The sequence below is a fragment of the Paenibacillus sp. 102 genome (genome assembly GCF_039549175.1).
In the GTDB taxonomy this organism is placed as follows: domain Bacteria; phylum Bacillota; class Bacilli; order Bacillales; family Bacillaceae_G; genus Bacillus_A.
On record NZ_JBCGHT010000025.1, the window covers coordinates 1 to 50,517 of the forward strand.

The window sequence follows — 50,517 nt, forward strand, 5'->3', positions numbered from 1 at the left end:
ATACATCTATCATTACAACTACAAACGATTCCAAAAAAGGCTTAACCATCGAGCTCCGATTGAATATCGAATCTCGATGGCCGCATAGTCTTTTTTTACAGCTGTCTACTTGACGGGGGTAAGACCAGAATTACATCCCATAATTATTAGCATGAAATATATAATTAAACTACAAATGTGAATCGCCTTAGTCAAGGCGATTTTTTTATTTAAAAAAACAAGAATTTCATATTTAGTGATACGAGAAATCACTTGCAGGAGACTGTGTTACCCACTTCAATATCTTAATTTATTTCCGAGTCAGAAGGGGATTCATACTCTTCTAGTAAATACAAGTTTTTTATCTTTGTCGACTTAATAAACTTTGAAGCACCCATAATTTGTTAATATTTCGACAAATTATGGGTGCTTTATGCGCTCAGCATAATCAATGTATTAAAATTTTTCATTTTTTAATACATTGATCTAGCCATATGTACTATTAAATACATTGAAACTTACCTTTTGTCTTGTATAAATAAGTGAATTTATCTTAATTTGTAACAATATGTGTCAACAGATACTATGAAAATATAAGTAATAAGTATTACTTATATTTAATTAAGTTTCAAGTTTTTAGAAAAATAATGGGAGGAATATCATGAAAAGGGAACAGAAGCAAAAGACAAAAAAATCAATGATAGTAATTGCTACATTATCTATCTTTGCTACTGGAGTAACTCCGTCATTAGAGGTCTTTGCGGAGGAACAAACACAGAAACAGAAAGTATCTACAGTATTGCAAAATGAAAAATCAGTTAAAGTGGAAAATCGGTCATTTGCAGTAAAAGGGAAGGGGGATGTCATTCAACTTCGAGATCTTGAAAGAAGGGGATTTAATTTTAGCCCATATGAGCCAACAGGTTTATATGCTAAGCCAAATGAACAAATAACAGTTCAAGTAGAAGGAAATCAAAATATCGAAGCATATATTGGAACTTTTTCGTATGATGCTTCTTGGAGAGAGGACTCTAAAATTAAATCATTCACATTAAAACCAGGTACAAACACAATACAATCTCCCAATGGAGGAATGATTTATTTTTACAATAAACAACAAGGTGGTACCATTCAAACAAAAGTAACAACAGGTGGAACTGCTACTCCTTTCTTTGAACTAGGAAAGCATACGAAACAAGATTTAATAGATATGCTAAACCAATATCCAAATGCACATGCGGTGGAGTTAAAAGGGGAGCGTGTATTGATTACTGCCAGCCCTGCACGTGTTAAAAAGTATTTGCTGGGCTCTAATACAGACCCTGTACAACTCTTAAAAAAGATGGATGAGGCTACTAGAATTCAAGATGAAATATCTGGATTATCTGAAGAACAAGTAGATAAACATTATATTCATTATGTAGAAGAGAACCATTCTTTGGATTATTATATGTATGCATATCCTCATAGAACTGCATATGTAGGAGATGCAATCCAACACGTATTAGATATTAATAAATTCACAAAAGATGGCTGGGGCCCTTGGCATGAAGCGGGACATATGAGACAACAAAGTCCTTGGAATTTTAAGAATATGACGGAGGTACAAGTCAATCTTTACAGCCTTGCCGTAGAAAAAGCATTTACTTCTAATCAACCTATTAGATTGAAACAAGAGGGTGCTTATACTAAGGCATTTCAATACTTAGATCAACCGAATAAAAATTATGACGAGATTAGTGATCTTTTTGTTAAAGTCGTTATGCTTTGGCAATTACAGCTGGCGTATGGAGAAGACTTCTACCCTAAGTTACATCAATTATATAGAGACATGCCTTCAAATGAGATTCCGCAAACGGATGAAAATAAAAAACAATTATTTATGATTATAGCGTCAAAAGTAGCAAAACAAAATTTAATTCCATTTTTTGAGAAATGGGGATTACGTCCAAATACTGATACAATCCAAAAGGTGACGGTGCTAGGGTATCCAAATCTAACAACTGAAATTTGGAAAAGTACAGATTCTAATCCGATTAAACCAGATATACCGAACTCTGCCAATATTTTAGAAGGAAACCAGTTTGCATGGTCAATGAAAGGAATCAGTGATTTCGAATTTGCAAAATTAGATTTTAATAAATCAACAGAACAAATGAAAATTCAATTAAAATCAGGTGTACCACATCATTACTTTAATGAAACGTATGCAAGTATTAAAGTACAAAATCCATCAGGTAAAGTGGTATATAACAAAGAAATTTACGGAAATAAACAGCAAAATGTTGAAGCACAAGCAGTGCCAGTAAAAGTAGGCGATTTTATTGAATTAACACATCTAGAAGGTGTGCATAGAGCCACTCTTACAAATGTGAACAATAGCAAACAAGAGAGCTTTGGAAAAAAAGCAGTGTACGAGGTTACAAAAGAAGGCTTGAAGAAAGTAGAAAAAATGCCAGAAGCAACAATTTTAGATGGAAATCAATTTGAATGGTCGATGAAAGGAATTGGAGATTTTGAGTTTGCCAAAATCAACTTCAATAAGTCGACAGAAGAAATGCAAATTGAATTAAAATCAGGTGTACCACATCATTACTTTAATAGTACGTATGCGAGTATCAAAGTACAAAATCCATCTGGAAAAGTAGTATACAATAAAGAAATTTATGGAAATAAACAACAGAATGCTGAAACGAAAAAAGTACCAGTAAAAGTAGGAGACAAAATTGAAATGACACATCTAGAGGGTGTGCATAGAGCGATTTTCACAAATGTAGATAACGGTAAACAAGAGAGTTTTGGAAAAAGCGTAGTTTATGAAGTTACTTCTACGGGCTTATTAATAAAGTAGATGAAGAGGGTATCCGAAAAACAAGTTATTTTAATATTTTTGTTGTTCAATAAAGTGTTAAATGAATAGCTATGAATTGAATTTTGTTAGATTCCTCTACTAAGTTAATATTCAATATTGAACTATCCCCACTTAACGACCTTGGGGTCTGTTTGAAGTGGGAGATTCCTGCGAACACCGATGTATCCACCAGTTATCTTAGCAGGCTTTGCCCGTAGTTCCTACGGTGAGAACTTAAGTATTATGTACGTTGACGCCCCACGCTTCCTACTTTAGTTTGATTTTCGCAATTTCGGCAAGCGTGGGGCGATAGAACGTTGAAGAGTTTACGATTGCAACGATTTTTCTACAATCAACCTCATATCTTCAGTTTTCAAAGAGCAATCTGTACAAGTATATAGTAACAAACATGTTGGCTTAGCCCAACCGACAGAAGACTCCCACCTATTTGCTGGTGCTATCGCACCTTTACGCAAATTGAGGAGGGAGTCTTCTGTCGGAGAATGATAAAAACTAGAATAGGAAGTGAAATTAGTGAGTAGTCAGAAAAAAAAGAAAGTATTTAATAAAATTTTAGTAACTACAGCAGCCTGCACCATGTTTACACTGTTTGGAACATCTATGGTACATACGGAGGCGGCAACTCGCACAAATGCTCCATCGGTATATGTCACACCGCAAAATACAGCCGCTTCAGATATTATTAGTATAGATTGGTCACCAGTTCAAACAGCACCATATACTTATTGGGCTGTACATAATTGGAATCAAGGTGGAGAAGGCGGTGGCTATGCTGGATTCCAACAACAAAGTGGTTTTGATCAAATGGGTAAACGAACACTACATTTTGCACTTTGGGATCCAATAGCCTCAAACCAAGAAATAAAGGCTGAATACTTATCCCCAACGTCACAAGCGAGTAGATTTGGGGGAGAAGGAACGGGTCTTAAAGTTCAAACCACTTATAATTGGCAAAATAGTGAATGGTATCGAATGCTCCTTCGTTCTTGGCAAGAAGATGGCCACACAAAATTTGGTCAATGGATAAAAGATACGAAAACAAATGAATGGAAGTTAGTTGCGGTTATGGATCATCCAGTTGCTAATGTCGCATTTAATTATGGATTATCGATGTTTCAAGAAGACTGGGCTGGTAATGGACAAGATGTTAGAGAAGCTCGTCTTAAAAATGGTTATAGTAGAAAAGTATCGAATAAACAATGGAGTTCTTGGAATAATCAAAGTGTTTCTGGACAGCATGATACTTCCTATCAATATGATGGAGGAGCAACTTCAGAATATGTATGGGTTAAGGCAGGAGGAAATACTCAATCATCAATTGGAACAGGAAAGACGTTTAACCTAAACCAACCTAGTCAACCGGAGATGGGAAATTTAGATTTTGATGTTCAAAATATTCATTATGAAAATGAAAAAATGAGTGTATCTTGGGAATTTAAACCGCAAAGTACACCGCAGTTTAAAGGGAAAATAGAAATCTATAATAATGAAAATCTAACAGGACAGCCGCTTAAAGTAATTGATAATATTAAGTCCTATCAAACCGAGGTTAGTCAATCTATGCAATTACCTTCAACAGCTTACGCTAAAATTACACTAACAGATATATTTGATCGAACTGTGGAGAAAAAGGTGAAAATTCTAAATGGCATTTCTAATATGCTAGAAGGAAATCAATTCTCTTGGTCATTAAAAGGATATAGTGATTATGAGTTTGCAAAATTAGATTTCAACAAGTCGACAGAAGAAATGCTAGTGAATTTAAAATCTGGAGTACCCCATTATTACTTTGATAGTACGTATGCAAGTGTCAAAGTACAGAACCCATCAGGTAAAGTTGTGTACAGCAAAGAAATTCAGGGGAATAAACAACAAAATGCTGAAATACAAAAGGTACCAGTAAAAGTAGGAGATTATATTCAATTTACACATTTAGAAGGAGATAAAGAAAAGGAAAAGGTACGAGCTACTCTAACTGATATTGATAATGGGAAAAATGAGACTATTGGAACAAAAGCAATGTATGAGATTACAAAAGAAGGATTGAAAAAAGTAGAAAAAATGCCAGAAGCAACAATTTTAGATGGAAATCAATTTGCATGGTCGATGAAAGGAATTGGAGATTTTGAGTTTGCCAAAATTAATTTCAATAAGTCGACAGAAGAAATGCAAATTGATTTAAAAGCAGGCGTGCCGCATCATTACTTTAATAGTACGTATGCGAGTATTAAAGTACAAAATCCATCTGGAAAAGTAGTATGCAATAAAGAAATTTATGGAAATAAACAACAGAATGCTGAAACGCAAAAAGTACCAGTAAAAGTAGGAGACAAAATTGAATTTACCCATCTTGAGGGTGGGTATAGGGCGATTTTCACAAATGTAGACAATAGTAAACAAGAGAGTTTTGGAAAAAGAGTAGTTTATGAAGTTACTTCTACAGGCTTATTAATAAAGTAGATTAAAAGGGTGTCCAAAAATACAAGTTATTTGGACATCTTTTTTCTTAAGTGAACTTTGAAGTCGGAGTTTTTCAGTTCCACAACGACAGCAACCCTTCGTTTCCTTGAGCGTTACTTCGGGCTATTCCACCCCCTAGATGTCCAACAATTGGGCGTTCTTTTTTGCGGTTGATATTTTTAAGCTGGGACCGAATAGCTTATTTTTCGCACTTTATTTTCTTCCTGTAACCGTATATATCAAGTTGTTAAAGAAATATATCCGAGAGGATTGTTCATGAACAAATAATCGGGACTCTGGTCTTGGACTGAATATCATTAAATACATAGTGGAAAAACATGAAGGAGATATATGTATAGACTGCATAAAAGAAAAAATACATTTACGTATTTTTTGTCTAAATAGAATGTATGAGTACTTTCTGGATGCTGATATTAGGATGAATATATATTATTAATAGAAAATCCACTAAATATGTGAAATATCATTAGAGCTTGTTTGCATGTTCTATCTAATTTTATGTACAATGAAAAAAAGAGATATTATAAGACAGGGAGAGGGAATCCATGTCCACCAAATTAGTAAATTTACGAATCGATTTTGCTTTTAAACAGCTATTCGGAACAAAAGGCAATGAGGAAATCCTGACTGGATTCTTGAATGCTATTTTAGAGGAATCTTTAGATGCACCTATTACATCTTTGCAATTAGAAGATCCGCATCTTCATAAATCTTATGAAGATGATAAATTATCCATTTTAGATTTATTAGCAACATTGGATAATGGAACACAAGTAAATATAGAAATTCAGCTTCGGAATACACATGACATGGTGAAGCGATCCTTATATTATTGGAGTAAACTTTATACGTCCCAAATGCAAGAAGGGATGCCGTATCGTTCACTTCGGAAAACAATTACCATTAATTTATTGGATTTTATGTTGTTTTCACATGATGAAGCCTGCCATACAATTGGACAATTATGGAATAAAAAGACGCAGCAATTATTAAGTGACGATATTGAAATTCATTTTGTAGAGATACCCAAATTGGTGAAACAATGGCGTGAAGAAAAGGTCAATCCATGGGAAAATGCATTTGTTCGCTGGATGTTATTATTACCAGCACATGAAGACGAACATTTAACTCAAACATTGGAGGAGATTGCAATGAATCAAGATCCAATTTTAAAAAAGGCAATGAATAAATGGGAGAATATGAGTCATGACTCCTCTTTCCGAACAGCGTATGAAGCGCGTGAAAAAGTACTTCTAGATGAGCAAGCTAAAATAGCGCATGCTCGTGAAGAGGGTTTAGAGGAAGGGCTAGAAAAAGGCTTAGAAAAAGGGATTGAACAAGGAAAGATCCAATTAATTCGTGGTATGCATAAGAATGGCATGCCGTTAGAAGACATTGCAAAGTTCACTGGCCTAAGTACAGAAGAAATTCGTAAATTATTACTATAATACAACGAATTATAAAAATCTTAATGTTACTGTTTGAATGATATGTTTTCCTTTACGTTAACAGTATGAAAAAAAGAACTTGTAGAAATCTGCAAGTTCTTTTTTTTAGGTCAAATATAAATGTAGACTTTTAAATATTAGTTTACATTAAGAAATTCTCTTTGATTATTATAAACTTTTGAATCACATTTTGAAATGAATTAGGGTGTGTGTTTTTACGTTTTTTTAATCGTATAATACTAGTTTGTAGGGTGTTTTTGAATAAACTTTATTACAAAGCAATAAATATTTTTATTAATTTATTTATATATAATTATTTTAAAAATAATTATATAAGTTAAAGTAGGAAGTTGTAGCTATTTAATTTTGTATAAAGAAAAAAGAACCCTCCCTAGAGAAAAGGCTCTTTTTCGGCAAATGAGTGATTTGTCTACTTAAAACATATAAAAAGAAGACGCTTATTTATTATACATTCATATATTAAGAATTACAATATTTATTTAATAAAGGAATATAATTAACTCATTTCATATTATAGTTCATATATTCATCATATAATATCGCGAAATATTTACAGATTTCGCGATACGGAAAAGTCCATGTAGGACGTTAGTCCGCCTTTAGGCATGGGATGAAGGTATCGCTTTGTCGTAGAAAAACACTTGTATTTTGGTATACTGCAACTATAGACCAGAACAAGTCTTTAAAACGCCTATGTGTTCCTTGAAAACAAGATATCGTATGAGGTTCGATAGACTAACTCACGCTATCGGTAAAATGATATGTGTCGTCAAGAACAAGACGCTAAAACATTTGAACACGCAACTTACTGTACGGTATGGTCATAGTACCGTAGCTCACGAACCTATAGGGTTTGTCGTGAGAGTGGTGATGGCACACCGCAATCTTGCATGTCAGCGATACCAGAAATGGACTTCGCCCTTGGTAGCAAGAATCCCACTGGCTTTAGCCAGCTTGCCCCTTTAGGGGGGGGAGTGTCAATTGAATGACATGTGTATGCACCCTAACTCTTTCTTTGTGATATTTTCTTTCGGGAAAAAGCCTAAAATAATCTCTCTTACATTATGAAATAGAACTTTTTAGGTAGAGGGAGATTCTATAACCAAAAGTTGTTTGATTTATTATATTAAAAAATTAAAAATGTATATAAATATGAAATATTGCATATTGAAATGTATTGATATCAGAAAGAACTCTGGCTATTATAAGAGTATAAAAATTTACCACAATTTTATACTCAAAAAAGAGGAGGAAATCAAATGGAAATCGCAATCGCAGTTTTAAAATTCATTGGTGGAGTAATCCCATTAGTAACAGAATTATTAAAAGCAGTGATGTAGTTTAGTTTTTGCAATTATTTATATCATATGAAGTACAAAATAAAGAGGTCAGTTTCTTTACAATAAAGGATCGACCTCTTTATTTTGTTCTTATAGTCATTTACTTTAGGAGACCGATATAAATTATTCAATAGACTTATGCACTAAATTATATCATCATTAAGGGGAATACATAATGTTATCAACTACAACACATCGATCTACTAAAAAGAAAAAATGGATTATTATCGGAGTCATTGCATTAATTGTCGCTATTGTAGCCATCAATATTTTTATGACGCAAGGGAAGAAAAAGGGTGCAGGTGCAGCAAAGGGAGACGCTGTTAGCTTTGAGAAAGTAACCGAACGTACACTCAATAATACGAAGTTGATTTCAGGACAAGTAAAGCCTGGAAATATTGAGAGTTTCTATGCAGATCCGATAAAAGGAAAAGTGAAGGATATTGCGGTGAAAGAAGGGCAAGAAGTAGAAAAAGGAACGAAATTATTCTCTTATGATAATGAAGAAATCAATTTACAAATGAAGCAAGCTGAGCTTGATCAAAAAATGGCAAGTATGCGCTATGATCAAGGGAAAAAGAAAATAGATTCACTAAAGAAAGAGATTAAGAAAGCGAAAGATAGCGGTGCTGGGAAAGAAGTAACAGACCCAATGGAAGAGCAAGTAAGTGAAATAGAAATACAGCAAAAAACTACTGAACTTGAAAAGGAAAAGGGCCAATTACAAGCACAACAATTAAAGAAAAAACAAGATGAACTCACAATCTATAGTAATTTTTCTGGTGTTGTACAAAAGTTAGATAAAGATGCGGCACAAAGCTCAGCGCAAGCAATGGGGGGACAAGGAAAGTCATTTTTACAAGTCGCTTCTAAAGATCCGTTCCAAATCCAGGGGACATTAACAGAGCTTCAAAAGTCACAAATTCAAAAAGATCAACCATTTACTGCAACTGCAAAAGCAAATAGTAAGAAGAAGTGGACAGGAAAAATTACAGAAGTAAGTGAATTTCCGACAAATGCAGAGATGCAAGCAGCTGGTGACGGAACACAAAATATGTCTCAGTATACCTATAAAGCTAGTTTAGATGGACAAGAAGGTTTATCTCCGGGCTATCACGTCTCACTACAAGTAAACTTAGAAAATAAGAAGATAATTGCTGTCCCTAGTAAGAGCATTGTAGAAAAAGATGGTGAACCATTTGTTTATGTAGAAGAAAAAGGAAAACTTCGTAAACAAAATGTGAAAAAAGGTTCTACTGACGGAAACTGGACAGAAGTTCTTGAAGGCATAACAGTGGGGCAAAAGGTGGTTAAAAATCCTTCCGACAATGTATATGACGGAATGGAAGTGAAAGAAAAATGATTACGTTAAACAATATTCATAAAACATATTACCAAGGGGAATTTGCGGTGCCAATTTTACATGGCATTAGTTTAACGATTCAAAGCGGTGAGTTTGTTTCGATTATGGGACCATCTGGTTCAGGGAAATCAACACTCATGAACATTATCGGTTGCTTAGATCGTCCAACAGAAGGTGAATATGTGTTAAACGGCGTGAATATCTTAACGGCAGATGAAGCAAAACTTGCCCTCATTCGTAATGAATATATCGGGTTTGTATTCCAGCACTTTAACTTGCTGCCGCGTCTATCAGCAGTAGAAAATGTGGAACTTCCACTTATCTATGGTGGTGTGAAGAAAGCAGAGCGCCGTCAAAGAGCCCTTGAAGCACTTGGAAAGGTTGGATTGTCGGACAGGGTGCATCACTTGCCGAGTGAACTTTCAGGTGGACAAAAGCAGCGTGTGGCGATTGCGCGTTCCATTGCGAATAATCCAACGTTTATTATGGCTGATGAACCAACTGGTGCCCTTGATACAAAGTCTGGGGAGCAAGTTATGGATATTTTCACGAAGTTAAATGAAGAAGGTACAACGATTGTTATGGTTACGCATGAGGAGGAAGTTGCGGCATATTCTTCGCGCCGAATCGTGATAAGAGATGGGAAAATTACAGAAGATAGAAGGTGTGCGGTATGAGTTTACTAGATAGTATCAAAATTGCCCTGTCTTCTATTCTAGCTCATAAACTGCGCTCAGCACTTACGATGCTCGGAATTATTATTGGTGTAGCTTCTATCATTACTGTTGTTGCAATTGGACAAGGCGGGGAAGCGGCGCTGAAGTCGCAGTTCGTTGGGGCTGGTAATAACGTTATTCCCATTCACTATAGTGCGGATATAAATGATCCATTTGGTATGGAAATGATGGAGCAGCCAAAATTAACTGAGGAAGATATTTTTGAAATAAAAAAACTTCCAGAGATTGCGCATGTTCTTACAACGAATACAAGTATGGAGCCACTCGATATTGAGGATAAAAAAGAGATGGTGAGTATTACAGGGTTAGATAGTGAGTACTTCTCAGTAAATAAAGTGAAAGTCGTAAAAGGTCGCTCTTTACAAGAGTCAGATATTGCGCAAGGTAATAATGTTATGATGATCAGTAAGAGTATGGAAGAAAAGGTCTTTAAGAAGGAAAATCCAGTTGGAAAAATTATTGAGATGAAAGGACAACCGATGCAAATTATAGGTGTCTATAAATCAGATAATGAATTCATGGGAATGGGACCATCGAAAGCTTTAATTCCAATTACATTGTGGCCAACACTATATGGAAAAGACGAAATTCAAAGTATCTCTGTTCAAGCAAAAACTGCGGATGATTTAGAAAAATCAGGTAAAAAAGCCGCTGATGTGTTAAATAGTCGTAAACCAAGTGATGTATCTGGTAAATACGAAGTTATGAATTTAAAAGAAATTCAAGAAGGTATTTCAAAAATGACAGGCATCATGACAATGGTCATTGGTGGTATTGCAGGTATTTCACTAGTCGTTGGTGGTATCGGTGTTATGAATATTATGCTTGTATCTGTAACAGAGCGTACGCGTGAAATTGGGGTACGTAAAGCACTTGGAGCAACGCGCAGTAAAATCTTGCTGCAATTCTTAATTGAAGCGGTTATGTTAACGCTTCTTGGTGGATTAATTGGAATTGGCCTTGGCTATGGAGGAGCATATATTGTTTCTACATTTGCAAAATGGCCACCGCTCGTTTCATGGGAGGTTGTTGTTGGGGGTGTGTTATTCTCGATGACGCTTGGTATTATCTTCGGATTAATTCCAGCGAATAAAGCGGCAAAATTAGATCCAATTGAAGCACTTCGTTACGAATAGGATAAATCGGGGCAGCAATGATTCAAAAATAATCTGTCACATCGGATCCAAAATAGCTTGAATCTCATTTGTTTTAAGAATCAAGTTATATTAAACAGCTAATGATAATACAATCATGGTAAATTGAACTGATATTTATAGTAAAAAAGACAGTTATTAAACTGTCTTTTTTACTATTTTACTATTCAATAAAAGAAACAAAAGGTTCATCTTCATTTTTTTCTTTTACAATAACTGCTTCAGTTTTGTGCTCCGACTTTATAGTCATTTGAACCTTAGTATCTTTAGGAAAAACATCTAATATATTTTGCGTTATCATTTGTGTAAAAGCAACTAATTCAGCTTTACCAGTAAATTTAAATAAAACGTTCATATTTATAGTATCCATAGAATCATCTTTATAAAAAACTGTAGCATTAACAGGTATATAATCAGCTGAATTAAATTTTTTCACTTCCTTAGCAAAAGCATCTAATTTATCATTATCTGCTGCATGTGTTTGCTTAAAATCATCAGAAGGATAAGCAAAAGTTTTTTCGTTAATATTAACCCACTGCCCTACGCTGTTTTCATTTTTTTGTATAGTTGCACTAGAAATAAAAGTACCAGGTTTTAAAGAACTAGAACTTTCCTGTTTAAAAATACAAAAAGTAATAGGAACTTTTACAAATTGCTTATTTTCATAAAGAACTTTTAAAAGTTGATTAGCAATTTCACTCCCTTTGGCATTTGCTTCTTCATTAGAATAATTTGAAGTCACAGCTAAACCAATAACAACACCAGCTAAACTCAATCCTCCTGAATGTTTCTTAGTATAATAATCAAATTCCATAATATTAGACACATAAGGTACCTCTTGTTTTGTCACTAATTCTTCTATTGTTTTTTGAGGGAGATATTCACCTATTTGTAATAAGTGATTTTTTGTATCAAATTGCTTAGATGAAATATGCATTAAACCTAATTCAACTTTATCGATATCTAATTTAGAATTAGTTTGTATATTAACTGCATTTATTATTTTTTGTTCTTTTAAAGGAATAATAGTTTTATAAAAACCATCAGAAATAGGATATTGCGGAATAATACTACTTTTCTGCGTGTTTTTTTCTACAACTTTCTCTTCTTTTTTAATAATACTAGTACCATTACATGCACTTAATAATAGACTAATAACTATCAAAAATAATGATATCTTCTTCACCTATAATAACCACCTTTAACAATTGCTCTTGCTTTATACAACATATAGTGTATCACTAATTATCTAAAAAAAAAGAGATTGTTGAAAATATATATATATATTTAACAATATTATCTGATGCTAAGAATTAATATTAGAAGAGCAGCCTCTTAAATAGAATATTTTTAAGAACAGTTAGTTATTCTGTATAAATTAAGTTGTTACGATGAAAACACTCAAATAATAGTGTTAAATTTTAGAATATAAATTAAATTTAAAAAATAATTCAATTAATGGTAGAATATGGTTGTTTTGTCCGGATAAATATTTAGCATATTGAAAAAATAATCAACAAATCTAGTTTTAAAGGGGGAATTAATTTGGAAAGAAGAAGTCATAGAATTATTGGTTCTGGTGCAAAAGTTCTAAGACTCTTGCAAATAATCTTCTAAACTTGAACATACTGATAGTATGACTCTAAAAAGGGGCGTGATCAGTATGGAAAAGGAAAATTTGTTCAAATGGAAGCATTATCAGCCTGAACTAATCTTATTAACAGTAAGGTGGTACCTACGGTACAATTTGAGCTTCCGTAACTTGGTAGAAATGATGGAGGAAAGAGGATTATCAATTGCTCACACAACGATTATGCGCTGGGTTCATCAATATGGATCTCAATTAGAAGAGAAAGTACGACATCATATTAAATCAACAAATGACTCGTGGAGAGTCGATGAAACTTATATTAAAGTAAAAGGTCAATGGATGTACTTATATCGTGCAGTCGATTCAGAGGGGAATACAATTGATTTTTATCTAAGTAAATCAAGAGATAAACAAGCAGCCAAGCGCTTTTGCAAGAAAGCCTTGGCTTTTTCGTATGTTTCTAAACCTCGCGTGATAACAGTAGATAAGAACCCAGCCTATCCTGTAGCGATTCAAGAGTTGAAAGAAGAGAAACACATGCCTGAAGGCATACAACTAAGGCAAGTTAAATATCTCAATAATATAGTGGAACAAGACCACCGGTTTATTAAAAGGCGAGTTCGTTCTACGTTAGGATTAAAGTCATTTAAAACAGCAATCTCTATATTGAGTGGTATTGAAGCCATGCATATGATGAAAAAAGGGCAACTTGTTTTACCGGACAAGTCTGTTCAAAATCAGAAAGAATTTATTCATAAATTGTTTGGCTTAGTTTCATAAGATAGAAATATAGAGATAATTGCTACTCTATGTTTTTATCTAACATTCTTGTACCAGAACCAACACTCTTGATATATCAGGAACAGTATACTTTTTGCAGGCCGATTAAGCTTTCTCTGTGTGAGTAAATGTATGAATATAGAAAAAAGAAGAGGATTATAAAAATCCTCTTCTTTTTTAGCTACGAAAACTTTTATGTTCACGAGCTGTTTTATTCACTTAAGAGTGCTGTGAAATTTACCTCTTCTATTATAACAGTATAGAACACATCTTTAATATTAAATATTGCATATCTAAATGTATTGATATTTATGTAAGCGCTGACTATAATAAGGGTATAAAGATTTACCACATCTTAATACTCAAACAAGAGGGGGAAATAATATGGAAATCGCAGTGGCAGTTTTAAAATTTTTAGGTGGAGCAATTCCATTAGTTCAAGAACTTTTAAAAACATTTATGTAAGTTCATTATTTTGCAAGTATTTATAAAAATTTTCATACAAATGATCTGTATATCAAAGGTGAATTGATGTACAGATCATTTGTGTGAGTCAATTACACAAAGAAAAAGAATCCCAACAGAATCAGGGATTTTTTCTTTATATAGTTAGTATTATGTAAAACTTTGAGAAAAATATCTAATTTATTCTAAAGTAAGTTTTGAATGAACAAAAACGCAATAAATTCTTTGATTGTATTAATTCGCATAATTATAACAATTATTAATATTTAAATGTTAATAATTGTTATATAATAAACTTGTCAAGCAATTATCCGAGTAGTTCCTCTGTTGTGTCTGTTAAGATAATTTGTTTGTCCCTTGTTACCATTATCTCAAAAAGAACTTGTAGAAATCACTACAAGTTCTTTTTGTTTTTCTCATTGAACATGAATGGAAACTTAAAAAAAACCATTTGTGTGAGCATTTGTAGAAAAAAAGACACTCTTATGAGTGTCTTTCACCTTGAACCACGATACATTTGCGTACACAAATGTATTGCCAGCTCTATCTCAAGAATATCTTACTATTTTTAATTGTATTGGTTATTGAGAAAACAAAAAAGTATCCTTAATGAGTCCCTTTTTGTTTTTCGGATTTAAAATTTAAAGAGAGTTAGAATGTAATCTTTTCAATTGTAAGGATGTAATTAAAAAGAAAATGTCCTCATAGTCAGCTTAATATCATTGGAATATAAAGTGAATTGATATTATAGAGACGTAATCTCTCTAATCTTCAATTAAAAGTTTTCTCAATTTTTTTGTGGCATATATGGAGCGCATATGTTGGTAATATGATATGAATTTTCAACGTAATTTAAAATGGTATGCTTTGAAAAAACAGTACTCTCATGTCTTTAAAATTTTTCTTACTCAAATTTGATTTTTGAAACAGGTCTCCAATGTTATACGTTTTGATAATGCGCACAATAAAATTTATTGAGTTCTAAAACAGCATGTAATACTTCTTCTGGATCATCTTTTTCAAGCATTTGTGTTATTGATAAGTAATATAACTTGGTGTTTAATTGATTTAATTTTATGGTTATTCTTAAACCCTTTAGTTCGCTTAACATTAAATAATACCTTTTAGCATCTTCTGAATTACTAGGGATGTTTTGTTTTAAAATGTGCTCACAATTTAGTATCAAATTAATAAATTCATGATCATTCGTCATGTTATCCTCCAAGAAACTTTTTAACGTAACCAACTGTTATTTACTTTATTAATCCAGTATTGAATAGCCCCACCTTTTCTATATTCTTGAATTATACTTGTTCCTTTAAGATATTGAGTTTGAGGAGCAGTAACGCCTGTAAGCATTTTAGTACCCTTTGGTACCATAATTTTATATGTTGTATTAAGTGGATTTCCCCATGCTTCTAAAACAGCTAACTTATTTCGAGTCTCTTCAATAGTTCTTTCTTTATCTCCCCACCAATAGCCAAGACCATACTTAGATTCTGGTTCACCAGATTTACTTCTTCTATATAGGATAAGCGGTTCATCTGTCTTAATAATAGCTATTTTTAATTCTTTAAATGCTAAAACATCTGAATTTGTTCCTTTAAAATCAAAATTAGAAAAGCCGGACTGACGAATTATTTCTCTTTTTATTGTCGCTCGTTCCATTATGCTTAAGTTTAAATTATCTAGTTTATCTAAGGTTTGATTAATCTCTTTAACCGACCAATCATTAAAATTACCATTCCTAATATAACTGATTTTTTCTTCTAGATTATTATTATTATTTAAAACAGAAGAAATTACATCATGCTTACTTAATTCTTGTTTATTTGTCTCCGCATATATATTAGAGAAAGGGGAGAATAATCCGAATAAAAGTAAAAATAATGCAATAGAGATATGTTTTTTCATTTTTTGTAATTAACTCCTACGATATTATATTTGTGATATCGAAAATAGAGTTGGTTTAGGTTGTAAGAGTCCTGCAATTATTAGTTAGTATTCTTTTCTAGGAAAAGTGAGGATAATCAGAAGAAAGTGTAGTTTTTTAGTGAAGGATTGTGACTATGAAAAATGATTATCCAACGAAAAATTTTCTTCGTGATTCTAGACGATTAGATTATGAGTCTTTCACTTGAGCCAGCCGAGCTAATGGTCCATGTTAATATGATTTAATAAGGGAAATTTGTTATATATTGTTTCAGAAGAAAAGTTACAATGACAAATGTCATTCTTCAACTTAAATCATATTGACGGGTACAGATACAAGAAAATAGAGAACATATCAGATAGACGAGGCATATAGTTGAGAGATGTGTTACGTCTTTACATATGGTTTTATTTTACTGTATCAGCAACTAGTACTGTACCATATGTACTAGTTATTTTTGAGAGGATATGCATAATTTCATTTTTCGTAAGTTCAATGTAAGGTGAATCTGTATTCGTTATAGAAAAGGAAGGCAATTTAGGTGCTAATCATATAGTAGTACAATTGGAAATTTAATAAAGTGCTATTTTAATTGAAAAGAGGGAAAAGATGAAAGGTTTAAAAAGAAAATTTGTTATCAATATTAGAGTGATATTACTAAACAAAAATGCATTTTAAAACCCTAGTTACCTAGGGTAATGGGTATAACAGCTCATTTTAGTTGAGCTACTATCATAGTAACGTTATATTACATTGAAATCATCAAGTAAATGTTTCCAATAAAAGAACAGTTAGCTTTTACTAACTGCTCGACTCCAGGGGGATTGGAGAAATATTATGGTATCTATATTATTGACGGAATATTTTGATTGTATTCAAAAGAGAAATAGAAAATATATTATAGATTAGGAACAAAGTTGAATATGCTTAGTTGCAGTATCAGGTTTATGAATAGGTATTTAAATGGATGACCGAACTATGAGTAACAGTATGATGAGGAGTATAGTGTAGTTATTGTTTTTTAAGAAGATAATTAGTGAAATTTCACATACCGTATTTTAAATAAAAATACCAAATTTACAATAAGGGATTTCATGTTGTAAGTATTTTGAAAGAATATCCTGCATGAAAGGTATGTGTTAAAAATGAAGAGGAAGAAAAACAATCAGGGAATAGTTTGTTTTTTGAACTTTAAGATGTAAAACGAATCAATAATATGAAGTCTAGCTAGATTGAGTGGGCACTGAAATATAAATTTTGATGTAGATAAAATGAAAAAACATAATTCATAGTAATAAGAGGCTAAAAGACAATTATATCTATAATAAGCCGTTAATCAAAAATTCTTATTATGAGAAGCAAAAGAACGCTATTTGATTAATAGCTACTATAGCTTTTGGGATAATTTGATAGGGGGGGCAGACTATGAGTAACAAAATATTAATACAAGAAATAATCAAACGCATAAAAGAATTGGACAAACAACTAGATTTCATAGAACGTAAAAGAAATATTATAAAGTGTGAAATTTATAAACTCTTAAAAGAAGAGGCAAAACATCGAGAAAATATAGATAAAAAGGGTAGAAGTTTGGGGAATGCCAATCAACAGTAATCATAGTACTAAAATGGAAATACAATTCCTTCTGATGACTAAGTGTTTCGTTAGAATAGGATGCAGCTAGATTGCAGTATAGAGATATTTTTCCAGGTTACCATACACCATGTAAACATAAGTAGACCGAGGATAAGAAACTATGAGTTAAATTTCTGATTTACTCATTTCTAATGAAAAGAATTTTTATTTCTTAACACCAATGAGTGGAATTTATAAACCAGATTTGGTAATATTAAGGCAATCTCCTGTTAATCTTCTATGCATTCTAAAAAAGGGCCTGTTGCGGACAGCAGGTCCTTTTTAATGGTTTTTAACCTTTACTAAATTTATAATGATATCGTTTTCCTACAAAAGACTCCTTCCTCAAAAATATGAAGGTGTGAAATGCAAATTTTAGGTGTGAGATGAATGTCAGTAGGCTGACGCCTATGATTTTTTCGTATACTGAAGTCGTGAGAGGTTCAAGAAAGTATAATAATATGCAAAATTGCATATGAATTTATATACATAATTGATTATAATTCATATTGAAGTTTCTAACATACTTCAATATGCGAGCTTTGTATCAATTTGGTTATACCCTAAAACCAAAAAGCAAGCTTTCTACCAGTTTGGTTATACCCTAAAACCAAAAAAAAGAGATCCTATTATTTTTAGGATCTTTTTTTCTTTTTTAACTAACTTTATCATTTCCCGACAGAAAACTCACACCTCAAGGAATGGGTAGGACATGGTCCAATGAGTAGGTTGCAAAGGCAGAAATCAATAATATCACCAATGACAAAATTAAATCTCACTATAATAAAGGGAACAATGTTCTTTGGCAACAAGAGGTTATGTCAGCTGTTCAGAGAATTGTGAACTACCCGCCACTTAGTAACTCTTACGAGTTTACTTGAAGTGGGGGCTTCTCGGTTAGTCGTTCCTTTTGATAGCTAACGAATTCGTCCTAAGACAGCCGAGCTAACTCCCTTGTTCCAAAGGTTATTTTGTTGCTATTTATGCTAATGCTACTAGGCGTATTGCTTCATGTTTGATATTGATGGCTGAGTTATAATCCCTATCGAGATTTATACCACATGTACAAGAATATACTCGTTCAGACAATGGCATATCTCTCACACTTCCACAACTGCTACATGTTTTTGTGGAAGGAAACCATTTATCTATTTTCACAAGGTGTTTGCCTTGTTCGTGTAGTTTATAAGCTAAAAAAGAAATGAACATACCCCAACCATTGTCAGCTATACTTTTTCCAAAATGAAGTGCTTGCGACATTCCTTTCATGTTTAGGTCTTCAATCGCTACAACATCAAAATGAGTAGCTAATTTTTTAGACTTATGATGAAGGAAATTCTTACGTTGGTTAGCTACTTTTTCGTGTAACTTCGCTACACGAATACGTTGTTTATTCCAACGTTCAGAACCTTTCGTACGTCTTGATAATACTCGTTGTGCCTTTGCTAATTGGTCTAACATTTCACGATAGAACTTAGGATAATTGGCTTTCTCACCCTCAGAACTAACGTATAATCCATCCATGGCAAAGTCTAATCCAACAACTGTTTCTACTTCTTTTTGTACAATCTTTTTCTCATATTCAGTCAAGATGGACACATAGTATTTACCAGTAGGTGTCATGGAGATTGTACACGACTTGATACTATGGTCTTGTGGTATTTCTCTATGCTGTTTGGTACGTACCATTTTCAGTTTTGGTAATTTGATATGACCATTTAGTAACATAATATTTCCGTTCACTACATTCGTTGTATAAGACTTTCTGCCTTTTTTACTTTTGAATGTTGGGAAGTCATTTTGACCGCTAAAGAAATTCTTATAGGCAGTTTGCAAGTTTAGTTGAGCATTTGCCAGAGCTAATGAATCAACTTCTTTCAACCATTCAAACTCTTCTTTGTATTTTGCTGGAGTTGGAAACTTTTGTTTCTTTAGTTGTTTCTTATCATCTTTGTATTTCTCATACACTTCTTTCCGTTCAGCCAACATTCTGTTATATACGAAGCGCACACAACCAAAGGTTTTACGTATAAGATATGCTTGTTTTTCTGTTGGATACAAACGAAATTTATATGCTTTATTATACTTTGTCATATCATTTCACCTCACTTTTCACCTTAATTTTCAATCTACTTCTTTACTACATTTATTGGTGAACCACCAGTAGTTAGTAAGCAAAAACTTCTTGACCAAAACATCTCTTTCCAAAGTTTCTTTTTTACCTGTGGAAAATCTCTTTTAATTAGTCGAGAACTTGCACTTTTATAAGCATTAATAAATTTTGTCATTTCTGTATTAGGATGTGCCTTGAACAAGATATGTACATGGTCAACATCATGATTCCACTCTACCAGTGTTATGTTGTAATTCTCGGATAACCATACAAACATGTCTTTTGCATAGTATGACATATCATCATCTAATACATTTCTTCTGTATTTCACGACCAACACAAGATGATAATACAACAAGAACACTGAATGATTATTACTATCTAATTTCACTGATATACCAGCCTTTTTGTTTTATAAGACTGCTTATACCGTAGAGAAAATAAAAAGCACAATTACATGCTTTTTGGCTGCGCCAAACCGAAATTCATCTTCCACCTATCGTTGGGCTATTGCCCTTCACACGCTTGAGGAAGGAGACTTCTTTCGGATAATTCGTTAAAATATTGAAAGATTAGATGTGTTTTTACAAATTTATTATAGTATTTGTATAAAATTGCAATGTCTTTAATATGTTTTTCAATTATATACACTGTAAAACATATTATAACACAGTCAATTTCTCACATAATTAAGTATTTTGATACTAAATTGCGTAAATTTGTGTCAATAAGTACTATGAAAATATAGGTTATAAATACGTATTATTTAGAAAAACACCAACTAATATCTTTTTTGCTTTAGAAAAAGTGAATTTTCAACTTATTAGTTAGCATCTTATTACATATAGCCTTGATACTGAATTAATATTAAATTTTCATATCATATTCATTTTTTAAATGAAAGAGAGAAGGGGGATTTTAATAAGATTAACCTGTTTAAGTACATTTATAACTACATTAACTTATGTAAATCTCATTCTGGAAAGAATAAAAAAACAGAATTTCTTAACAAAGTACGATCTAATACAACAATTTTTGAGTGTTTAATTAAGTTCGTTAAATCTGTATAACATCTACAAACTTGCAGTATATATCTATGATTAGAGAATTGCCAACTAACTCTGTATAATTATCCCCTGTGCTAAAGATCCAAAAAAGATATCAAAAAATGGAAGACTATTTTGTTGTTATTTTTTTGCATCAAAACCCTCTTAAAATCAAATACGTAATTCATCATGCGAAAGATAGAGGGGATTAAAATAATGCATAATAAACAATCATTTAATTTTACAAACAGAATTTTTAAAAAAATAGCTGTAGGTACAACAATTTTAGCAACTGGAATTCTAGGGGCCATGATTATGCCTCAAAATGCATCTGCACATGGATTTGTTGAAAAACCAGGAAGCCGTGCCGCCTTATGTAGTCAACCTTATGGAGCACTTAATTTAAATTGTGGAAGTATTATGTATGAACCACAAAGTCTAGAAGCGCCAAAAGGATTTCCACAGGGTGGTCCTGTAGATGGGAAAATTGCTTCCGCTGGCGGAAAATTTGATGGTATTCTTGATCAACAAACCTCAAATCGATGGTTTAAGAATACAATTAATGGAGGAGAAAATACTTTTACTTGGAAATACACTGCTCCACATTTAACTAGTCAATGGCACTATTACATTACTAAAAAAGGATGGGATCCTAATAAGCCACTCGCACGCGCTGATTTTGAGCCTATCGGGACTGTTAAACATGATGGTTCGGCAGCATCTAATAACCTATCACATAAAATCAATGTACCTACTGACCGTAGTGGATATCATGTTATTCTAGCTGTTTGGGATGTAGCTGACACTGCAAACGCTTTCTATAATGTAATAGATGTAAATTTGGTTAATGACGTTAAACCAGACACAGAAGCTCCAACTCAACCACAAGCACTTCATGCTGCAAAGGTAACAGCGAACAGTGTAGAACTAAGTTGGAATTCCTCTACAGATAATGTAGGTGTGAAAGAATATCAAATATTACGTGAGGGTAAAGTAATTAATACCGTACCTGCGACAACCTTTACAGATAAAAATTTAACAGCAAATACGGAATATACATATACAGTAAAGGCGTTAGATGCAGCTGGCAATGTCTCCAAAGAAAGTAAAAATGTTGTTGTAAAAACAACAAATGAAACTCCAGATACAGAAGCTCCGACTCAACCAAAAGGATTACATAGCATGGGAGTAACATCGTCAAGTATAGATTTAATGTGGAGTCCATCAGACGACAACATTGCTGTTGATCAATATGCTGTATACAGAGAAACATCGGGCGGAAAAATGGTTGTAGTTGGAACGACACAATCTACATCATTTACAGAAAAAAATTTACAGCCTAATACAACATATAAGTACACAGTTACAGCAGTTGATAAGGCAGGTAATGAATCAGTGAAAAGTAACATTTTAACTGCAACTACAAAAGAACAAGGTTCATCTTATGAACAATGGGATCCATATAAAGCTTATAAAAAAGGTGATAGAGTAGAATACCAAGGTAAAATTTATGAAGCTGTACAAAGTTATCAAGGAAATGGTGATCCAACCTGGATATCTGCTTTATCTTTATGGAAAGCAATTTAACGTAGGTAATACCTTAATAATGAGGTAAGTACGAGGGTTTTGATGCAAAAAGATGATAATAAAAATAGTTTATTTAATAACAAACATAATTATATTTTTTTAGAATTGTAAGTTGGGAATGTGGGGAGAATTGTTATGAACATGAAAAAATATCCATCTAATAAGCTAGTTAAAACAGCTGTAGTTTTTTCTATGATGATGCCTGTATCATATTTTATCAATGATTCTGTTATATATGCGAAAGAAAATACAGTAAAGGTTCAAAAGGCAGTAGAACAACAAATTGCACCGTTTTGGAATAGAAATAAAGATTATCCAGGTGGTTCTTATGTTACATATGAAGGTAAGGTTTATCATTCTCAATATTGGATAAATGCAGGTACATTACCTCCTCAACAATATAGTGGATGGGAATTATATACTGGATCAGAGTATATACCAGATACTAGCGATCCCAATGATTTATTTGGTGAAGGAATAACTTGGCCAAATCATGTTTTTGCACCATATGTAGACAATGGAATGAACCCTCAAAATTTACTAAAATATGCACAAGAAACAGGAACTAGGTTTTTTACTCTATCGTTTGTAGTAGCAGATAAAAATGGTAATCCTGTATGGGGCGGAAGCCATTCTCCAATTGGAGATGGTAATGTAGACGACCAAATTAAACAAATTAGGAAAATGGGCGGAGATGTTAAGGTCTCCTTTGGTGGAGCAAATGCAGGTAATACTCCTGGGTTAGGTGCAGATGTTGCGGCAGCTATTACAGATGTAAATCAATTAAAAGATGCTTATAAGAAAGTTATCAATACATTGCATTTAACGCACATAGATTTTGATATTGAAGGTGCTTTAGTTTCACATTCAGAGTCTATTGAAAGAAGATCAAAAGCAATTGCGTTATTACAAAAGGAGTTAAAAGCTGAGGGTAAGGGTGTAAAAATCGGTTACACATTACCAGTAATGCCTTATGGATTAACAAATGATGGATTAAATGTAATCCAAAGCGCGTTAAATAACAATGTAGAATTGAACTCTATTAATATCATGACTATGGATTATGGACAACAGAATCAACAAATGGGTCAAGCTGCTATAGGTGCTATCAATAGTTTGCATAGTCAATTAAAAATTTTATATAAAGATACTATTAAGGATTCTGATATTTGGACAAAAATCGCTGTTACACCGATGATTGGAAAGAATGATACTCAAAATGAAACTTTTACATTAAATAATGCAAAAGAATTGTTCCAATTTGCTAAAGAAAAAGGTATCGGGGAAATTAGTATGTGGTCAGTCTATCGTGATAAAAAATCTACTGAAAGTTGGCAAATCGGCCAAGCAACTGGAGATGCTTCTGGGTTACCTGATGTAGAGGATGGAGCTTTTTCTAAAATGTTTTCTCTTTTTAATAGTGATAATGAAATTGATGTAATAGCTCCAACAGTACCTGGTAACCTACGTTCTTCAAATCAAACAACAGCAACAATTGAGTTAAAATGGGACGCTTCTACGGATAACATTGGTGTGAAAGAATATGAAATCTATCGTGATGGAACAAAGGTAGGGAAAACGAGTGCAGCACGTTATGAAGATACAGGTTTAAAAGCTAATACAAAGTATAGTTATACAATTAAAGCTGTGGATGCAGCAGGAAATAAATCTGAAAATAGTAATCAAGTTAGTGTAATCACAAAGAGTGAAGATCAAAATCAAGTCCCTCCAACTGCTCCAACAGGATTACAAGCGACTGAAGTTAGTACAAGTGGTCTTAATTTAATGTGGGGAAAGCCTACAAGTAATATTGGTGTAAAAGAGTATGAGATTTATCGTAATGGTACTAAAATAGGTACAAGTACTTCGACTCAATATACAGATGAAGGTTTAAAAGCTAATACAGAGTATAGATATGTAATTAAAGCTGTAGATGTTCAAGGAAAGGTTTCAGCTGCGAGTAATGAGATTAAAGTTACAACGAAAGATGGTTCTTCTTCAGAATATAAAAAGTGGGATCCATATGCTGCATATAAAAAAGACGATAGAGTAGAATATCAAGGTAAAATTTACGAAGCTGTACAAAGTTATCAAGGAAATGGTGATTCAACCTGGATAAATGCTTTATCTTTATGGAAGGTAATTTAATATAAGCAAAGAGAGTTAGGATATTTGTTAGAAATTTATAGTCTATATCTTTTTCTAGGGTATAGATTATCAAGTTTTCTAGATATATCCTAACTTTTTGTTTGTTTTATTCGTTGAGATATTTCTTTTTTTGTTGCACCAGCATTAGCCATACTTTTTTCTGTATAATACTTCCCTTGTTCTATCCAATTAATAGCAGGTGATACTAAAATACTAAAGGAAACATCTTCACTAGCTCCCCATAAACCTATTTTTTGAGGATCAATATCAAGATTTTTCTTTGCCCATTTAATAACCTCCATCACTTCGCTCGCACGATCTTCCATAGATTAATCAAGCCATTGGCCGATCGATTTCCCCACACCAGGTTTATCCCACGCAAGTGAAGCATCCTCCTTTTGTGCTAAACTCTCCCATAAAGGTAAATAGCCATCATCGTAAGTTGCGTTTACAGGCCCATCACCATGAACAAAAATAATTAATCTGGTTTTTCTTTTGACTTAGGTAATGCTAATACACCATTTAATTTATTTTCTTTTCTTTTGTTTGGATAATCACTTCTTCTTGTTTCATATCATAAGAATTCTGATATAGAATCAATCCTGTTACTAGAAGTATTATGATACAAAATACAATAAAAGTTTTTTTCATTTTAACCTTCTGCTATTAAAAATCTATTTGTTACATCAAATACCATAATCTCTAAATCAAAAAATTGAATTTCATCATTATATAAATACAAAAACTAAGCAAAGCACTCTACTAATCTACTCACACATATGCAAATCTATGTTTAATAATCCTAAGAATATTCAATAGTAAGAAACCTTATGGTAGGTATAATGAATTCTACCGAGAAAATGGAATTCAAGGTGCTTTTTTATTACTTCAGCTATTATAGATAAATTCAATGAAAGCCTTTTGTAACATTTATGAAAGGGAAATGAAAGATGCTTAAAGTAAGATGAACTTACAAATATTGATTTTGGATTATTCAAAAGTGAAAAATCTTACTAAGTGAGGACAAAAGATGAAGAAAACATTTAAAGTAACTAGAATTGGAAAAAAAATAATTCCTGCTACAGCAGCATTAGGTATTTTATTTTCTGTAGCCCCTATTGCTGAGAACAAGGCTAATGCAGGGGTAGCTACAGTGCTTGATGTAGGTATTACTTCATTAGGAATACTAGCAAACGTTTGGGAAGCACTTGGCATAGAGGTGGGGGATCCTGACCTGACTACGTACACTGGTCCATATGCAGAGAATGTATCTTATAGAGCTCCTAATTTTAAATCGGGGGAATTCAATATTTCTGTACATCATACAAAAGGTGATTCGAATTTTACTAGACCAATTAAAGTCCTCTATCCAAATGGAAAAAGTGAAATTAAAAACTTAAAATCGGGACAGCAACTTAAGATTACAGAAGCTGGTACCATTGTAGATTTAAAGCCATATGCAGAATCTGTTTCAGAGCATGATCTTCTTTACATTACACAAGCCCAGTTGGACGAAGGAAAAACTGGAGTTGCACTTAATCAAGAAATTACCTTATTTGTAGAAAAAACATCTGGTCAAAATAAAGTTCTAGTTGACGAATTTTACAAGAAAAGGTTTGGAGCAAATTCTCTAGATGGATTTAAAGGTTTAGGGGTGGACCGCTTTTCTTATTTAACAGAAGAACAAAAGCAGGTAGCAACATTGACTTCACATCCGGTGGGTAGAGAAGTTCTTTCTAATTATGTTATAAATAACCCTGAAGCTCGTGCAGATTTTAACAACCGGTCAACTAATATATTGGCGGAATCTACTAACATCCTAGAGACACCTATTTCCCTACCATTTAGTACACTAAATGACGGTAAAGCTTATCAAATTATCCCTTATAAGAAGGGAACGAATAAAGTATTGGTAAAAACAGGTTCAAAATATCTTTCAGGGAAAGAAGGAAATGCACTTCAGTATTCCGATTCAATTGGTGATGACGAAGTGTTCGAACTTGTCCAAATCGACGAAAAGTCTCCTGACAATAAAGTTCAATTCCGCTTGATAAACAAAAATGGAGTGAGTTTGGCTGGTAATTCTTACATTCAGCAATTTGGTACGGATTGGAGTTTCAAATCCGAAATTCGTTTCACAGAAAAAAACAACAATGAAGTTCATAACTGGTTAAGAGACTGGTATCCAGGTAAAGAAAATCAGAAACAGAATTATGAAGGTGTAGAGTTCAGAAGTAATGATAAAAATGATAACTCTATTTGGACTGCATATAATTCCTCAGGAAAATTGATAAAGAATAGTTGGGTAAACCAAGGTGACCAAGATCCTGTTTGGTATTATGCAGATTCTTCAGGAGTTCTTTTAAAGGGATGGCAAGAAATCGAAGGAAGTACGTATTATTTTGATCCGGATTCTAACAGAATGGCCTCAGGCTCTAATTCACAAATTGAGGGTAAGTATTATCACTTTAATGATTCTGGCGCTTTGCAACGATCAGCCTGGAATGGCCCGTACTACTCTGATGCTTCTGGAGTGTATGTTCAAGACGGTCTGCGAGAAATTGACGGGAATATTTATTATTTTAAAGATTACAATGTTAATACAAATAAACTAAGTCTAGAAAATCAAAATGTAATTCTTCACTTTTCTGATAAAGGTGTGCTTGAAAGGGCATCTGACTTAGAGGGTAAAGCACTAAATAAAATTACTGCTGTTGATTTTAACGGAAAGAAATTAATGTTTGAGAAGGGTGGCTCAATTAGAAAGACAGGGGTCTCCAAAATCTCTTTACCAGAGCAGGCTGCATTGGTATATTACAGCTTAGAGGATGGGGCTACCTACTCGGGCTGGAAAGTAATTGATGGAAAAAATTATCATTTTAAAGATGGTCAGCACTATACTTTCGATGGTCATGAAACTATTGACGGAAAAAAATATTATTTTAACAATGATGGACAAGCCGCACTGACAGGTTTCAAAAAAGTTAATGGCAAGATATATCATTTTGATGATAAAGGCGTAATGCAAACGGGCTGGCAACAAATTGATGGTAAATGGTATTACTTCGATGAATCTGGAGCAGCTAAGATCGGATGGTTCCAAGTCGGTGGTGGGTATCATTTCCCTTATTACGGATACTTTACATATTATGCTATAGAGGATGGTTCAATTTATCAAAGTACCACTGTTGAAATTGGAGGGAAAACCTATAAATTTGATAGTCATGGACACAAAGGTTATTAATAATTCACAAAGAATCTGTTTTATAAATATGGCTCTCTACAATGAAGTTTCTCGACCTAACTGGATCATAGGGCTTGTGAGAAAATTGGTGAAGAGCTAGTTTATACGATAAGAATGGGCATATCATAGATTGATATGCCCATTTCTAGGTTGTAAAGCACCAGTATATTACTCCACTAAAGGGACAGATTGCCGGATAACATTTTCAAATGCATGCGATAGATTAATGTAGGTTTTGATTTAAAACAAAATCTAGAATAAATTTAAACTATACTTCGAACTAAACTGTATGAGCACTATTTCATAATGAGCACCATTTTATAAATGGAGTTAAAAGAAGGAGAGATTATTAAGAAAATTAATATACTCCTCAAAAAATAACAGAAAATTCGGCGTTATCACAAAAATATGGGAGGTGTATTAGGGGGCACCATATATGTCCATCAACCTAAGAAATTAGATGTTCCTCAAAACGAAAATTTTATCTTTCCATAATTGTTTATGAGAATTCGATACAGTGGGGAAGAACGAGTTTATCACCTCATTTTTTATATTCTAAGTGCATTTTTGTTTCCTAGGAAACAAAAATGAGATATACTTGCATACATAACACATGATATTTATTAACTGGGAATCTATTATGTGTACATGTATTTGATTGATTAGTCCTAATCAATCAAATACATGGAGGGTATGACATGGGAAATCATTATCATGTAGCAGTTGTTGGTGGTGGTTCAGTAGGATTAATGACTGCATGTGAATTAGCTATTCAAGGTATAAAAGTTGTTGTGTTGGAAAGAAGAGTGGATCGTATACGAAATTCTAGAGCAATGACATTACATCCTCGCTCCTTAGAATTGATGGCTATGAGAGGTATTGAAAACAGATTTTTATCTCGCGGGAAAAAATTAGATACAAGTCATTTTGCTGTCTTAGAAACAAGATTAAACTTCAAAAATTTAGATACGGATTTTCCCTACACACTTTTTATCATCTTCTGACAGAAGACTCCTTCCTTAAAAATGTGAAGGTGTGAAACACCAATTTTAGGTAGGAGATGAATGTCGGTAGGCGAAAGCCTACGTTTTTTAGTATACTGTAGTCATCATACTAAAAAGTGAGGTGCAACCCATGTTAGTAAATAAGGCATATAAATTTCGTATCTATCCAAATAAGGAACAGGAAATAATAATTGCTAAAACCATTGGTTGCAGTCGCTTTGTATTTAATCGTTTCCTCGCCCTTTGGAATGAAACTTATAAAGAAACAGGAAAGGGATTAACCTATCATTCTTGCTCTGCCGAGCTCACTCAATTAAAGAAGCAAAATGATACGATTTGGTTAAAAGAAGTAGATAGTATCGCTCTTCAATCCACATTAAAAAACCTCGCAGATGCTTTTTTACGTTTTTTCAAGAAACAGAATGATATTCCACGATTCAAGTCTAAAAACAATAAAATTCAATCCTACACAACTAAGCAAACGAACGGCAATATCGCGATTGCAGGTAACAAAATGAAATTACCGAAACTTGGCCTTGTTCGCTTTGCCAAAAGTCGTGAAGTAGAAGGTCGTATTCTAAATGCAACGATTCGACGTAACCCAAGTGGTAAATACTTTGTATCTATCCTTGTCGAAACAGAAGTACAAGAGATGCCTAAAACTCAATCCACTTGTGGAATTGACGTTGGATTAAAAGATTTTGCTATTCTTTCTGAGGGTACCACATACAAGAACCCTAAATTCTTCCGTACATTAGAAGAGAAGTTAACAAAAGCACAGCGTATCCTTTCCAGAAGAACGCAAGGTTCTTCGAACTGGAATAAACAACGTGTGAAAGTTGCAAGAATCCATGAACATATTGCAAATGCAAGAGCCGATTACTTACATAAGCTCTCTACTGAAATCATCAAAAACCACGATGCCATCGGTATGGAAGACTTACAAATCAGTAATATGCTCAAAAATAGAAAGCTTGCAAAAGCGATTAGTGAAGTATCTTGGTCACAATTTCGAACTATGTTGGAATATAAAGCAAAGTGGTATGGAAAACAAGTTGTTGTAGTATCTAAAACATTTGCTTTTAGTCAATTATGTTCCAATTGTGAATCCAAAAACAAAGATGTTAAAAATCTAACAATTCGTGAGTGGGATTGCTCTTCTTGTGGCACACATCACGATAGAGATCGAAATGCAGCGCTCAATCTTAGAAACGAAGCAATTCGTCTCTTAACCGTAGGAACTACGGGGATAGCCTAATCCATTAGAGTTCGATAGAACTCTGTACTTAGGAATCTCCCACTTCAAACAGTCCGTAAGGATGTTAAGTGGTGAGTAGTTCAATCTAAACCAATAGTTATATTTTTCAAAAATTCATCTAATTTGTATTATAATATAATTATTAATAATTTATTATGAAATGAAAACTGTCAAATGTTCGGTGGTGTGAGATGAAATATACAAATAATGAACCAATAATGAGACGAAAAGACATTGTATATTGCGAGAATGAATTGTTAAAACATGTAAAAGAGGTTTTGGAGAAAGAAGATGTTAAAACTGCGGAAGTGTATGATGCAAAGAAAGGTGATCTGCATTATACAAGTGAGACATTGCGTAAAAAACTCAATTTAGCTTTTCCTCAAATTGTTGTTAAATCAGGTCTATATGATTTAAATAACCATTTAAAGTACATTCCTAAAGAAATAATATATGAACAACTAAATCAAGAGTTTGAGCGCATAGGCTCCACAAGAAAGAGCATTTATAACAGTAAAAGAAATAAAAAACGATACCCTTATAGCGATACTTTAAAGATAAGATTAAATCAAAGTTGGCCAGAAACTTTATTATGTTGCAAACAGCTAATTGAGGTTAAAAAGTATGATGAAATTTCAAAAGAAGTACTGAAAAATGAATACAAAATGATTAGTGAAAAATTAGGTCGTGCTGCTACTATTCCTGAGCTAACTGATCAGACAGTATTTTCATTTGATATATATCGTCAATACTTTTCTACAATGAAAAAATTAAGGGAAGAGTGCGGATTTCGCCATGAATATAAAGGTGGAAAGAAGCCTATTGAATTAAGTACGTGTGAAAAAGAGTTAGTTCGGGTATACAAAAAATACAATAGAAGATTAACTTACAACGAATTAAAAGAAGAGAGCCAAATTAGTATTTCAACCCTGTTTAGACGATTCGAAACTACAAAAATCAATGATATTTGGAATCAAATTGAAAGAAATATGTTTGACATTACTAATATATAAAAAAAGAAGACTTATTGTTGTGGCTTTAAAATAAAGTCATACGTTACATTGTTTTATTCCTTTTCGATTAAAGAATTATAAGTAAGCTTTAATCAAACTTTTTTATAAAACAAAAAGTTTATCCAAAAGCAAAGACTTCATTTTGATTAATCTTTTTTCAAAATGGGGTCTTTTTGGTTGCTAAAAAATAAGGGTTTGGGCATCATTTTTAATCAAACTTTATTCTAAACTAACAACAATTGAGACTCCCACGACTAAAGTCGCAAGCCCTAATTCTTACGGATTAACGAGTGGGATTCTTGAATGACTAAACGTTCGCAGTCCATTTCTATTTTGAACAGCCTTCAAGATGAGGGCATCTCATTGCCCCTCCCATGACAGACCATATAGGTTCGTGGGCTACGGTACTGTTACCATACCGTTCAGATGTTGGTTTGCATATGTTTTTGCGTGTTGTACTTCACGACACATATAGTTTTACCGATAGCGTGAGTTAGGCTATCGAACCTTATACTATATCTAATTATCAACGAACGAGATTGTTTTAAAGACTTGTACTTGTCTATACGCTAAGTATAGCATGTTTTCAGACAACTAAGGAGGCACAAGCCCTCTCTTGTCTGACCGAACTCTTATCCCACCCCTAAAGGGGGTGCTACCGCACCATAGTGGGCTTTCACGTTCTGAAATTCTGTAAAGAACCCTCTTCGTCAGCTTGAAGAGGGTTCAGGGTTATAGCTACATATTTAGTTTTTTGTGTGAAACCATTGGAAAATATCTATTCTATTTTGGTAATGTAAATTTCACTTTGTGTCCTTTGGAAATGTCTTTTGCATCTTTATTCATCATAGGACCTAATTCAATCTCAAAGTTTTTGTTTTTCCAAATCTTTTCATATTGCTCCTGGTCTAAAATGAAAATCTGTAATAACTCTCCTGATGCTCCAGTTTTAATCGAATCACCATATTTGTAATTTAGTAACATACCTTCGTTGAGTGTATATTGTGCACCATCATTAACACTTAATTTAGAACTTATTGGAGACAACGAAATATCTTCGGTCTCTTTGTTATCGAGTTTAAATTTAACTGTTAATAAAACAATTCCATTTTTGAAACTTTCAAATCGAGGGGCTTCAACGGAATTTGGTGTGAATTTGGTAAATTGATATCCATCTAATGTAACTTTTGTAGCACCTAATTGCTCACTTTTATTAATGTTTGATTTCTCATTTAGCATTGACTTCTCGCCCATGTTTTCAGCTGTTGCTTTATCTTGATAAAAAGTTTTATCTGTTGTAACTTTTTGATCACCTTGTTTATTTAAACTTAATGCCAAATTTCCAGCACTTCCAATTGGGGCGTCATATTTTCCTTTATTCGCTTGTGCTTCAGGAACTTTGACTGAAACTGTCGATAGCTCTAAAATTTTTGTTAAATCATCTTTACCAAATGGATATGCAATATAACCAGAAATGCTTTCCTTAGCTTTTACTAAATAATTATTGCTTGGAGATAGCTTTGTAGGTAATTGTTCTTCCTTTGGAATTAAATCCTTATAGTTACTGTAATCTCTCTTAGCACCTGTAAATGTTATATTTAAATTTGGCATATAATAAACATCTTTATTTGAATCATTCTTTACAGTATAGTGTGCAAGAATAACCCCACCATTTGTTTGGTCGTTAAAAGGGATATTAAAATCGGTATGAAAATCATTTAATTCAACTAATGTGTAGTTGTCAAGTGATACTGAAACATCTTGTAACTTATGTACTTGCGGTTCTTTGTTTTCATAAAGGACTTTCGTTTTCCCTTGTGTTTCTTTTTCCATATATGAGATAAGCTTTGAATAATCGTTTGATTTAGCTTTTGTATCTTTAGATTCTTTTTCTTTTGATGTATCCGTTTTTTCTTCTTTATTTTCTTTTTGTGAATCTTTTTTCTCTTCCTTATTTTCTTTTGTCACATTCTCTTTTTGTTCGGTAGTTGCTTTATCACTTTGACCACAACCAGTTATCATAAGAGCTGTAACCATCGCAACAGAAAATAAAGTCATTAATTTTTTTGACATTCCTCTTCCCCCTGTTTTTCCTCTATTATACTTTTAATCTACACAACCAGATGATTGGATATAGCTCCCTCCCTATAAGCCCTAAGTTTAATTATAGAGAAATAATTTCCAGTTTGCTACCTTTTTCTAGTGTTTTACAAAGGTATGAAGCAATCTGCTGATCTTAACGAATTAGCTAAAAAGGTTCTGGTGCAAAAATGTTAGTTAGAAACATAGAGTAGTAATTTTCTCTTCATTTCTATCTTATGAAGCTAAGCCAAACAATTTATGAATAAATTCTTTCTGGTTTTGGACAGACTTGTCCAGTAAAACAAGTTACCCCTTTTTCATCATATGCATGGCTTCAACACCACTCAATATAGAGGTTGCTGTTTTAAATGACTTGAATCCCAACATAGAACGCACACGTTTCTTAATAAAACGATGATCTTGTTCCACTATATTATTGAGATATCTAACTTGTCTTAGTTGTATGTCTTCAGGCATATGTTTCTCTCCCTTCAACTCTTGAATCGCTACAGGATAGGCAGGGTTCTTATCTACCGTTATCACGCGAGGTTTAGAAACATACGAAAAAGCCAAGGCTTTCTTGAAAAAGCGCTTGGCTGCTTGTTTATCTCTTGATTTACTTAGATAAAAATCAATTGTATTACCCTCTGAATCAACTGCACGATATAAGTACATCCATTGACCTTTTACTTTAATATAGGTTTCATCGACTCTCCACGAATCATTTGTTGATTTAAGATGATGTCGTACTTTCTCTTCTAGTTGAGGTCCATATTGATGAACCCAGCGCATAATCGTTGTGTGAGCAATTGATAATCCTCTTTCCTCCATCATTTCCACCAGGTTACGGAAGCACAAATTGTACCGTAGGTACCGCCTTACTGTTAATAAGATTAGTTCAGGCTGATAATGCTTCCATTTAAACAAATTTTCCTTTTCCATACTGACTGATCACGCACCTTTTTTAGAGTCATACTATCAGTATGTCCAAGATTAGGAGATTACTTGCAAGAGTCTTGGAATTTTGCACCAAAACCGGTGAAACAGACGGATTAAGATCTTTGTTATTTTTTTTGGTTTTTTTTGTATGGCTTGATACAAAAGGTATAAATGATCTTGAATCATTCTAATTGTTTTATATTCACTTAATTCCTGTTGTTTCTTTTTTAGAATCAATTGTCGCATTTTGAACATAGTAAAAGAACATAAAAAAATGGAAATGGGTTTTCTATAAACATGACATTCTAATCGTTCTTGTTTAATATTTTGCCAATGATGGAAATTGTTGCAATAGAATCAAAGTTGCTTTAGAATGATGTTATCCGTACATATGGATAGTAAAAAACAAGGAGATGATTTTATGGCAGGAGCTATTACAGTCACACCCGAACAACTAAAATCTCAGGCGAAAATTTATCAAACTGCTTCTTCACAAATTGAAGACGCTATTCGTAAGGTGAATTCTATGAATTCAGTGATTGCCCAAGAATGGCAGGGGGAAGCTTTTCGAGCTTACTTGGACCAATACAAACAGCTTGAAGGTAATGTGAAACAAATGGAAAATTTATTACAAAGTATTCATATGCAGTTGACCAAATATGCAGATACTGTCGCAGATCGTGATCGTCAGGATGCAAGTTCGTTTGGCTTAAGTTAATTTTTTTAAAAGGGGTCAGTGCAACTCATTGTGCTGACACCTTTTTTAATTTATCTGAAAGGAAGAAATGTATTTTGATAAAAAAATATAAGAGTTATTTTCCATTACTCGTCATTATACTTGGTGGATTATTTCTTATTTTGACTTTCACTTATTTTGGTTTTAAAGATGATAATGTGTACCGGTCTACAAATCAAAAAGTATCCAAGGTTCAATATGTTTTAGTGAATGAAGATAAAGGGGCTGTTTTTGAGGGGAGGAAGTATGACCTAGGTGCGGACTTTGTTACTCTGATTAATCAAGATTCCAAAAATAGTTGGCAGACGGTCAGTAGGAATATTGCTAATGCAGGAATTGAGAATGGTCAATTTGATGCAGAAATTATTATTCCTCAAGATTTCTCCGAACGTCTTTTGTCCCTTCAAAGTATGGCACCAGAACAGGCGACCATTAATTATCGTGTACGTAAAGGGCAAAATGAGATATCCAATCAAGCCGTTCAAACACAAGTAAATGATATTTTGAAAAATTTCAATCAACGAATTGTGCAGATGTATTTCTCAAGTATTGTAGGAAATTTATCAGAAGCCCAACGAAATGTTAATAAAATTGTTGGAGCAGAAACTGATGCTAAGAAATATCTGATGACAAATATTCAAAATCCATTTAAGGAGTTATCGGGAGGGTTTGATAATTTATCAAATGTTTCGAGTATTCTTGATGAAGATAATAAAAATTTTCTCTCAGAACAACAAGCATTTGTTTCATCCGTAAAAACTCTAATGGATAGTAATAATAAGAGCTTAGAAGCAGGCAGTACCTCGACAAAAGAAGCCCAAAAATCAGTTAACGAGAATATCAATAAAACAAATGAAAAGTTAAAAGATTCCTTAAAGCAATTTGAGGATCAATTTAACTTACAGAAAACGCAATTAGAAACCCAACGGCAATCTGATTTATCGGGATATAAAGCAAAATATGATGGCTTGAACCAATCAGTGTTTAACCAACTAGGAAACTTTTATACATTGGAAACAGATGAAGTGAATTCAGCTGGAGTTTATAAGGACTTCTTGCTAAACGCCAAGCTATTTCAAGAAACACAAACTGCTCGAATTGATGAACTAAAAGATGAAATTAAGCAATTGCAATCGCAAGTTGAAACTCTTAATGATTTAAGAAAACAGATTGCACAAACTTATTATGGAAGTGCAGAAAAAAATCCGGATACAGCTTCTGAGGAGGATATTAAACAGGCGATTGTGAAACTAATGGCTGATTCAAAAGAAAATAAAGTTAATTTAGATAATCGTTATCGTGAAATAATAGAAGGAAGTCTACCACAAATTCCAGCAGACACTTTAGAACATCTTTTACAAAAGTTAATTGCTGAGAATATTATAACTGATTCTCAATCCAAAAAATTCCAAGATGAGCTAACTATAGTTCGGCGTTATGCGAAAAATTTTGAAAAAGAAATAGGAAAGGAAGGAAACTTTTCCTATCTAGAAGCTAATTCTGAACATGACTCTATAATTTCTATAAATAGTAGGGAGGTCACTATATCTATTGATCCAACAAAAGATAATAGAATCTCTTTGGTGACAGACCATACAGAACAAGGAAGTTTAGGAATAAGAAATTTGAAGGATCTTTTACCGGTGTTAAAAACAGAATTGGATCAAAAACTCAAACCATATGGGTACATGTCTGAGTGGAGTGAAGTTTCTAATCATGAATTCAGTATTTCATTGAAAAAGAACCCCACAGAACCAGAACCGAAACCAGAACCGAAACCGGAACCGAAACCAGAAGCAGAGCCGAAGCCGGAACCAGAATCGAAGCCGGAACCAGAATCGAAACCGGAAGCAGAGCCGAAACCAGAAACAGAAAATGATCCTAATAAGCCAACCTCTGAAGAAAAGGATCTTCCGCCGTTACCTTCAAGTTTTAGCCTAACGTTTAAGGCGGATATTGATTGGACCTTGGGTGAAGAGATGAAGAAAAACTCTTTTGTCTCTGTTGATTATTCATGGATTGTTAATGAGCAAACTCAAGTGAATTCTAGTTATGCAGAATATATAGATGTAAATAAGAGTTTAATATCTGACTTACCTGAGTTATTGAAACAATTTCAAATGCTTGATAGCACTGCACAGCAAATTGTTACCTTATTTGGTAATCCAGAAAATTCCATATCTATTGATGGCTATGCAGATATGATTAACGAAACTGAAAATCAAGAGAAGACTCTCGAAGAGTTGGCAAATCCAAACTCTGTTTATCGTATGTATAACAATAGCACAGATGAACAAAAGATAGAGGCTATTACAGATAAAATTTATGAAGAATTTAAGAATAAAGGAAATCAACTCTATACAGGTATTGAAGACCAAATAAAAGATTTACAAGAAACAATTGGATCAACAACGGATGAAAATGATGGTAAAACGAAAAATACGTTATATGGAACTTTAAATCTAATGACTGAACCTCAGAAGTTTCTGAATGAAGCAGAAAAGTTAAATAATTGGTTTGTGCAAGCCAATCAACAGATTAATGAAACGTATCAATCAGGGAAAGAAAATGAAAAAATCCAAGAAGAACCTGTAAACAGTGCAGAAAATCTACATCCTGCAGAGAACGATACAACATCAATTTCTTCAGAAACAGATAGCTTAGTTAAAGAAATGGAAGATTTAGTTCAGAATTCAAAGAGCTCGGCTGAAAGTATAGAAAAATCTGCAGCGAAAGCTCATGACATTTCTCCAAAAATTCAGGAGTTAAAAGAAACTACAGATAATGTTCAAAAAAATGCAGATACTGTTTTGAATAATTTAAATACTTCAGTCACTCGAATTCAAAAGAATACAAGTAAAAATGAACAATACTCAGAAGAGTTTAGCAAAGTACTTTCTAATACCAAACAAGGTGGAGCAGATAATTATAAAGTATTCAATTTTCTATCAGCCCCACTTGCTACAAAAGGAAGTTTTGAAGCTACTCGCCAGACTTCTATTATTCCTTACTATATGACGCTTGTTGGAGCTGTTCTTTCAGTCATTACCGGCATTTCCTTATGTCGTACTATTCAACGCAGAGAAATTACGGAAGATATGGTTTTTATTACACCTACAAGGGCATGGCTAAATGTTCCTAATGTTATGAAGATAACAGGTGTCAGTCTAATTATCTCACTATTCTTTGCTGGAATAACTACTTTTAGTATTTTGGGAGTGTTTAATATCTCTTGGTTTAGTTACACGTTCCTAAATATTTTAGGTGGAACTTTATTAATAACAGGTTTTTCTCGTCAGTTTAAAAATATAACACTCTATGTTTGTGCTTCACTTTTAGGATTATATCTCATGTTAACACCATTATTAGGAATGAGTACTCGTCCGGGTAGTATTGTCGATTTATTTTATCGTTTTTCACCGCTTCAAAACATAGAAAATGGTTATACAGCACTAAGCAATAATATACATGTTGGATGGGAAAGTTACTTGTTATTGATAATTATTATTGTTGTAGGAATTGGTACGAATTTCATTGCCTTTCCAGGTGTGAAAAAGTCAGAGAAAGCTGAACAAGAGTAATAGCTTATGTTGTTAGGAGAAAGGATGTACGAATTTGGAAAAAATGATAAAACCAAAATTTCTCGTTTTTTTTCTTCTAATTTCTTTTTGTGTGACAAATCTGTTTACTAGTTTTAACAGACTAGCTTATGCTGAAGATGGAAGACTAACGATTCATAACAACGTGATTTATGAAAAAGAAAGTGATAAAAATAAAAATTCTGTTACAGGGATAGAAGATTTGTTTTTAAAAGACAAAAACACAAAAAATAAGGAACTTGAGAAAGAAAATATAAAGAGTATTTCAAGTATAAAAGAAAAAGTATTTCTTAACGATGAGAGTGTAGAAAAGAAACCACAGGATACAATTACCAAGAAGCTGTTTTCTAAAGACTACAAAGCTTCTAATGAAAATGAAGCAACTGTGGAACATACCAATTATGAAATTCCTAGATGGACCTTCTGGATACTGTTAAGCATGGGTGTGACTGGAATATTAATTTTAGGCTGGTTATTAGGTAAAAGATTTTCAAACCTATTTATTCGGAAAAAGGAGTAAACAATGGCAGAAAGAACAATGATTAATATCGAACTTCATGTTAATGAGCAAATACTTGATTTAACAATACCTAATCAGGTTTCTTCTAATAGATTGAAAGAACTATTGGTTGATTCATTATCTTTAGTAAATATAGAATTGCCCACTCATTTTTCATTGGAAGTAAAAAATAAGCCAATTCATTTAGATGAAAATGTTATATTGGCGAAATATCCATTGGCGGATGGCGATCAATTAGTCGTAAAAGAAATTATAGGGAGTTTGGAGGAACACTAGAGTATGGGTGAAATGAAAAATAGTTTGATAGTTATTAAAGAGGAAACTACATCTACTTTTATTAAAGTGCACTTAACAGCTAATCAATATTCTTTGTCAGGTGTAAAGCAATTCCAGTTATTTTTAAATAAAGCACCACACTTTTTAACTGGAAAGATAGAAGTGGCGAATGAAGAACAGATCATTATCACTTATGAAAAAGATGAATTATCTTTTTCGCTTGAACAATATGTTAAAAAATTAGATGCATTTGATCGCCTTCTTTTAGCACAAAAAGTAAATTTCTTAAAAGAATATCTTAACCAACCAGTAACGCCATTTATCCACCCTAAAAATATCTTTATTTTTGGGGAAGAGTTGTTTATTGGTCATCGTGGCGTAATGAATACCGTTATTCCTTATCTTTCAACAGAAGAAGTATATCTAAAACAATACAAGGCATTACTTCTTTATATTTTAAATCCAAAACTGGATTTTGAGAGTCTTATTGATGGGGCCGGTGCAGTCCGAGATCCTTTTTCCGAAAAAATTCAAGAATCTTCTTCGTTTGAAGAGATAGACAAGTTACTAATGGAAACAGTTGCGATTCAAAAGGAAATAAGAAATGCTACAAGCATACTGGTGAAAAGTAGAAATTACACTGTTTTTAAGTGGGGAACAATTATTCTTGGACTTGCAACATTAGGTCTTTCAATAGGGGTAGGGATATATTCATTAAATATTGTACCTCAGCAAAAACGAATCATAAGTGCCGAATCAAAGTTTATTTCAAATAATTATTCAGATGTTCTAGATTCTTTAAAGGAAGACAAACCAGAGAATCTTCCTAAAAGCGCACAATATGTGTTAGCAGTGAGCTCGATTCAACTAGATAGCTTGTCTAATGAGCAGAAAGAATCTGTATTAGGGACTATTTCCCAAAAATCAAATGATAACACATTACTTTATTGGATCTATATAGGAAAAGGAGACTTTGAAAAGGCCTTAAATATTGCTAAAAATATTGGAGATAATCAATATATTCTTCACGCCTATACAAAAGTTTATGATGTAACAAATGCAGATAACAAGATGAATGGTTCGAAGAAACAAGAATTACTTTCGAAATATAAGGAAGAGATGGAAAAGTACATGAAGTTATTGGAGGGGAAGACGGATGATCAGAAATCTAAACAATAGATTATCTAGTGAAGGTGTACCAATTGATGATCAAATTGTAAATAAAGCGTCTGTACTCTATGATATTTTTTCATTTGGTCATATATTTTCGCGTCACGAACTAACAATGTCAAAGCCATCACTTAAGATTGGTAACCATGAAATTTCTTTTGATGGCACGCATTTGTTCATGGATCAAGATCCATGGACAGGTGATATGAAGGACGGAATTCTCGCGTTACCTCATGAAAAATTAGAAGTTTTAACTACTATCAAGCCGAAAACAAATTTTGTGATTTCTTCTTCAAAGGACTCAGGAATCACCATTCCGACTAAGGCTTTTGCCCTGGTCACATTTAATGAAAAGAATGAAACTTACCAGTTAAATCTGTTTTCAAATGGGGTATTAGTTTACTTTAATGGAAAGAAAGTAGATCGATTAGAAAAAGTTTTGTCTGTAGGGGATCAACTTGTTATTGATGGTGTGCTTATTGAATTGAGAGAAAAACAATTTAAGTTGTGTAAGATAACCAATGAATTTTCACTAAATTCTTGGGAGATTATTAACGAGATATTTATTCCAGAATACCCCAAAAATTTCCCTGAATTTAGACGTAGTCCAAGAATTCATTTACGAGAGCCTAAAGAAGAGATAGCAATTCAACCTCCAAGAGCTGAGGAAACTGATGGGAGAAATGAATTATTGCGTACGATTGTTCCGCCATTGGCAATGGTTGTTTTAAGTGGTGCAACGAGCGTATTAAGTAATGGAAACCCTATTATGATGTTAAGCATGGGAGGAGTAAGTTTACTCACGGCAGGGTTCTCTGTTTCAAGTTATATTACGAATAAGAAAGAAGTGAAACAAAAGAATCTTAAGCGAAGTGAGTACTATGAAAAGTATCTTATTCAAAAGGAAAAAGAATTGTCGTTGCTCTCTCAAAAGCAATTTGAAGCTTTAACGTATAACTTTCCTGATATGGATTCATTGTCTTTGATGACAAAAGAATACAGTCCACGAATTTATGAAAAAACTATGACAAATGCTGATTTTTTAAGTATTCGTTTGGGTCATGGAGAGATTCAAAGTAGTTATAAAGTCAGTTATCATTCAAGAGAAGAAGATGATGCTTTAAGTAAATTTGCAGAAGAAAAAGTTGTTTGGCCACATCAAACGTTAAAAGATGCACCTATTGCCATCTCGACGTTAAATCAAACGTTAGGACTTGCAGGAACAAAAACAGTACTACGAATAGCTGCACAGACATTATTATTTCAGCTTTCCGTTTTACATTCTTATAGAGATGTAGAATTTGTAGCATTAGTTCCAGAAGAAGATTATCAAGATTGCTGGCATGCATGGCGTTGGTTGCCACATTTTCAAATACGGAGCTTAAATTTACGAGGAATTATTCATAATTCACAGACACGTGACATGGTTTTAAATTCGTTCTATCAGTTGTTAACAAAACGTCGGCAACAAGTCAAAGAGGCGGGCAATGAGAAAGTAACCTTTGCTCCGCATTATATGTTTACGATTTTAGACGAGAGCTGGCTCTCTGGGCATGGATTAAATGAATTTTTAGCTGAAGATATGAGTCAATACGGTGTTACGGTCATTTGGGGGAAAGACGCGTTAAACATGTTGCCAGAGACAGCAACCACAGTTATTGATTATCAAAGTAACGAATCCGCGGTATTAATTAATAATAATAATGAGTACGTGAATCAACTTTTTGTTCCCAACCATTTACCTAAAAGTTATCCAATTGAGCAAGCAATAAAACGCTTAGCTAATTTAGAACATGTTGAGGTAGAGAAAAATGCGATTCCAGAATCGATTGACTTTCTAGAATTATATGATGTGAAAAATGTTGGAGAGTTACATATTGGTGCTCGTTGGGAAAAAGCAGACACTTCAAAGTCATTAGCTGTTCCTTTGGGTGTTCGAGGAAAAGATGACATTGTTTATTTGAATTTACACGAACGAGCACATGGCCCACATGGACTCGTGGCGGGTACAACAGGATCTGGTAAATCGGAAATTGTCCAAAGTTATATTTTATCTTTAGCAGTAAATTTTGCACCAGAAGACGTTGGCTTTTTACCGATTGATTTTAAGGGTGGAGGTATGGCGAATTTATTTAAGAATTTACCACATCTTTTAGGATCGATTACAAACTTAGACGGTGCAAGTTCTGCAAGAGCATTACAAAGTATTCGAGCAGAATTGCAAAAGAGACAACGGAAATTTGGTGAATTTGGTGTTAATCATATTAATGGGTATACCAAGTTGTACAAACAGGGAAAAGAAATTACTGATCCTGTAGAAAAGAAAAAATATCCATCAGAACCATTACCGCACCTTTTCTTAATCAGCGATGAATTTGCAGAATTAAAAGCAAATGAACCGGACTTTATGGCTGAGCTAGTATCAACTGCACGTATTGGTCGTTCGTTAGGAGTTCATTTGATTTTAGCTACTCAAAAGCCAAGTGGAGTAGTGGACGACCAGATTTGGTCAAACTCACGATTCAAATTAGCATTAAAAGTAGCTGATCCAAGTGATTCAAATGAAATTATTAAAACACCTGATGCAGCAACGATTACTCAACCAGGACGAGCGTATTTACAGGTCGGAAACAATGAAATTTATGAACTGTTTCAATCTGCGTGGAGTGGAGCAACTTATAATCCAGATGCACAATATGAAGAAAAAGTAGACGAAAGAATTTGGCTAATTAATCAATTGGGCCAGCACGAATTGTTAACTACAGATTTATCCCAAGATGATGAAGTATCCATGAAAAAGGAGGAAAAACAAACACAATTGGACGCGATTGTAGAAGATATTGTGATTCATGCTGAAAAAACAAATGCAGTTCTTCCTGAAAAACCTTGGTTACCTCCATTAAAAACAGAAATTGATAGTCCAAAGATTAATGTGGTAACTTCAGGGGATTTAAAAAGAAATCTTTCAGTTCCATTTGGTTTGATGGATATTCCATCAAGACAAGAACAAATTGACTTTTTACTTAATTTAGAAGAGTTGAGTCACCTTGCAATCTATGGATCTCCAGGCTTTGGGAAATCCACTGCATTACAAACTCTTGTAATGAATTTATCAAGAATTAACAATCCTGAACAGGTCCAGTTTAACTTATTTGATTTTGGTACGAATGGTTTACTTCCAATAAAAAATTTACCGCATGTGGTGGATATTGTTCGGTTAGAGGAAGAAGAAAAACTGATGAAGTTCCTCAAACGAATTCGCAAAGAAATTCAAAGTCGAAAAGACGCATTTACAGAGTATGGTGTCGCAAGTCTGTCTCAATATGAAGAGAAATCAGGAAAGCAGTTGCCAGGGATTGTTACCATTGTTGATGGTTTTGACTCAATTAAGGAGAGTCCTTTAGAGGAAGCTATAGAATCTGTGTTAAATCAGCTTTTACGAGAAGGAGCAAGTTTGGGACTCTATGTAGTTATGACGGTTCTTCGTACGAACAGCTTCAGAATGAGTATGGCGAGTAATATTCCATCACATATTGGGCTATTCCTTGTGGAAGAAGGTGCAATTCGAGATGTTGTAGGACGTGATGCTTTGATTTCGCAAGAAATTGTTGGACGAGCGCAAATCAAACTAGACGAGCCACATGAAGTTCAAATTTATTTACCAACTCATGGAAAAAATGATATTGATCGATTGAATAATTTAGAGCAAGAGATTGCACAGATGAATCAGCAATGGAAGGGCACACGTCCTACCAAGATTCCGATGTTATCTAAAACGATCTCTATGCATGATTTTTATACAAATCCACAGGTACAAGAGATGTTAGATAATCTACAACTACCACTTGCTCTAAGTAAAGAAACCACAAATGTCATTGGTTTTGTACCAGAAAAACATGGTTATTTTGTGATTGGAGACGATACGCCACAGCAAACGGAATATATTGAGCGTATAATCGTTCAAAACTTTAAACATTTTGAAGGGAAAGCACAAAGAATTGTGTTTAATGGGAGCGAACGATTTGGCAGATTCAAAGAAAGCTTCGATGTGATTGTATCAGATATGGAGTACAGTACTTTTGTTAATGATCTAATGAGTGAAATTGAAGAAAGAGAGACACAAAGTGAAAATCAACCGATGTTTGTGTATATTCCAGATGCGCAAATATTTGGAGATAAAACATTTATTTCGGATGAAACATTCAATAAATACTTAAAAAATGGTTCTAAAGTAGGTGTTTATTTCATTTTCCACGGCAATCAAAAACAAATTGAGAACAGTTATGATGAATTTAATAAACGATTACGAGCAAATATTCCAGCAGGGATGATTGGAACACGTTTAGCTGATCAAGGATTAATAAATGTGAAATCTAGTTATAGTGAACCTACAGTGGAATTAGATGAGTCTCATTTCTTTGTTGGACGAAATGCAGGACGGGTGAAATTAGTTAGTGAGTAGATCAATTTTATCTGCGAGTGGTGTGTATGGCTGAGTAGTTATAAACAGAAAGATAGTCTTGATAGGGAAATAGATTTTGAGGAGGGAAAACATTATGGCTCAAGAAGAAGATAAAGCCAAAGAAGCTGCACGAAAAGCGGATATCCATGCACGTGTTGATCGATTTAAGGCAAGTTATGATAGTAAAATGGCTAGTCACAGGGCAAATGCCCAAAAGTTAGAGCGCTTAAAAGCCGCAAAGAGATCTTTACAGGAAGAACTTCATCATTTTGATTCTTATAAGAAAGAGTTTACCAATTTAGGCAGGAGTCTAACAACAAGCCAGTTCAAAGGAACACGTCGTAATAAATTCGATACAAAATTAGAAGAAATCACAACAGCGCTTGATGCAGATAAAGAGAAGCACAATGAAAAGCTAAACGCGATGAATAGTAAAATCATGCTATTAGAAATGGATCAGTCTATAATAGGTGACGCTATTGCGAGCATTTCAGCAAGTATTAGCGGTTTGCGTTCTATGTTATAAAAAAAGGAGAAAATACCAATGGGAAAAATAGGTATAGATAAGGGGAAATTTACCGGAGCAGTCACAAATGCAGAGAGCGCAGTTAGTCGGATAGAGAAAGTTCCCTCACCGAACATTACCAAGAATAATCTATCTCGGTTGACGGGTTTTCAAAATTTAGTAGAGAAAGCCGGAACAACTTTAGAAGCATTTAAAGGAGTATCTTCTGCTGACACAGGCAAAATGAAAGCCGTCGCGGACAAAATTGTCGATGAAGATGCCAAAATGGCGAATGTAATCCAACAAAACACAGTGAGGTTCAAATAATATGGTCGAATATAACAAACGAGAACTTTTAGAAGTTGTTTTACAAAATGACAAAACATTAGATTTAGAGATTACTGACGAACTATTACAAATGGGTAACTTGCTGGGGAATCAGCCTTCCCTTTTTCGTGAGGTTTACAAGGCGTTTCGAAATCAAGAAGATGTCTTTGAAAACAAACCAAAAATCGGCGCAAAATTCTCAGTGACTTTTGATTATCCGAATGAGGCAATTCATTTTGAACGATTGGAAACGCAATTAGACATTCCATTTTCTCAATTTTTACGTTTGATGGGTTTGATTGATGCGTGTTATAGTGAAATTTTGCCGCTGGGTACCGTTGTGGAATTGGACATAGACATGATGCCAGAAGTGATTCAAAACATGTTTAAGGACAGTAAAATCGGAGAACTCGTGATTTTAACAGGGCGCAAAGTACCGTTAAGAGAGGGATTTAACGATTATGTGGTAGATTATCTTGGTTACTTGTGGCCGTTTGGTGAAATGAGTAACACACCAGCGATTTATGTGTCCAATATGATGATTAAGCGGGTCGTTTCACCTGGGATGACGAATGAATGGGAAGAACAATTTGCTTTTACTTTCTTACGAAGTATGCAAGTAGCAAATGGCAAGTTATCCAGTGCCTTTTTACCACTAGATAAAGCGCTTGCCTTCTATGAAGCTGTTCATACTTCACCAGAAAGAGAGGCGGATTAAATGGGCTTTCAAGTAGATTTAAAGGAATTCCTTGAAGTACTGGCAAAACTCCAAAAAGACACCAGTAAAACCAATGATCAACTTGAACAAGCCAAAAACGCATTGAATGGGATTATCCAGGCCGATGCCATGCAGGGTGCAACAGGAAATGCGATTGTCAACGACATCAATAATAACCAAAGTGCAGTTGTGACTGGGTTGAAAGTTACCAATGAATTGCTCATTGTGGAAATGTTGACAACTTTAAAGGATTTTCAGTCAACAACGGGAGAAAGTGATGAGAATGCGATTATTCTGGAAGATGCATTACTGCAAACACAAAACAAACTTTCCAATCTCCAACCCAAGAAGCATGAAATGGATAGTCGCATCTCTAATATTTACAACAGCGTAAGTGATTTGATTTCACTGAGTATGCCGAACAGCCAGTTTGATGAAAAACTGGTTGCAGCCAGCAAAGAACTAGAGGATACAATTCAAAAAGTACAGCAATTTGAAAGCAAAAAAGAAAAAAGCAATGCGGAAAACACTCTCGATGCCCTAAACAAACAAGTTCAAATTGCAGGGCAGATGGGTAGTTTATCTCATACTGATCCGAAACTTCAAGCCTTCTTTGCGCAAGATGCATTGGCAAAAGGCATTCATGAAATGGATACACAAATCACGAAAGCGGAAAAAGAAGCGAAACTGCAAGCTGAAAGAGAAATGAAGAAAAAGCAAGAGGAATGGGCGGACAATCATCCAGTGGAGGCTTGGCTTCAAAACTTTTCCAAGAGTGCTGGTGAGAAATGGGATGTATTGAGAAAAGGTACAAAATGGGTAGGGGAGAACATTCCTTTCCTGAAAGGACTTTCTGATGATCTCTTGGTGTTAGAAGGTTTTATAGGGGCGGCAGGTTCCGCGATTAGTGGGATTGCGATAGGTGCAACGAAATTAGTTCACCTAGCCTGGGAGCTTGGTGAGTGGGGCTTTAATTCGATACGTGGCGTAGAAACAGAACAATGGAAACTGGACGATATTTACGGAGCAGGTAATACGATAAAAAATCTTGGACAAGCCATCATCAGCTGGCAGGATTATCCTAAGTATGGTAAGGCACTAGTTAACTCCGTAAAAGGTTATGTGGAAAAAGCATTGACCGATCCTTATGCTCTTGGTGGCGCGATATTTGATATTGGTAGTTGTTTTGTCGGCGTCGGTGAAGTAACCGCCGCAGTGAAAGGAACAGCTGCATTCGGAAAATTCGCAGAGGGTACAAAAGTCTTTCAGGTAGCCGCGAAAAATAGTAAAATAGTTGGTAAGTTGGAAGAAATAACGGCATTAATGAATAAGTTGCCGGATAGTATGAAGAATGTTGTGGAGAAGATTAAAAATATTGAGATCCCGAATTTATTCCCTGAACCTGCGCTAGCAAGTGGAGGGAAATTCGGAGGATCAAACTCTCTGAAAGATACTTATCAGCTTATGAAGGAGAATGTGGAGAAGGTTTTTGGTAAGGATACAGTTAAAGGTAGTAATACGAAACCAAACAAAATTAAACTAACTCCAGAACGAGAAAAATATTATCGAAAGAAAATAGATGAAGCTGAAGTGCGAGGAGAGTATGACGTAGCAGATGATATTAGATATGACCGTCATTGTGAAGAAACAGAACCACCTTTAGATCGTAAAGATTGGAATGATAAGACTGAAAATTTAAGAAAGAGCCGAGAGCGTGGAAGAGAAGAAGAAGCAAAAGGTAGAGATGCTTTGAGCGAACATTTAGGTCGTGAATTAAAGGACAATAACGTTGGTAAGGTTGTTACGCATACATCCAGTGAAGGGCATCTTACGCGTCCAGACAGTATAGGGTATAATGCTAAGGGTGAAATTGACTTAGTTCATGATCACAAACACAAAATAAGTGACAAAGAACACGTTATTCATAATGACAGTCAAATGCGAGCTGAAAGAGAAATGCTCGAAGATAAAGATGGAAGACATGTTGTGACAATATCAAGTGACGTACCCGATTTAAATGGGATTCCTCCTCAGCCAAGACCAAGTGGGCCTTTAGGAGAAAACAGTGAAATTTACTATACTGATCCAAATAGTGGTAAAGTGACGCACAAATGGGAAGCTGATCCAACTGTACCTGGTGGGGGTGTATGGATGAAACTGTGAATGAAAAATGTTATGTAACTTTATTTTTTTAATATTAAGGGAGGATATAAATGAAACCTAATTATTTTTCAATTTCAATGTACCCCACAGTATCTTTTAATGAAGAAGAAGTATTACTTCGTCTTTTGGATGTGTTTGAGTCAAATGAGAAATTTGCTCCTACTCATTGGGGCAACTGTGAAACGGTACGGGTAGAATATAACCGTCAGGAAATTCTAGAAAAAGTAATTTCGGAGCGTAGGGTATCTGAAGTTCACCTGTATCGTGATAAATCTGTGAACTATAGAGGGAGTTTTCAAGTTAATTGGAGCCATCGTTCATTTTTGAAGTTTGAGTTTCATAAATCTATACCACAAAAATTATGGCCAGATTTTTTTGCATTATCTGATCAAATCTCGGAAATTGCGAAACCTCGTTTTGGAGTAGCTCAAATTTGTTGGCCAGTACCCAATCCTTGGAACACCGAACGTGAACGCTTACAGAAGTGGATGAATATTTCGTCTCTACCTATACCGGTTAGATTTCTTCCTAACGGTCCCTTAGGACTAGGGGCTAGAACATATTTTAGTGGTAATATTTTAGAAATGTTTGATAAGGAATTATTACTAAATAGTCCAGCTGTCGTATCAGAACTGGATTGGGGTGGGATTTGTATAGATCTTTTACAAAATCCATTAGAAGCTGATAATGATACATTGCTTGATAGTTGGTTACATGTAATGAAATATTTGGAACCAGCTCAAGCAATGGCTATACCGAGTTTTCATGAAAGTCGGATGGTTGTAACCTATTCTCCAAATGTCGTTTGGAAGGACTATCTGGAAAGTTAAATGAAAGGAATTCGTAATCATGAATGAGAAAAGTAATGATAGAATAAGAGTCATGGAAATATTAAATCGATCTCAATACAATGATGAGGTTATAGATGGGCTAGATATGAGTGATTTGGACCTTACTTTTTCAGACCTGTCAGAGGTAATGGGAGATCGTATTATGGCAAAACGGGTCATGTTAGGGGCTTCTTCATTAATGAGAGCATCGTTTCATGATTGTGATTTTGAGTTGGCTGATTTCAGAAGTTGTAATTTAGAGGAAATACACATTGCAGATTGTAGGTTTGGTGAAGCGAATTTCTCTAAAGCGAATATGAAATATGCGAAATTGAATATAAGTAGTTGTTTTGAAACATGTTTTGACGAAGTTGATTTTTCATATGGAGAACTAGTTGGAACAATTTTAAATCATGCTACTTTTCGCCATGCGAATTTATCTGGAATTGATGCTACACAGGCGTATTGCACTGGAACGGATTTTAGCAGTGCCAATCTTACAAATGGTAAATTTGAAAAGACGGATTTGGAAAATGCAAATTTATCAGAAGTAGATGCTAGAAATGCAGACTTTACAAATGCAGATTTAACAGGAGCAACCCTTTTAAATGGGGACTTTACGGATGCGAATTTCACCGGTGCCAAGCTAGATAATGTAGTTTGGAAGGGAGCAAATGTAGAAGGAGCTAAGTTTGACGAAAATGTGAAGGAACAAGTGTTGAAAATGATATAGAAGTTTATTTTGAATCGTATGTAAACTTGGCAAATAAGTTTTAATGTATTATTTGTCATAACATGTAGAGGGTGTCACACTGTCACTATAAAACTTGCAAACTTAAAGCACTTGATTGTTGAAGTGAACCCAAAAAGTTAGACACATATTTTTAAGCAGCTTGCGAGAAATGAGTTCTGTATTGTACAGGACTCATTCCTTTTAGTTTTATTTTAATACGATCATGATTATAGTAATGAATATAT

33 protein-coding genes and 4 pseudogenes are annotated in these 50,517 nt (G+C 33.8%); 27 read left to right on the plus strand and 10 right to left on the minus strand.

What is annotated here, in order from left to right; genetic code table 11:
* Positions 1–640: 640 nt before the first annotated feature.
* From AAIE21_RS26630 to AAIE21_RS26660, 6 genes are all read left to right on the plus strand, one after another.
* Complete coding sequence (locus tag AAIE21_RS26630) at positions 641–2,830, plus strand: M60 family metallopeptidase (protein WP_343269478.1); 2,190 nt, start codon at positions 641–643, stop codon at positions 2,828–2,830.
* Positions 2,831–3,364: 534 nt separating this feature from the next.
* Positions 3,365–5,311, plus strand: a complete 1,947-nt coding sequence (locus AAIE21_RS26635) for a DUF3472 domain-containing protein (protein ID WP_343269479.1) — start codon at positions 3,365–3,367, stop codon at positions 5,309–5,311.
* 566 nt (positions 5,312–5,877) lie between these two features.
* Positions 5,878–6,780 (plus strand): Rpn family recombination-promoting nuclease/putative transposase, encoded by a 903-nt coding sequence (locus AAIE21_RS26640; protein WP_343269480.1) that lies wholly within the window; start codon positions 5,878–5,880, stop codon positions 6,778–6,780.
* 1,536 nt (positions 6,781–8,316) lie between these two features.
* Positions 8,317–9,504, plus strand: coding sequence for an efflux RND transporter periplasmic adaptor subunit (locus AAIE21_RS26650; RefSeq protein WP_343269481.1), 1,188 nt, complete (start codon positions 8,317–8,319; stop codon positions 9,502–9,504).
* Complete coding sequence (locus tag AAIE21_RS26655; protein ID WP_343269482.1) at positions 9,501–10,181, plus strand: ABC transporter ATP-binding protein; 681 nt, start codon at positions 9,501–9,503, stop codon at positions 10,179–10,181. Before AAIE21_RS26650 ends, AAIE21_RS26655 begins: the two co-directional genes overlap by 4 nt.
* The gene (locus AAIE21_RS26660; RefSeq protein WP_343269483.1) at positions 10,178–11,377 is read left to right on the plus strand and encodes an ABC transporter permease; all 1,200 of its coding nucleotides are present in this window, start codon (positions 10,178–10,180) and stop codon (positions 11,375–11,377) included. The genes AAIE21_RS26655 and AAIE21_RS26660 overlap by 4 nt, the downstream gene beginning before the upstream one ends.
* A gap of 181 nt (positions 11,378–11,558) precedes the next feature.
* Here the strand turns inward: AAIE21_RS26660 and AAIE21_RS26665 are convergent, their stop codons facing one another.
* Positions 11,559–12,581 carry a CamS family sex pheromone protein gene (locus tag AAIE21_RS26665; protein WP_343269484.1) on the minus strand — a complete coding sequence of 341 codons (1,023 nt, stop codon included), beginning with the start codon at positions 12,579–12,581 and terminating at the stop codon, positions 11,559–11,561.
* A gap of 477 nt (positions 12,582–13,058) precedes the next feature.
* Here AAIE21_RS26665 and AAIE21_RS26670 point away from each other — a divergent pair, with 477 nt between their 5' ends.
* Complete coding sequence (locus AAIE21_RS26670) at positions 13,059–13,766, plus strand: IS6 family transposase (protein ID WP_343269485.1); 708 nt, start codon at positions 13,059–13,061, stop codon at positions 13,764–13,766.
* A gap of 277 nt (positions 13,767–14,043) precedes the next feature.
* Positions 14,044–14,231 (plus strand): annotated as a pseudogene (locus AAIE21_RS26675) (hypothetical protein).
* Positions 14,232–15,171: 940 nt separating this feature from the next.
* Here the strand turns inward: AAIE21_RS26675 and AAIE21_RS26680 are convergent.
* Positions 15,172–15,444, minus strand: a complete 273-nt coding sequence (locus AAIE21_RS26680) for a hypothetical protein (protein ID WP_343269486.1) — start codon at positions 15,442–15,444, stop codon at positions 15,172–15,174.
* Positions 15,445–15,464: 20 nt separating this feature from the next.
* Positions 15,465–16,145 carry an autotransporter gene (locus tag AAIE21_RS26685; protein WP_343269487.1) on the minus strand — a complete coding sequence of 227 codons (681 nt, stop codon included), beginning with the start codon at positions 16,143–16,145 and terminating at the stop codon, positions 15,465–15,467.
* 1,444 nt (positions 16,146–17,589) lie between these two features.
* Here AAIE21_RS26685 and AAIE21_RS26690 point away from each other — a divergent pair.
* Complete coding sequence (locus AAIE21_RS26690; protein WP_343269488.1) at positions 17,590–17,778, plus strand: hypothetical protein; 189 nt, start codon at positions 17,590–17,592, stop codon at positions 17,776–17,778.
* Positions 17,779–18,780: 1,002 nt separating this feature from the next.
* On the opposite strand, the gene AAIE21_RS26695 is transcribed toward AAIE21_RS26690, so the two are convergent.
* Both AAIE21_RS26695 and tnpA read right to left on the minus strand, forming a co-directional pair.
* Positions 18,781–19,893 carry an RNA-guided endonuclease TnpB family protein gene (locus tag AAIE21_RS26695; protein WP_343269489.1) on the minus strand — a complete coding sequence of 371 codons (1,113 nt, stop codon included), beginning with the start codon at positions 19,891–19,893 and terminating at the stop codon, positions 18,781–18,783.
* Between the two features lie 35 nt (positions 19,894–19,928).
* Positions 19,929–20,303 (minus strand): IS200/IS605 family transposase, encoded by a 375-nt coding sequence (gene tnpA / locus AAIE21_RS26700; protein ID WP_343269490.1) that lies wholly within the window; start codon positions 20,301–20,303, stop codon positions 19,929–19,931.
* Positions 20,304–21,174: 871 nt separating this feature from the next.
* Here tnpA and AAIE21_RS26705 point away from each other — a divergent pair.
* Both AAIE21_RS26705 and AAIE21_RS26710 read left to right on the plus strand, forming a co-directional pair.
* Positions 21,175–22,545: a lytic polysaccharide monooxygenase gene (locus tag AAIE21_RS26705; protein WP_481858719.1), complete on the plus strand. Its 1,371-nt coding sequence runs from the start codon at positions 21,175–21,177 to the stop codon at positions 22,543–22,545.
* A gap of 135 nt (positions 22,546–22,680) precedes the next feature.
* Complete coding sequence (locus AAIE21_RS26710) at positions 22,681–24,693, plus strand: fibronectin type III domain-containing protein (protein WP_343269491.1); 2,013 nt, start codon at positions 22,681–22,683, stop codon at positions 24,691–24,693.
* 89 nt (positions 24,694–24,782) lie between these two features.
* Here the strand turns inward: AAIE21_RS26710 and AAIE21_RS26715 are convergent, their stop codons facing one another.
* On the minus strand, positions 24,783–24,995 hold the full coding sequence (locus AAIE21_RS26715) for an alpha/beta hydrolase (RefSeq protein ID WP_343269492.1): 213 nt from the start codon (positions 24,993–24,995) through the stop codon (positions 24,783–24,785).
* A 728-nt stretch (positions 24,996–25,723) separates the two neighbouring features.
* Here AAIE21_RS26715 and AAIE21_RS26720 point away from each other — a divergent pair.
* From AAIE21_RS26720 to AAIE21_RS26735, 4 genes and pseudogenes are all read left to right on the plus strand, one after another.
* Positions 25,724–27,937, plus strand: coding sequence for an N-acetylmuramoyl-L-alanine amidase family protein (locus tag AAIE21_RS26720; protein WP_343269493.1), 2,214 nt, complete (start codon positions 25,724–25,726; stop codon positions 27,935–27,937).
* A gap of 698 nt (positions 27,938–28,635) precedes the next feature.
* Positions 28,636–28,932: pseudogene (locus AAIE21_RS26725) on the plus strand (FAD-dependent oxidoreductase); the annotation flags it as partial.
* A 139-nt stretch (positions 28,933–29,071) separates the two neighbouring features.
* Positions 29,072–30,199, plus strand: coding sequence for an IS200/IS605 family element RNA-guided endonuclease TnpB (tnpB, locus tag AAIE21_RS26730; protein WP_343269494.1), 1,128 nt, complete (start codon positions 29,072–29,074; stop codon positions 30,197–30,199).
* A gap of 191 nt (positions 30,200–30,390) precedes the next feature.
* A complete protein-coding gene (locus AAIE21_RS26735) occupies positions 30,391–31,212 on the plus strand; it encodes a hypothetical protein (protein ID WP_343269495.1) in 822 nt (273 codons plus the stop codon).
* A 783-nt stretch (positions 31,213–31,995) separates the two neighbouring features.
* Here AAIE21_RS26735 and AAIE21_RS26740 read toward each other — a convergent pair.
* The 3 genes and pseudogenes from AAIE21_RS26740 to AAIE21_RS26750 form a co-directional block, all read right to left on the minus strand.
* Complete coding sequence (locus AAIE21_RS26740; protein ID WP_343269496.1) at positions 31,996–33,285, minus strand: DUF5068 domain-containing protein; 1,290 nt, start codon at positions 33,283–33,285, stop codon at positions 31,996–31,998.
* Positions 33,286–33,528: 243 nt separating this feature from the next.
* Positions 33,529–34,236 (minus strand): annotated as a pseudogene (locus AAIE21_RS26745) (IS6 family transposase).
* Positions 34,237–34,332: 96 nt separating this feature from the next.
* Positions 34,333–34,572 (minus strand): annotated as a pseudogene (locus AAIE21_RS26750) (IS4 family transposase); the annotation flags it as partial.
* Positions 34,573–34,654: 82 nt separating this feature from the next.
* Here AAIE21_RS26750 and AAIE21_RS26755 point away from each other — a divergent pair.
* From AAIE21_RS26755 to AAIE21_RS26810, 12 genes are all read left to right on the plus strand, one after another.
* Positions 34,655–34,951: a WXG100 family type VII secretion target gene (locus AAIE21_RS26755; RefSeq protein WP_070140264.1), complete on the plus strand. Its 297-nt coding sequence runs from the start codon at positions 34,655–34,657 to the stop codon at positions 34,949–34,951.
* A 74-nt stretch (positions 34,952–35,025) separates the two neighbouring features.
* Entirely contained in the window at positions 35,026–38,550 is a 3,525-nt protein-coding gene (gene esaA, locus AAIE21_RS26760) for a type VII secretion protein EsaA (protein WP_343269497.1), read from the plus strand.
* A 43-nt stretch (positions 38,551–38,593) separates the two neighbouring features.
* Positions 38,594–39,088, plus strand: a complete 495-nt coding sequence (locus AAIE21_RS26765; protein ID WP_343269508.1) for a type VII secretion protein EssA — start codon at positions 38,594–38,596, stop codon at positions 39,086–39,088.
* A gap of 3 nt (positions 39,089–39,091) precedes the next feature.
* Positions 39,092–39,364 carry an EsaB/YukD family protein gene (locus AAIE21_RS26770; protein WP_343269498.1) on the plus strand — a complete coding sequence of 91 codons (273 nt, stop codon included), beginning with the start codon at positions 39,092–39,094 and terminating at the stop codon, positions 39,362–39,364.
* Positions 39,365–39,367: 3 nt separating this feature from the next.
* Positions 39,368–40,543 carry a type VII secretion protein EssB gene (essB, locus tag AAIE21_RS26775; RefSeq protein ID WP_343269499.1) on the plus strand — a complete coding sequence of 392 codons (1,176 nt, stop codon included), beginning with the start codon at positions 39,368–39,370 and terminating at the stop codon, positions 40,541–40,543.
* Positions 40,521–44,996: a type VII secretion protein EssC gene (essC, locus tag AAIE21_RS26780; RefSeq protein WP_343269500.1), complete on the plus strand. Its 4,476-nt coding sequence runs from the start codon at positions 40,521–40,523 to the stop codon at positions 44,994–44,996. The genes essB and essC overlap by 23 nt, the downstream gene beginning before the upstream one ends.
* Positions 44,997–45,090: 94 nt before the next feature.
* The gene (locus tag AAIE21_RS26785; RefSeq protein WP_343269501.1) at positions 45,091–45,522 is read left to right on the plus strand and encodes a DUF5082 family protein; all 432 of its coding nucleotides are present in this window, start codon (positions 45,091–45,093) and stop codon (positions 45,520–45,522) included.
* 18 nt (positions 45,523–45,540) lie between these two features.
* Positions 45,541–45,828: a TIGR04197 family type VII secretion effector gene (locus tag AAIE21_RS26790; RefSeq protein ID WP_343269502.1), complete on the plus strand. Its 288-nt coding sequence runs from the start codon at positions 45,541–45,543 to the stop codon at positions 45,826–45,828.
* Position 45,829: 1 nt separating this feature from the next.
* Complete coding sequence (locus AAIE21_RS26795; RefSeq protein ID WP_343269503.1) at positions 45,830–46,546, plus strand: DUF4176 domain-containing protein; 717 nt, start codon at positions 45,830–45,832, stop codon at positions 46,544–46,546.
* Positions 46,547–48,709 (plus strand): T7SS effector LXG polymorphic toxin, encoded by a 2,163-nt coding sequence (locus AAIE21_RS26800; RefSeq protein ID WP_343269504.1) that lies wholly within the window; start codon positions 46,547–46,549, stop codon positions 48,707–48,709.
* Positions 48,710–48,759: 50 nt separating this feature from the next.
* A complete protein-coding gene (locus AAIE21_RS26805) occupies positions 48,760–49,539 on the plus strand; it encodes a hypothetical protein (protein ID WP_343269505.1) in 780 nt (259 codons plus the stop codon).
* 19 nt (positions 49,540–49,558) lie between these two features.
* Positions 49,559–50,272, plus strand: a complete 714-nt coding sequence (locus AAIE21_RS26810) for a pentapeptide repeat-containing protein (RefSeq protein ID WP_343269506.1) — start codon at positions 49,559–49,561, stop codon at positions 50,270–50,272.
* A 151-nt stretch (positions 50,273–50,423) separates the two neighbouring features.
* Here the strand turns inward: AAIE21_RS26810 and AAIE21_RS26815 are convergent.
* On the minus strand, positions 50,424–50,517 hold a 94-nt coding region (locus AAIE21_RS26815; RefSeq protein ID WP_343267758.1), incomplete at its 5' end, for an IS3 family transposase.

What these genes read in the sequence shown, in the direction of transcription:
- essB (WP_343269499.1), top strand. Translation starts at nt 39,368, where the DNA reads ATGGGTGAAATGAAAAATAGTTTGATAGTTATTAAAGAGGAAACTACA.
- AAIE21_RS26705 (WP_481858719.1), top strand. Translation starts at nt 21,175, where the DNA reads ATGCATAATAAACAATCATTTAATTTTACAAACAGAATTTTTAAAAAA.
- AAIE21_RS26735 (WP_343269495.1), top strand. Translation starts at nt 30,391, where the DNA reads ATGAAATATACAAATAATGAACCAATAATGAGACGAAAAGACATTGTA.
- AAIE21_RS26715 (WP_343269492.1), bottom strand. Translation starts at nt 24,995, where the DNA reads ATGGAGGTTATTAAATGGGCAAAGAAAAATCTTGATATTGATCCTCAA.
- AAIE21_RS26770 (WP_343269498.1), top strand. Translation starts at nt 39,092, where the DNA reads ATGGCAGAAAGAACAATGATTAATATCGAACTTCATGTTAATGAGCAA.
- AAIE21_RS26765 (WP_343269508.1), top strand. Translation starts at nt 38,594, where the DNA reads ATGATAAAACCAAAATTTCTCGTTTTTTTTCTTCTAATTTCTTTTTGT.
- AAIE21_RS26690 (WP_343269488.1), top strand. Translation starts at nt 17,590, where the DNA reads ATGAGTAACAAAATATTAATACAAGAAATAATCAAACGCATAAAAGAA.
- AAIE21_RS26740 (WP_343269496.1), bottom strand. Translation starts at nt 33,285, where the DNA reads ATGTCAAAAAAATTAATGACTTTATTTTCTGTTGCGATGGTTACAGCT.
- AAIE21_RS26640 (WP_343269480.1), top strand. Translation starts at nt 5,878, where the DNA reads ATGTCCACCAAATTAGTAAATTTACGAATCGATTTTGCTTTTAAACAG.
- AAIE21_RS26655 (WP_343269482.1), top strand. Translation starts at nt 9,501, where the DNA reads ATGATTACGTTAAACAATATTCATAAAACATATTACCAAGGGGAATTT.
- essC (WP_343269500.1), top strand. Translation starts at nt 40,521, where the DNA reads ATGATCAGAAATCTAAACAATAGATTATCTAGTGAAGGTGTACCAATT.
- AAIE21_RS26710 (WP_343269491.1), top strand. Translation starts at nt 22,681, where the DNA reads ATGAACATGAAAAAATATCCATCTAATAAGCTAGTTAAAACAGCTGTA.
- AAIE21_RS26720 (WP_343269493.1), top strand. Translation starts at nt 25,724, where the DNA reads ATGAAGAAAACATTTAAAGTAACTAGAATTGGAAAAAAAATAATTCCT.
- AAIE21_RS26680 (WP_343269486.1), bottom strand. Translation starts at nt 15,444, where the DNA reads ATGACGAATGATCATGAATTTATTAATTTGATACTAAATTGTGAGCAC.
- AAIE21_RS26800 (WP_343269504.1), top strand. Translation starts at nt 46,547, where the DNA reads ATGGGCTTTCAAGTAGATTTAAAGGAATTCCTTGAAGTACTGGCAAAA.
- AAIE21_RS26695 (WP_343269489.1), bottom strand. Translation starts at nt 19,893, where the DNA reads ATGACAAAGTATAATAAAGCATATAAATTTCGTTTGTATCCAACAGAA.
- AAIE21_RS26795 (WP_343269503.1), top strand. Translation starts at nt 45,830, where the DNA reads ATGGTCGAATATAACAAACGAGAACTTTTAGAAGTTGTTTTACAAAAT.
- AAIE21_RS26670 (WP_343269485.1), top strand. Translation starts at nt 13,059, where the DNA reads ATGGAAAAGGAAAATTTGTTCAAATGGAAGCATTATCAGCCTGAACTA.
- AAIE21_RS26785 (WP_343269501.1), top strand. Translation starts at nt 45,091, where the DNA reads ATGGCTCAAGAAGAAGATAAAGCCAAAGAAGCTGCACGAAAAGCGGAT.
- AAIE21_RS26685 (WP_343269487.1), bottom strand. Translation starts at nt 16,145, where the DNA reads ATGAAAAAACATATCTCTATTGCATTATTTTTACTTTTATTCGGATTA.
- AAIE21_RS26630 (WP_343269478.1), top strand. Translation starts at nt 641, where the DNA reads ATGAAAAGGGAACAGAAGCAAAAGACAAAAAAATCAATGATAGTAATT.
- AAIE21_RS26805 (WP_343269505.1), top strand. Translation starts at nt 48,760, where the DNA reads ATGAAACCTAATTATTTTTCAATTTCAATGTACCCCACAGTATCTTTT.
- AAIE21_RS26660 (WP_343269483.1), top strand. Translation starts at nt 10,178, where the DNA reads ATGAGTTTACTAGATAGTATCAAAATTGCCCTGTCTTCTATTCTAGCT.
- AAIE21_RS26650 (WP_343269481.1), top strand. Translation starts at nt 8,317, where the DNA reads ATGTTATCAACTACAACACATCGATCTACTAAAAAGAAAAAATGGATT.
- AAIE21_RS26790 (WP_343269502.1), top strand. Translation starts at nt 45,541, where the DNA reads ATGGGAAAAATAGGTATAGATAAGGGGAAATTTACCGGAGCAGTCACA.
- AAIE21_RS26755 (WP_070140264.1), top strand. Translation starts at nt 34,655, where the DNA reads ATGGCAGGAGCTATTACAGTCACACCCGAACAACTAAAATCTCAGGCG.
- AAIE21_RS26810 (WP_343269506.1), top strand. Translation starts at nt 49,559, where the DNA reads ATGAATGAGAAAAGTAATGATAGAATAAGAGTCATGGAAATATTAAAT.
- tnpB (WP_343269494.1), top strand. Translation starts at nt 29,072, where the DNA reads ATGTTAGTAAATAAGGCATATAAATTTCGTATCTATCCAAATAAGGAA.